Origin of the sequence: Gemmobacter aquarius, from assembly GCF_003060865.1 — a bacterium.
Lineage (GTDB): Bacteria > Pseudomonadota > Alphaproteobacteria > Rhodobacterales > Rhodobacteraceae > Paragemmobacter > Paragemmobacter aquarius.
The window spans coordinates 70,001-127,671 of record NZ_CP028918.1; the positions used below are offsets into that span (position 1 = coordinate 70,001).

Genomic DNA, 57,671 nt, shown 5'->3' on the forward strand with positions numbered 1-57,671 from the left:
CTGCTCAGAGGTCCCTGGAAATAGCCCTCCATCAGACCGTACCCTAAACCGACACAGGTGGACTGGTAGAGAATACCAAGGCGCTTGAGAGAACCACGTTAAAGGAACTCGGCAAAATGCCTCCGTAAGTTCGCGAGAAGGAGGCCCCGTCTGTACGCAAGTGCGGGCGGGGGGCACAAACTAGGGGGTGGCGACTGTTTACTTAAAACACAGGGCTCTGCGAAGCCGTAAGGCGACGTATAGGGTCTGACGCCTGCCCGGTGCTGGAAGGTTAAAAGGAGGGGTGCAAGCTCTGAATTGAAGCCCCAGTAAACGGCGGCCGTAACTATAACGGTCCTAAGGTAGCGAAATTCCTTGTCGGGTAAGTTCCGACCTGCACGAATGGCGTAACGATCTCCCCGCTGTCTCTAACGTGGACTCAGCGAAATTGAACTGTGTGTCAAGATGCACACTTCCCGCGGTTAGACGGAAAGACCCCATGCACCTTTACTCCAGCTTTGCACTGGCATCAGGATTGTGATGTGCAGGATAGGTGGTAGGCATCGAAGCGGGGACGCCAGTCCTCGTGGAGCCTCCCTTGAGATACCACCCTTCGCACTCTTGATGTCTAACCGCGGTCCGTTATCCGGATCCGGGACCCTGCATGGTGGGGAGTTTGACTGGGGCGGTCGCCTCCCAAACAGTAACGGAGGCGCGCGAAGGTAGGCTCAGACCGGTCGGAAATCGGTCGTTGAGTGCAATGGCAGAAGCCTGCCTGACTGCAAGTCTGACAAGACGAGCAGAGACGAAAGTCGGTCATAGTGATCCGGTGGTCCCAAGTGGGAGGGCCATCGCTCAACGGATAAAAGGTACGCTGGGGATAACAGGCTGATGATGCCCAAGAGTCCATATCGACGGCATCGTTTGGCACCTCGATGTCGGCTCATCTCATCCTGGGGCTGGAGCAGGTCCCAAGGGTATGGCTGTTCGCCATTTAAAGAGGTACGTGAGCTGGGTTTAGAACGTCGTGAGACAGTTCGGTCCCTATCTGCCGTGGGTGTAGGAGATTTGAGAAGAGTTGCCCCTAGTACGAGAGGACCGGGGTGAACGAACCACTGGTGGACCAGTTATCGTGCCAACGGTAGTGCTGGGTAGCTATGTTCGGACAGGATAACCGCTGAAGGCATCTAAGCGGGAAGCCCCCTTCAAAACAAGATCTCCCTTGAGAGCCGTGGAAGACCACCACGTCGATAGGCCGGAGGTGTAAGTGCAGCAATGCATTCAGCTGACCGGTACTAATTGCTCGATAGGCTTGATTTGATCCAGAAACAGCAAGGCTAACATAAGCCCCGAAACGGATCGTCAAAAGCAACACGAAATGACTTGGAACAATCAACATGATGTAAGCTGCGGTGAAAAAACAGGCCAAATCCTTACGGATAAACGCCAACGCCGCAGCCTGTTTCTTCCTCGGTTTGGTGGTCATAGCACGAGCAAAACACCCGGTCCCATCCCGAACCCGGCCGTTAAGTGCCGTCGCGCCAATGGTACTCCGTCTCAAGACGTGGGAGAGTAGGTCACCGCCAAACCTAGAAAGAAACAGATCTCTCTAAACCATGACATACCCCCGATCGCAAACAAAAAGCCCTCGGGAACGGACGCGGGGTGGAGCAGCCCGGTAGCTCGTCAGGCTCATAACCTGAAGGCCGCAGGTTCAAATCCTGCCCCCGCAACCAAAATATTACAGCTTTATCAAAGACATGCGCCCCGCCTCACTGCGGGGCTTTTTGCGTTTGGGCCAAGCAAATAAGGGCAGTGAGGGTGACGTTGCCCCCTCCGCCTAATCCAGTTTGAGGTGGACTCTGGCCCAACCGAGAGGACCACAGATGAAGCGCAGCAGGTTCACCGAAAACCAGATCATCGGCATTCTGAAGGAGCACGAGGCCGGGGTTTCCGTCGCCGATCTGTGCCGCAAGCACGGCGTCAGCGATGCGACTGTCTACAAGTGGAAGGCCTAGTATGGTGGCATGGATGTCAGTGAGGCGAAGCGCCTGAAGGGGCTTGAGGACGAGAACGCCCGTCTGAAGCGGCTGCTAGCCGATGCGATGCTCGATCGAGCCATTGTGGCGCCATTGGTTCAAGCCCAATGGCGAGGGCGGCGCTGAAGGATCTCTTGGGAAAAAAGTGGTGACGCCCGCCGGAAAGCGGCAAGCGGTCGCGCATCTGGTGGCGGGCCACGGGATGAGCGAGCGGCGGGCGTGCCGGGTGATCGGCTGTTGCCGGATGACCATGCGCTATGAGGCGATCCGGCAGGAGGACCCTGTGCTGCGCGAGCGGCTGAAGGAGCTGGCCCGTGTCCGTCGCCGGTTCGGCTACCGGCGGCTGCATGTGTTCCTGCGCCGCGAGGGGCATGAGGTGAACCACAAGCGCCTGTTCCGGATCTACCGCGAGGAGCGGCTGCACGTGCGCCGTCGCGGTGGACGCAAGCGGGCCATCGGAACGCTGGCCCCGATGGCGGGACCGCTGATGCCGAACCAGCGCTGGTCGCTGGACCCTCGCCATGGTCACTCGGACCAGTGGCGTTCCCATGGCTCGATCTCTGACCAGCTGACCGATGGCCGCCGCTTCCGGATCATGACCGTGGTCGACGACTGCACGCGGGAATGCCTCGCCCTGATCGACGACACGTCCCTGTCCGGCGCAAGGGTGGCGCGAGAGCTGGCGACCTTATTCGAGGTCCGAGGCAAGCCAAGAACCGTGGTCAGCGATAATGGCACCGAGTTCACCTCGAACGCGATCCTGACCTTCGCCGACGACCGCAAGATCGAGTGGCATTACATCGCACCCGGCAAGCCGACCCGGAACGCCGACCCGGAACGCCTTCATCGAGAGCTTCAACGGTCGCCTGCGCGACGAGCTTCTGAACGAGACCCTGTTCCCGTCGTTGCCCCATGCCCGCGCCACGCTCGCGGCCTGACGCAAGGACTATAACACCGAACGCCCGCACTCACGCCTCGGCTGGCAGACGCCTGCCGAGTTCGCCCAGACCTTCACCCCGTTGCCCAACCCGCCCAAACAGACAAAGCTCAAACCCGGAGTCTCGCTCATGCAGGATAAAAGTCGGGGGCGACGTCAGTGGGCCAGACCTGGTGGGCGCGTTGCCCGTATCGCTGTTGATCACGGACTCAGGACAGGTCGAAGGCTTCGTCGGGAAAGTATTTGGCCAAACGGATATCTGCGGAGCGTGCATGCCCCTCCATCCCCTCGAGCCGCGAGATGCGCGCGGTGGCTTCGGCCAGCGGTCGCGACCCTTCGCGCGTGGCCCGTTGCCACGTCACCGTCTTGATGAATTTATGGACGGATAGGCCGCCCGTATACCGCGCCGCGCCCGAGGTGGGCAGCACGTGGTTCGGTCCCGAGGTTTTGTCTCCGAAGGCAACGGTCGTCTCTTCGCCCAAAAACAGCGAGCCGTACGACCGCAGCCGCCCCAGCCACCAGTCGAGTGACCCGGCCTGCACGTGCAGATGCTCTGGCGCGAAACGATCCGCCACCTGCGCCATGCCTTCGGCATCGGCACACAGGATCACCTCGGCGTAATCCGCCCATGCTGCGGCGGCGCTCTGGCGGTTGGGGTCGGGAAGCGTGGCGATAAGCGCAGGCACCAGCGCCATGACCTGTTCGGCAAAGGCGCGGTCCGAGGTCACGAGCCAGACCGGAGAGTTGTAGCCATGCTCGGCCTGACCGACCAGATCGGCTGCCACCATGTCGGCATCTGCGTGGCTGTCGGCGATGACCATGCTGTCGGTCGGACCGGCGACCATGTCTATGCCGACCTGACCGAAAAGGATACGCTTGGCCTCGGCGACATACTGGTTGCCCGGACCGACGAGGATATCGGCCTTGGGCAGTCCGAAAAGACCGTTGGCCATGGCGGCGACCCCCTGCACACCGCCCATCGACAGGATGACATCGGCGCCGCACAAGTCCATCGCGTAAAGGATGGCGGGCGGAATGCCCACACCCGGACGCGGCGGTGAACAGGCGACGACATGGGGCACGCCCGCCACCTTGGCCGTGGTGATCGTCATGATGGCGCTGGCGACATGGCTGTATCGCCCGCCCGGCACGTAGCAACCGGCCGCCGAAACCGGAATCTGCTTTTGCCCCGCGATCAGCCCCGGCAGGATTTCAACCTCGCAATCCTGCACCGTGGCGCGCTGCGCCTCGGCAAAGCGGCGCACGTTGGCATGGGCAAACTGGATATCGCGCCGAAGCTGTTCGGGCACCTGTGCCGCCGCTGCGGCCCGCGCTTGAGGCGTAACGACGATATCGCCGTTCCATTTGTCGAGATCGCGGGCAAAACGGCGCGCGGCCTCGTCGCCGTCCCTTGCGATTTCGGCTAGCATGGCTGCCACGGTGTCATGGACATCCTGATGGTCGGTCGCGGCAGTGCGGACAGCTTTCTTCAGATAGATCATTGGCGTCGGACTTTCAGGTTACATGCGCCATTTCAGGGCACGAGGCGGCGTTCCACGAAGCGCGTCAGCAGATCGAAGACGAAGGTGATGATGGCGATGACGGAAAGTCCCCTGTTGGTAAGTCGTTTCAGCATCTCTTTGAAAAGGCGACGATTTCAGCGACCAGACAGTCAAGCGTGTCAAAGGCCGCTGCTGTGGGGACAACGGCATCGGGGATAAGCGAAAACTCTGTGCAGGCGATCATCTGCACAACGGCCCCCCGCGCCAAAAGGTCGGCCGAGGCTCGCGCCAAGGCATCCCGCGCTTGGGCTTGCGGACCGCCGGCCTTTACCAGGCGGATCGCGGCCAGAAGGGCGGCGTCGTCGCTTGGATAGACCGCGCTCAGGCCCCGCGTCGCGAAGGGCGCATCGAACAGCCCGACCATCCGCACGGCGGGCGAGGCGAGGATACCGACCAAGCCGCCTGCGGGCCGCAAACCCGCGGCATGGTCGACCGAGGCTTGCACCATGTCGAGAAACGGCACCTCGGTCGCGGCACGCACCACCGGCGCATAGTGGTGGGCCGTGTTGCACGGCATTGCCAGCGCCTCGGCTCCGCCAGCCACCAAGCGCCGCGCCATATCGGCCAGCACTGGCCCCGGATCGTCACCATGCCCTTCGATCAGGCGGCGGATGCGTGACGGGACTTGCGGGTTCTGGTCGACGATCAGCGGGATGTGGTCGGCGTCGTCCTGCGCCTGAACCGCGCCAAGCACCTTTTGCATCAGAAGGATCGTCGCCTCCGGCCCCATCCCGCCAAGGATGCCCACGCGCCGCATCATGCTACCCCTTTCCCGCTTTCGGGGATTGGCGTCTGCTGCGTAAAGCCAATGTCAAAGCGCGGGCGGACCATCGGTTCAGCCCACCGCCAGCGAAGTCTGGTCCTGTGCAAAGGATGCCACATAGCCGAACAGCGCGGCAGACCCGCCGGTGTGCAGGAAAACGACCCGTTCGCCCTTTTTGAACCGGCCGTTGCGGCAATAGTCGATCAGGCCCGCCGCCCCTTTGCCGGAATAGACCGGATCGAGCAGGATGCCTTCGAGTTGTGCGAACATGCGGATCGCTTCAAGCGTGTCGTCGCGCGGAATGCCGTAGCCCTGGCCTACATAGCTGCAGTCGGCCACCACATCGGCGCGGCTGACCACATCGGGGCAACCCAGCTTTTCGGCGGTCTTTCGGGCCAGGGCGAAGACGTTCTCTTCCTGCTTTTCCTTAGGCGCACGAACGCCGATACCGGTCAGCGGGATGCCGGCGTTGATCGCCTTGAGCCCCGTGATCAGGCCGGCTTGGGTGCCTGCCGATCCGGTCGCAGTGACGATATGGTCGATCAAAAGGCTGCGGTCGTTGGCTTGGCCCACCAATTCAAAGGCGCAGTTCACATAGCCAAGCGCCCCTGTCGCATTCGACCCGCCACCGGGGATAAGATAAACCTTGCGCCCTTCGCCGCGCAGCCGTTCCGCCACGGCCTCCATCTCGGCCTGCATGTCCATTCCGCCCGCCCGCTTTGACGTGGTAGCACCATGCAGGTGGTCAAGCAGGACGTTGCCGTTGCCGTTGTAATTGGCGTCATTCGAACCGGTGCGATCCTCTAGCAGGATATGGCAAGCCAGCCCCAGCTTGGCGGCAAACGCGGCCGTCTGGCGGGCGTGGTTCGATTGCGTGGCACCCTGGGTCATGACCGTATCGGCGCCTTGGGCCATCGCCTCGGCCATCAGGAATTCGAGTTTGCGGGTCTTGTTCCCGCCTGTCGAAAGGCCCGTGCAGTCGTCGCGCTTGATCCAGATTTCCGGCCCGCCCAGTTCTGCAGTCAGACGGTCAAGCCGCTCCAGAGGCGTCGGCAGATGCGCGAGGTGAACGCGGGGGAAGCGGGCGAGATGCATGGCCAGTCCTTGCTTAACTTGTGCGCTTAGACTGTCCCACAAGTTTTAACCCGTGACCAATTCCAAATTTGTCAGATATCATGCACTGATTGCAACTTGGCCAAGGCAGGGGTCCGATGCGTCTGGAATGGCTGGAAGACATCCTTGCGATTGCCGAAACCGGCTCGTTCAGCGGCGCGGCCGAGCGCAGACGGTTGACCCAATCGGCCTTTTCGCGTCGCGTCCAGCAGATCGAAGGGTATATCGGCGTCGAATTGTTCGACCGGGGCCACAAGCCCATCAGGATGCGGCCTACGACCTTGGCGCAAAGCGAACAGATCGCGCAGTTGACGCTTGGCCTGCGGCAACTGGTGGTGGACCTGCGGCGTGGCGAGCGGCTGTCGAGCAACAAGGTGGTGGTGGCGTGCCAGCATTCGCTGACGACCGTACGGCTGCCACAGCTGCTGCGGGACATGCCGGAACAGGCCGATGACGTCTATATACGCCTGCGATCGGCCAATCTTGACGAGTGCACGGGGCTGCTGCTGTCACGTCAGGCCGACATCGCCATCGTCTTTCGCCTGCCCAACGAGGCGGGCGATTTCAATGACGACTTCATCGAAGTCATCGTCATCGGATCGGATCGCTTTCTGCCGGTCTTCAACGCGCCGCTTGCCTTGGCGGGACAGGGCGGCCTGCGCGAGATACCGGCGATCGCCTATCCATCCGAAGTGTTTTTCGGTTCGGTTATGGAGCGGCGGATCCTGCCCCATCTCGATCCGGCGCATGTCTATGTTCCAAAGGTGGAAACCGCGCTGACGCTTGCCGCCGTCGAAATGGCTGCCGCAGGGGTCGGGGTCGCGTGGGTGCCTGCGTCGCTTGCCCGAGGGCATATCGAAGCGGGCAGGCTGATCGATCTGTCGTCCGCGCTTCCGGCCTGCGATCTGGACATCAGTGCCATGCGTCTGGAGGGAAGCGCGTCGCAGGCGGCAGAGGGGTTCTGGGAAAGGCTGCTAAAGGCCTAGCGGCCGACGTCACCCTGCCGCAACATGGCCTGCCCGATATTTGGCGTAGGCTTGGCGAAAGGCCAGGACGCGCGGCTTGGAAACGCGCTCTTCGTCGCCGGTAACAAGCTGCACGATGATCTGGCGGCTTTCGGCCTCGATTACCTCTTTCACCGCGGAATAGGCGATCCAGACCGAACGATTGATCTGCATGCCGAAAAGACCGCTGTGCAATTCTGCGACATCGGCCATTTTGGCGCGATGCAGGGCTTTGCCGGAACGGCTGGTGACGCCAAGGTAATGGTCCTCGGTGCGTACGACGAGAATGCTGGCAAGCGGCATTACGGCCGGACCGATACGCACCATCACGATCTCGGGCACGGTATCGGTTGCGCGCATGTCTTGAACCGGTTCGGCCGGTGGCGTGGCTTCCGGCTCGGGCAGGCGCGCGGCGGGGCGCGGCGGGTCGGGCAGCGGCGTGGGCACAGGGGATAGCGTGTCTGGCTTGCCGGTCTGGGCCAGCGGATGGGCATGCACGACATAGTTGGCGTGCAACAGGTCGACGAGAAGGACAACGATCACGTCGCGCGCCACGTATTGCAGCATGTCGGACGGCGCCTGCCAAGCCGCCCCGCCCGCATAGGTGGTTACAAGTTGAATCACGATTTCCGCAAAGACCGCCATCGGAATCAGAATGACCGGTGTATAGACTTGGACGATCAGCCGCCGCTTCAGCATGGCCGCGATGACCGGCGAGCAAAGGGCGATCCACAACAGCGCCGTCGCCGCGACGGCCGACCACAACAGGGCCATTCCCCAGCCGTCGAAGGCATTGAAATCGGGGCGGTGGTCCAGCAATGCGAAGATGAAGATCACCACTGCGAAGAAGCGCAGGAACACCGGATGCAGCACATAATCGGCAAGCGAATCGGCGGTTACCCAGAAGGTCGTTCCCTCTGTCGATCTGACGCGGACGCCGCGAAAATTGTTTCCAGCCCGATATTGCACAGCGAAAACCCCTTAAAACACTTAATTCGCACCATCTGGATGCGGTGTCGCAAACAACGATTCAACTGCAACCTGAACCGCTGTTGCCACTATCCTGCCACATTGCAGAAATCGCTACGTTTGCGAACGACGATACGCGCCAGAATCTTAGGACTCCATGAACAAAATGTTGTCGGGAAGATAAACGGCAAGCCATTCACGCTGGCTGGAAACAATGATCGCGCCATTTGGCAAAGAAGTGGTGTCGGGAAGCGACGTTCGCCGCCAAAAAGTGGCAGCAAGCGTCTTTGATGACATTTCGGTGCACCGTCGTGCCCTTGGCGACCGGATGCCTTCGAAACATCCTTTTGGGTGGTAATCCTATGAACTCGGATGGAGTGCGCTATCCGGCTAATGCGTCTTCACATGCGGTCGTTTACGCGAGTGGAGGGGGGCCCGCAGTAGCTTGGTGCGACCGTTCGTTTTGGTGTTTGCGTTAGTGAAAGTGTGACCATGGCCTCGGATACCGTCGTTTCGAATTACAGCCCGACCCCGTCTTTTCTGAATACCGGTATTTCGGGACATCAGTCGCCGGCCAAGATGCTGGAATTGTCAGACGGGCGCGTCCTGTATGTCTGGGCGAACAACGCGGACAGCGACAACACGACGACCATGACGTTGCAGGGCCGGATCGTATTTCCGAACGGCACTGTAGCGACCGACCAGTTTGCCTTGCCCGGTCTGCCGGCCATCGACGGGTTCGACGGCTACGACTGGGACAACCTCGACATCGATCTGCTCAAAGACGGCAAGGTCATCGTAAGCTACGTGCGCAACTCGGCGGAAGCTGGCGATGACGAACCGATCTTTTCGATTTTCCAGCCGACAGCCACAGGCTTGTCGACTGTGGTCGCGGCATCGCCGATCCAGACAAGCGACACGACCTGGTTCGAATCACCGCCGGTCACGACCGTTTTGGACAACGGTAACGTCTTCTTCGTTTGGGCAAAGAACGGCGGCGATGACGACTCGACGACGATGTCGCTGGCCGGCCGCATCTACAATCCGACAAGCCAAAGCTGGCTAGGCAACGAATTCGGGGTCGGAAACGTCGCGGTCGACGGTTCGGATGGGTACGACGTCGACAATATGACGGTCAAACAACTGACCGGCGGCAACGTCGTCGTCTCGTGGCTTCGCAACTTTGCCGAAACCGGCGATGACACCCCGGTGTTTACCATTCTGGGGCAGGATGGCTCGGTCATCCAGACGACGACGGTGATCGAAGCAACCCCCGAGTCGCAGGTCTCCCCGTTCCAAAGCCCCGCCGTCATCACCGCTTTGGCGGATGGCCGGTTTATGGCGGTCTGGGTCAACGACGGCTTGTCCGACGACACCAATACAATGACCATCGAAGGGCGGATCTTCAACGCCAACGGCACGCCGGCGACCGGCGACTTCAGCATTTCCAGCGTTGCCGTGGACGGCTCGAACTTTGACGTGAACAACGTGACCGCGTCGCTTTTGCCGAACGGTCGCGTCGTCGTGGGCTATGTCGACAACTTTGACAATGCTGGGACGGATTATCCGGCGTTCTCGATCATCGACCCGTCCAACGGGACGATCGTCAGGCAAAGCTTTATGCAGGTGAACCCGAGCCATCCGTTTGCCGGCCCGCCGGTCATCGAGGTTCTGGGCAACAGCGGCAATTTCGTAGCGGTCTATGCCCAGGGCGATGGCCTTGGTGGCAGCTATGGTCTGAATTACCGGATCTTCGACAGCAGCGGCAACCCGGTCACGGGGGAAATTCCGCTGATCGGCGGGTCTAGTGTGATGTCGGTATCGGGGAACGACGGCTTCGACTGGAACAACGTCGCCGTCGTCTACAACGATACGAACGATTCGTTCACGGTCAGCTGGGTTGGCGTAAACGATGGCAGCGGCACGGGCGTCGTCTCTGCCGGACCGATTTCGTCCACAGGCACATCGCTTCCCGTTATCGTCGACGGAACCGAAGCTGCCGAGGTGATGAGCCCCGGCTACATCGACGCGCAGGGCGACCAGATCGACGGCGCCGACGGGCTGAGCGACACGATCTACGGCAATGGCGGGAATGACTCGATCACGGCGGGTGCCGGCAGCGACATCGTTTACGGTGGTGCGGGCGACGACCGCCTGATCAACACCGCGGCTGGCGGCAACGATACGTTCATCGGCGGCGAAACGTCCGAGACGATTGGCGACACGCTCGACAACACCCCCGTCGGCCGCAACGTGAGCGTGACCTATACCGGCAACGAGGCTGGCACGATTGCCCAGACTGACGCCGCCGTCACCGGAACGATGGTCATGCCCGGCGCGCCCGCAGGGACGAAGATGCAGTTCTTCATGCTCGACCGCGCGGCATGGACTGACCCCAGCCAGATGCTGCGGTCTGACACGAACACCGGCGCTGCCGCTGCGGGGGCGACGATCACCCTGAACGGCTATTCGGGTGTGACGCTCAGTGTTGACGAGGCCATGATCAAGGATGCCAGCATCGCCGATCTGACCGCTCCGGTCACGGTCAACGGCGTTGACTTCGGCGTCGGCGCGCCCGTCGAACTCGACTATGGCTTTGTCCTGCGCGATGCGGCCGGTATCCAGTATTTCGTCGGCAAGATCGACATCGGCACGGGCGGCACGCTCTACGAGGGGTCGGTGATAACGGCGGGCTGGAACCCGACCAACGGGCAGTGGGTCGCACCCCCGGCTGCGGGGGCCGTGCTGACGCTGGTCTCGGATCCCGATTCATTCTCGCCGTGGTATATGCCGTGGTCGAATTCCATCGCGACCTCGAACCTAGACCCCTATTCCAACGATGTGCGGCTTGGCGATGGAATCGACGGCCCGATTGTGGTTTCGGGATCGCAGACCACTGTCGATACCTTCTCGGAGATCGAGAACCTTTCACTGGGTGCGGGAAACGATGTCGTCAACGCTTCGGTCACCACGGCTGGCGTCAACATCGACAGCGGTGCGGGCAACGACACCCTTATCGGTGGATCGGGCATTGACAGTCTCAGGGGTGGAGATGGCGCCGACAGCATAAGCGCGGGCAGTGGCAACGACGTGATCGACGGGGGCGCCGGTGCCGACACCCTGCTTGGTCAAGGCGGGGACGACCGCTTCGTCTTTACCGACATCGACGACCGCAGCGACTTCCGGTCCGTCGACTCCATGCTCACGACAGGCAGTATCACGCCGCGGCAGATCAACACCGACACGGTGGGCTTCCAGTCGCCGCCAAGGATGCTGACCCTGTCCGACGGACGCACGCTCTACGTCTGGACGGACGATGCGACCCATGAAGATAGCACGACGACGGAACTTCAGGGCCGGATATTCAATGCTGACGGCACGCCGTCGTCCAACCAGATCGACCTGTCCGCACTGTCCGCGGTCGATGGTTTCGGCGGCTACGATTGGAACAGCCTCGACATCGACCTGCTGCCTGATGGCAAGGTGGTGGTCAGCTATGTGATCAACACGTCGGAAGCGGGCGACGATCGTCCGGTCTTTGCGATCCTGACGCCCACGGCGAACGGTTTGCAGATCACGACGCCGACGACCGAAATCCAGTCGGACAATACGACGGTAAGCTCGGTATTCGAAAGCCCGCCGGTCACGACCGTGCTGGCCGATGGCAACATCCTGTTCGTCTGGTCGGACAACGGGACCATCGACGACAACGTCTCGATGAAATTGCAGGGGCGCATCTATAACCCCACGACCGGCCAGTTCACGTCGCCCGACTTTACGGTCGGCAACGTGGCGGTGGATGGCAGCGACGGCTACGACGTGCCGAACCTGACGGTCACGCAGCTGACTGGCGGCAATGTCGTCGTGGGCTGGCTGCGGAACAATGCCGAGGTCGGGGACGACACGCCGGTTTACACGGTGCTGTCGCCGACCGGCGCAACCATCTTCTCGACCGCCGAGATCGAGGGCGGCAATACCGAGGTCACCCATACGCCGTGGGAAACTCCGCCGGTGATCACCGCGCTGTCGGACGGGCGCTGGATGGCGGTCTGGGCCAATGATGGCCTGTCGGACGACACCGCTTCGATGACGATCGAAGGGCGTATCTTCAACGCCAACGGCACGCCCGCGACCGGCGACTTCCGCATCGGCAATTCGGCGATGGACGGCAGCGATGGGTTCGACAACCCAAACTTGACCATCACCGAAATCGGCGCGGGCCGTGTCGTGGTCGGCTATGTCGAAACCTACGTGACCGGTGGCACCAACGATGCCTTCTTCAGCATCGTCGACACAACGACCGGTGCGACGATCGTATCCGACGTGCAGATCGCGCAGAACCCTGACCATCCGTGGGGTGGCCCGCCGGTGATCCAGGCCTTGGGCAGCAGCGGCTACTTCGTTGCCGTATTTGCCGATGGCGACCAGATCTCCGGTGGCGCAACCGGGCTCAACTACCGGATCTTCGGATCGGACGGACAGGCGATTACCGGCGAAATCGTGCTCGCAACGGCAGGGTCCGGTGCGGCGCTTTCGGGAACCGACCATTTCGACTGGGATAGCGTCGACATCGTCTTCAACCCTGCGGCGGGTACGTTCACGGTCGGCTGGGTCGGCACAAACGACGGGTCCAGCACGGGGGTCTTCTCCTCGGGTCCGATCGACGTAAGCGTCCTGACCGGTGGCGGCCTTGCCTCGGTCATGCGGGACGAAATGGTCGTCGGCGGCGAGACCAACGAGACCATCGGTGACCTGCTGGACCTGACCGGCATTTCGACAAGCCTTAACGTGACCATGACGGGCGCCGAGGCCGGAACCGCGGTCGAGACCGGAACGGGTGACCGTCTGGGCTTTATCGAAATCGAGCGCATCGCTCTGGGCGCGGGCAACGATACACTCATTGGTGGCGCCGGTGCGGAATCCGTCGATGGCGGGGCGGGCAACGACAGCCTCGCCGGCGGGGCGGGCAATGACACGCTCGTCGGTGGCCTCGGCAATGACATCCTAGACGGTGGCGACGGCGCCGACAGGCTTGCGGGCGGCGAAGGCAATGACATCCTGACCGGCGGGCGGAACGACGACGACCTGATCCTCGGCGCTGGCGATAGCGCGAACGGGGGCGACGGGGACGACGAATTCACTTTTGACCGGACCCTGACGGGAACCGCCGCGATCACGGTCGTTGGTGGCGAAACGGGCGAGGAGTCGGTGCTTGATCCGACCAACAACCCCGCAGGTCGCATCGGCGACGTGCTGGACCTGCGTGGCCTGACCGGGGCGTCGGTGGCCTTCACCACAGCCGAATCCGGCACCGCCATCTATCAGAACGCCGCGGGCGGGACGGTAACGATTCAATTCTCGGAAATCGAGCGCATCCTGACCGACGGCGACGGCGTGGTCAACGGCACAGCCGGCAGCGACTTGATGACTCCGACAAGCGGAGCCGGAGGTCTGCCTTACGTCGACGCGCAGGGCGATCAGATCGACGGCAGCGACGGGCTGAACGACAGCATTCTGGCCGGTGCAGGCAACGACACCGTCGACGCCGGCCTCGGCAACGATACGGTCGACGGCGGCAACGGCAGTGACGTCATCGCCGGAAATGCCGGAAATGACAACATCTCTGGCGGCGCTGGCGCCGACACCATCGACGGTGGCACGGGCGATGACACGCTCTTTGGCGGGGCAGACAGCAGCGACTTCATCTACGGCGGTGCGGGCAACGATGTCATCGACAGCGGTGCAGGCGTCGACGACGTCTTCGGTGGCGCCGGCAACGATACCATCACCGGATCGATTGCCGGAATTGCACAGGGCGAAACCAGCTTCGGCGGTGCCGATGCAGACACGTTCCGCATCGTAACCGACGGTCAGCCGCTCACGCCGGGCATCTCCGTGATGGTGAACGGCGAGTCCGCCGGACTCGACAACGACACGCTCGACCTTTCGGCGCTCATCTCCGACGGCTGGGTCATCACCTCGTCGTCTCTTGCGACGGACGGACAGGCGGGCGATGCAGTCGCAGGCGAACCCGGCTTCAACGGGTCGTTCTTCCTGGCAAAACCGGGGCAGCCCAACCTGATCGTCAACTTCAACGACATCGAAAACTTCGTCCTCACCGCCTCCGGCACCGTCGACGGCACCGCGGCGGGGGATATGATGAACCCCGGCTACACCGATGCGCAGGGTGACCAGATCGACGGCAGCGACGGCGTCAACGACGTGATCGATGCGGGTCAGGGCAACGACACGGTCGATGCCGGTCTGGGCGACGACACGGTGGACGGCGGCACCGGCAATGACAGCGTTGCGGGCAATGTCGGCAACGACAGCCTTGCGGGCGGCGACGGCAACGACAGCCTTGCGGGCGGCGATGGCAATGACACGCTGGCAGGCGATGCGGGCAACGACCTGCTGGCCGGCGGGCTTGGCAACGACACGGTGCTTGGCGGCGCGGGGGCGGATACGCTCTCGGGCGGGCCGGGGGCGGACAGCCTCGATGGCGGCGCGGGCGATGACGACCTGTCGGTTGGCGGGGCGGATACGGCTGCGGGCGGGGCGGGGGACGATGTCTTCACGCTCGATCCTACCGACACCGGCGCGGATGTGAACGCATCGGTGGATGGCGGGCTCGACGGGTTGTCGGGATCGCCGGAAGGGGCCGAGAACGGCAATGCGGGCGACGTGCTGGACCTGTCGGCGCTGACGGCGCCGCAGACGGTGATCTATGGGGCGAACCCCGAGACGGGCACGGTCAACGGGCTCGACGGCGACGCGGGTGTGGACATCGGCTTTGCCGAGATCGAGCGCGTGCTGACCGGCACGGGTGCCGATACGGTGAACGGCGGGGCGGCCACGGGTCCGATCGCGGTCGACACCGGGGCTGGCAATGACTCTGTCACCGGCGGCGCGGGCAATGATACGGTCGCGGCCGGCGACGGCAACGACGTGGTCGCGGCAGGCGCAGGGGACGATTCTGTCGCCGGTGGCGCGGGCGACGACACGCTCGACGGCGGGGCGGGCAACGACAGTATCGATGCGGGAACGGGCAACGACTCTGTCGCAGGCGGTCTGGGCAACGACACGGTTCTGGCCGGCGACGGCAACGACACGGTCGATGGCGGGGCGGGCGACGATTCTGTCGCCGGCGGCCTGGGCAACGACAGCCTGACGGGCGGCGCGGGCGATGACACGCTGGCGGGCGACGAGGGCAACGACACGCTTGCCGGTGGCCTTGGCAACGACAGCCTTGGCGGCGGCGCGGGCGACGACTCGCTTGCCGGCAACGAGGGCAACGACACGCTGCGGGCGGCGCGGGCAACGACGTGCTGGACGGCGGTGCGAATGACGACAGCCTTTCGGGCGGCGACGGCAACGACGCGCTTCTGGGTGGTGACGGCAACGACACGCTGGCGGGCGATCCGGGCAACGACACGCTCGACGGCGGGCTTGGCGACGACAGCCTGAACGGCGGCGACGGCAACGACAGCCTGTCGGGCGGCGCGGGCGAGGACACGCTCTCGGGCGGTGCCGGATCGGACACGCTGGCAGGCGGGCTTGGCAACGACGTGCTGGCCGGTGGCGCGGGCGACGACGACTTTGTGATGGGCGCGGGCGATCTTGCGCAGGGCGGCGACGGGGACGACGAGTTCTCGGTCGATCCCTCGCTTGCGGGCAGCAGCCCGATCACCGTGGTGGGCGGCGAGGCGGGCGAAGAGGCTCTTCTCGATGCGACCAACAACCCTGCAGGGCGGATCGGCGACGTGCTCGACCTGCGCGGTCTGACCGATGTGTCGGTGGTCTATACCAACCCCGACCCGATCACGGGCACCTCGGAGCAGGGCACGGCGAGCTATCGCAACACGGCGGGCCAGCTGGTCACGATCAGCTTCAGCGAGATCGAACAGGTGCTGACGGCGGCCAATGGCGTGGTCGAGGGCACGGGCGGTCCGGACCTGATGAACCCCGGCTATACCGATCCGCAGGGCGACCAGATCGACGGCACGGACGGGCTGGACGATGCGGTCTCGGCGGGTGCCGGCAATGACACGATCAATGCCGGGCTTGGCAATGACACGGTCGATGCGGGCGACGGCAACGACAGCCTGTCGGGCGATGCGGGCAACGACAGCCTGTCTGGCGGCGCGGGCGACGACACGGTTGCGGGCGGGGTCGGCGACGATACGCTTGCCGGTGGCGCGGGCGCCGACAGCCTGTCGGGCGGCGACGGCAACGATGTGCTGGCGGGTGGCGATGGTCGCGACACGCTGGCCGGTGGCCTTGGCAACGACAGCCTCGACGGCGGTGCGGACGACGACAGCCTCTCGGGCAACGAAGGCAACGACACGCTAATCGGCGGGCTTGGCAACGACACGCTGGACGGTGGCGCGGATGCCGACAGCCTGACCGGCGGTCTGGGCGACGACGTGGCGCTTGGCGGCGCGGGCGACGACACGCTGGCGGGCAACGACGGCGAAGACAGCCTGTCGGGTGGCGCGGGCAACGATGCGCTGGACGGCGGGCTTGGCAACGACACGCTCGACGGCGGGATCGGCAACGATGCGCTGGTGGCGGGTGCCGGCAACGACAGCCTCGTCGGCGGGCTGGGCGACGACAGCCTCGACGCCGGGGCTGGCAACGACACCTTGGCCGGCGGGGACGGCAACGACAGCCTGTCGGGCGGCGACGGGGCCGACCTTCTGTCTGGCGGCGAGGGCAATGATGTGCTCGGCGGCGGGCTTGGCGACGACGACTTCGTGCTGGGGGCTGGCGACAGCGCGCAGGGCGGCGACGGCGACGACGAGTTCCGCTTCGACCCTGCGCTGGCGGGGACCGGCACGGTCACGGTCGTGGGCGGCGAGGCGGGCGAGGACCTGAGCGACCCGACCAATGGCGGTTCGGGCGATGTGCTCGACCTGCGCGGGTTGGCCAATGTCGTGGTCAGCTTCACCGGCCCCGAGGCGGGCACGGCGAGCTACCAGAATGCGGCGGGCGGCACGGTGACGGTGCAGTTCTCCGAGATCGAGCGCGTGCTGGTCGACAGCAACGGCACGGTCGACGGCACGGCGGGCGGCGATCTGATGACGCCGACCTCCGGTGCGGGCGGCGCGCCCTATGCCGATACGCAGGGCGACCAGATCGACGGGGCCGACGGTCCCAACGACGTGATCGACGCAGGGCAAGGCAATGACACGGTCGATGCCGGGCTTGGCAACGACACCGTCCTCGGCGGGGCGGGCAACGACAGCCTTGCAGGCAATGTCGGCAACGACAGCCTCGACGGCGGCGATGGCGAGGATACGGTTCAGGGCGGGGTCGGCGACGATACGGCTCTTGGTGGCCTTGGCAACGACAGCCTCGATGGCGGTGCTGGCGACGACAGCCTGACCGGCGGGGCGGGCAACGACAGCCTTGCGGGCGGCGACGGCAACGACCGGCTCGACGGCGGCGCGGACAACGACCTGCTGGCCGGCGGGCTTGGCAACGACACGGTGCTTGGCGGCGCGGGGGCGGATACGCTCTCGGGCGGGCCGGGGGCGGACAGCCTCGATGGCGGCGCGGGCGATGACGACCTGTCGGTTGGCGGGGCGGATACGGCTGCGGGCGGGGCGGGGGACGATGTCTTCACGCTCGATCCTACCGACACCGGCGCGGATGTGAACGCATCGGTGGACGGCGGGCTCGACGGGTTGTCGGGATCGCCGGAAGGGGCCGAGAACGGCAATGCGGGCGACGTGCTGGACCTGTCGGCGCTGACGGCGCCGCAGACGGTGATCTATGGGGCGAACCCCGAGACGGGCACGGTCAACGGGCTCGACGGCGACGCGGGTGTGGACATCGGCTTTGCCGAGATCGAGCGCGTGCTGACCGGCACGGGTGCCGATACGGTGAACGGCGGGGCGGCCACGGGTCCGATCGCGGTCGACACCGGGGCTGGCAATGACTCTGTCACCGGCGGCGCGGGCAATGATACGGTCGCGGCCGGCGACGGCAACGACGTGGTCGCGGCAGGCGCAGGGGACGATTCCGTCGCCGGTGGCGCGGGCGACGACACGCTCGACGGCGGGGCGGGCAACGACAGTATCGATGCGGGCACGGGCAACGACTCTGTCGCAGGCGGTCTGGGCAACGACACGGTTCTGGCCGGCGACGGCAACGACACGGTCGATGGCGGGGCGGGCGACGATTCTGTCGCCGGCGGCCTGGGCAACGACAGCCTGACGGGCGGCGCGGGCGATGACACGCTGGCGGGCGACGAGGGCAACGACACGCTTGCCGGTGGCCTTGGCAACGACAGCCTTGGCGGCGGTGCGGGCGACGACTCGCTTGCCGGCAACGAGGGCAACGACACGCTGGCGGGTGGCGCGGGCAACGACGTGCTGGACGGCGGTGCGAATGACGACAGCCTGTCGGGCGGCGACGGCAACGACGCGCTTCTGGGTGGTGACGGCAACGACACGCTGGCGGGCGGGGCGGGGTCTGACACGCTGACGGGCGGTGCGGGCAATGACGTGCTCGACGGCGGCGCGAATGATGACGACTTTGTGCTGGGGGCTGGCGACAGCGCGCAGGGCGGTGCGGGGGACGACGAGTTCCGCTTCGATCCGGCGCAGTCGGGGACCGCGGGCATCACCTTGGTCGGCGGCGAGGCGGACGAGGAAGCGATCCTCGACGCAACCAACAACCCCGCAGGCCGCATCGGCGACGTGCTCGACCTGCGCGGGCTTGGCCCGGTGGCGCTGACCTTCACGGGTCCGGAAGCGGGCACGGCGACCTATCTGAACGGCACGGGCCAGCCTGTGACCATCACCTTCAGCGAGATCGAACAGGTCCTGCGCGACGGCGACGGCACGGTCGACGGCACGGCGGCGGGCGATCTGATGAACCCCGGCTACACCGATGCGCAGGGCGACCGGATCGACGGCGCGGACGGGTTGAACGACGTGATCGCGGCAGGCGCGGGCGATGACACGGTCGATGCCGGTCTGGGTGACGACACGGTCACGGCCGGCACCGGCAATGACAGCGTTGCGGGCAATGTCGGCAACGACAGCCTTGCGGGCGGCGACGGCAACGACAGCCTCGACGGCGGCGATGGCAATGACACGCTGGCAGGCGATGCGGGCAACGACCTGCTTGCAGGCGGGCTTGGCAACGACACGGTGCTTGGCGGCGCGGGGGCGGATACGCTCTCGGGCGGGCCGGGGGCGGACAGTCTCGATGGCGGCGCGGGCGATGACGACCTGTCGGTTGGCGGGGCGGATACGGCTGCGGGCGGGGCGGGGGACGATGTCTTCACGCTCGATCCTACCGACACCGGCGCGGATGTGAACGCATCGGTGGATGGCGGGCTCGACGGGTTGTCGGGATCGCCGGAAGGGGCCGAGAACGGCAATGCGGGCGATGTGCTGGACCTGTCGGCGCTGACGGCGCCGCAGACGGTGATCTATGGGGCGAACCCCGAGACGGGCACGGTCAACGGGCTCGACGGCGACGCGGGGGTGGACATCGGCTTTGCCGAGATCGAGCGCGTGCTGACCGGCACGGGTGCCGATACGGTGAACGGCGGGGCGGCCACGGGTCCGATCGCGGTCGACACCGGGGCTGGCAATGACTCTGTCACCGGCGGCGCGGGCAATGATACGGTCGCGGCCGGCGACGGCAACGACGTGGTCGCGGCAGGCGCAGGGGACGATTCCGTCGCCGGTGGCGCGGGCGACGACACGCTCGACGGCGGGGCGGGCAACGACAGTATCGATGCGGGAACGGGCAACGACTCTGTCGCAGGCGGGCTTGGCAACGACACGGTTCTGGCCGGCGACGGCAACGACACGGTCGATGGCGGGGCGGGCGACGATTCTGTCGCCGGCGGCCTGGGCAACGACAGCCTGACGGGCGGCGCGGGCGATGACACGCTGGCGGGCGACGAGGGCAACGACACGCTTGCCGGTGGCCTTGGCAACGACAGCCTTGGCGGCGGCGCGGGCGACGACTCGCTTGCCGGCAACGAGGGCAACGACACGCTGGCGGGCGGCGCGGGCAACGACGTGCTGGACGGCGGTGCGAATGACGACAGCCTTTCGGGCGGCGACGGCAACGACGCGCTTCTGGGTGGTGACGGCAACGACACGCTGGCGGGCGATCCGGGCAACGACACGCTCGACGGCGGGCTTGGCGACGACAGCCTGAACGGCGGCGACGGCAACGACAGCCTGTCGGGCGGCGCGGGCGAGGACACGCTCTCGGGCGGTGCCGGATCGGACACGCTGGCAGGCGGGCTTGGCAACGACGTGCTGGCCGGTGGCGCGGGCGACGACGACTTTGTGATGGGCGCGGGCGATCTTGCGCAGGGCGGCGACGGGGACGACGAGTTCTCGGTCGATCCCTCGCTTGCGGGCAGCAGCCCGATCACCGTGGTGGGCGGCGAGGCGGGCGAAGAGGCTCTTCTCGATGCGACCAACAACCCTGCAGGGCGGATCGGCGACGTGCTCGACCTGCGCGGTCTGACCGATGTGTCGGTGGTCTATACCAACCCCGACCCGATCACGGGCACCTCGGAGCAGGGCACGGCGAGCTATCGCAACACGGCGGGCCAGCTGGTCACGATCAGCTTCAGCGAGATCGAACAGGTGCTGACGGCGGCCAATGGCGTGGTCGAGGGCACGGGCGGTCCGGACCTGATGAACCCCGGCTATACCGATCCGCAGGGCGACCAGATCGACGGCACGGACGGGCTGGACGATGCGGTCTCGGCGGGTGCCGGCAATGACACGATCAATGCCGGGCTTGGCAATGACACGGTCGATGCGGGCGACGGCAACGACAGCCTGTCGGGCGATGCGGGCAACGACAGCCTGTCTGGCGGCGCGGGCGACGACACGGTTGCGGGCGGGGTCGGCGACGATACGCTTGCCGGTGGCGCGGGCGCCGACAGCCTGTCGGGCGGCGACGGCAACGATGTGCTGGCGGGTGGCGATGGTCGCGACACGCTGGCCGGTGGCCTTGGCAACGACAGCCTCGACGGCGGTGCGGACGACGACAGCCTCTCGGGCAACGAAGGCAACGACACGCTAATCGGCGGGATCGGCAACGACACGCTGGACGGTGGCGCGGATGCCGACAGCCTGACCGGCGGTCTGGGCGACGACGTGGCGCTTGGCGGCGCGGGCGACGACACGCTGGCGGGCAACGACGGCGAAGACAGCCTGTCGGGTGGCGCGGGCAACGATGCGCTGGACGGCGGGCTTGGCAACGACACGCTCGACGGCGGGATCGGCAACGATGCGCTGGTGGCGGGTGCCGGCAACGACAGCCTCGTCGGCGGGCTGGGCGACGACAGCCTCGACGCCGGGGCTGGCAACGACACCTTGGCCGGCGGGGACGGCAACGACAGCCTGTCGGGCGGCGACGGGGCCGACCTTCTGTCTGGCGGCGAGGGCAATGATGTGCTCGGCGGCGGGCTTGGCGACGACGACTTCGTGCTGGGGGCTGGCGACAGCGCGCAGGGCGGCGACGGCGACGACGAGTTCCGCTTCGACCCTGCGCTGGCGGGGACCGGCACGGTCACGGTCGTGGGCGGCGAGGCGGGCGAGGACCTGAGCGACCCGACCAATGGCGGTTCGGGCGATGTGCTCGACCTGCGCGGGTTGGCCAATGTCGTGGTCAGCTTCACCGGCCCCGAGGCGGGCACGGCGAGCTACCAGAATGCGGCGGGCGGCACGGTGACGGTGCAGTTCTCCGAGATCGAGCGCGTGCTGGTCGACAGCAACGGCACGGTCGACGGCACGGCGGGCGGCGATCTGATGACGCCGACCTCCGGTGCGGGCGGCGCGCCCTATGCCGATACGCAGGGCGACCAGATCGACGGGGCCGACGGTCCCAACGACGTGATCGACGCAGGGCAAGGCAATGACACGGTCGATGCCGGGCTTGGCAACGACACCGTCCTCGGCGGGGCGGGCAACGACAGCCTTGCAGGCAATGTCGGCAACGACAGCCTCGACGGCGGCGATGGCGAGGATACGGTTCAGGGCGGGGTCGGCGACGATACGGCTCTTGGTGGCCTTGGCAACGACAGCCTCGATGGCGGTGCTGGCGACGACAGCCTGACCGGCGGGGCGGGCAACGACAGCCTTGCGGGCGGCGACGGCAACGACCGGCTCGACGGCGGCGCGGACAACGACCTGCTGGCCGGCGGGCTTGGCAACGACACGGTGCTTGGCGGCGCGGGGGCGGATACGCTCTCGGGCGGGCCGGGGGCGGACAGCCTCGATGGCGGCGCGGGCGATGACGACCTGTCGGTTGGCGGGGCGGATACGGCTGCGGGCGGGGCGGGGGACGATGTCTTCACGCTCGATCCTACCGACACCGGCGCGGATGTGAACGCATCGGTGGACGGCGGGCTCGACGGGTTGTCGGGATCGCCGGAAGGGGCCGAGAACGGCAATGCGGGCGACGTGCTGGACCTGTCGGCGCTGACGGCGCCGCAGACGGTGATCTATGGGGCGAACCCCGAGACGGGCACGGTCAACGGGCTCGACGGCGACGCGGGTGTGGACATCGGCTTTGCCGAGATCGAGCGCGTGCTGACCGGCACGGGTGCCGATACGGTGAACGGCGGGGCGGCCACGGGTCCGATCGCGGTCGACACCGGGGCTGGCAATGACTCTGTCACCGGCGGCGCGGGCAATGATACGGTCGCGGCCGGCGACGGCAACGACGTGGTCGCGGCAGGCGCAGGGGACGATTCCGTCGCCGGTGGCGCGGGCGACGACACGCTCGACGGCGGGGCGGGCAACGACAGTATCGATGCGGGCACGGGCAACGACTCTGTCGCAGGCGGTCTGGGCAACGACACGGTTCTGGCCGGCGACGGCAACGACACGGTCGATGGCGGGGCGGGCGACGATTCTGTCGCCGGCGGCCTGGGCAACGACAGCCTGACGGGCGGCGCGGGCGATGACACGCTGGCGGGCGACGAGGGCAACGACACGCTTGCCGGTGGCCTTGGCAACGACAGCCTTGGCGGCGGTGCGGGCGACGACTCGCTTGCCGGCAACGAGGGCAACGACACGCTGGCGGGTGGCGCGGGCAACGACGTGCTGGACGGCGGTGCGAATGACGACAGCCTGTCGGGCGGCGACGGCAACGACGCGCTTCTGGGTGGTGACGGCAACGACACGCTGGCGGGCGGGGCGGGGTCTGACACGCTGACGGGCGGTGCGGGCAATGACGTGCTCGACGGCGGCGCGAATGATGACGACTTTGTGCTGGGGGCTGGCGACAGCGCGCAGGGCGGTGCGGGGGACGACGAGTTCCGCTTCGATCCGGCGCAGTCGGGGACCGCGGGCATCACCTTGGTCGGCGGCGAGGCGGACGAGGAAGCGATCCTCGACGCAACCAACAACCCCGCAGGCCGCATCGGCGACGTGCTCGACCTGCGCGGGCTTGGCCCGGTGGCGCTGACCTTCACGGGTCCGGAAGCGGGCACGGCGACCTATCTGAACGGCACGGGCCAGCCTGTGACCATCACCTTCAGCGAGATCGAACAGGTCCTGCGCGACGGCGACGGCACGGTCGACGGCACGGCGGCGGGCGATCTGATGAACCCCGGCTACACCGATGCGCAGGGCGACCGGATCGACGGCGCGGACGGGTTGAACGACGTGATCGCGGCAGGCGCGGGCGATGACACGGTCGATGCCGGTCTGGGTGACGACACGGTCACGGCCGGCACCGGCAATGACAGCGTTGCGGGCAATGTCGGCAACGACAGCCTTGCGGGCGGCGACGGCAACGACAGCCTTGCGGGCGGCGATGGCAATGACACGCTGGCAGGCGATGCGGGCAACGACCTGCTTGCAGGCGGGCTTGGCAATGACACGGTGCTTGGCGGCGCGGGGGCGGATACGCTCTCGGGCGGGCCGGGGGCGGACAGCCTCGATGGCGGCGCGGGCGATGACGACCTGTCGGTTGGCGGGGCGGATACGGCTGCGGGCGGGGCGGGGGACGATGTCTTCACGCTCGATCCTACCGACACCGGCGCGGATGTGAACGCGAGCGTGGATGGCGGGCTCGACGGGTTGTCGGGATCGCCGGAAGGGGCCGAGAACGGCAATGCGGGCGACGTGCTGGACCTGTCGGCGCTGACGGCGCCGCAGACGGTGATCTATGGGGCGAACCCCGAGACGGGCACGGTCAACGGGCTCGACGGCGACGCGGGTGTGGACATCGGCTTTGCCGAGATCGAGCGCGTGCTGACCGGCACGGGTGCCGATACGGTGAACGGCGGGGCGGCCACGGGTCCGATCTCGGTCGACACCGGGGCTGGCAATGACTCTGTCACCGGCGGCGCGGGCAATGATACGGTCGCGGCCGGCGACGGCAACGACGTGGTCGCGGCAGGCGCAGGGGACGATTCTGTCGCCGGTGGCGCGGGCGACGACACGCTCGACGGCGGGGCGGGCAACGACAGTATCGATGCGGGAACGGGCAACGACTCTGTCGCAGGCGGGCTTGGCAACGACACGGTTCTGGCCGGCGACGGCAACGACACGGTCGATGGCGGGGCGGGCGACGATTCTGTCGCCGGCGGCCTGGGCAACGACAGCCTGACGGGCGGCGCGGGCGATGACACGCTGGCGGGCGACGAGGGCAACGACACGCTTGCCGGTGGCCTTGGCAACGACAGCCTTGGCGGCGGCGCGGGCGACGACTCGCTTGCCGGCAACGAGGGCAACGACACGCTGGCGGGCGGCGCGGGCAACGACGTGCTGGACGGCGGTGCGAATGACGACAGCCTTTCGGGCGGCGACGGCAACGACGCGCTTCTGGGTGGTGACGGCAACGACACGCTGGCGGGCGATCCGGGCAACGACACGCTCGACGGCGGGCTTGGCGACGACAGCCTGAACGGCGGCGACGGCAACGACAGCCTGTCGGGCGGCGCGGGCGAGGACACGCTCTCGGGCGGTGCCGGATCGGACACGCTGGCAGGCGGGCTTGGCAACGACGTGCTGGCCGGTGGCGCGGGCGACGACGACTTTGTGATGGGCGCGGGCGATCTTGCGCAGGGCGGCGACGGGGACGACGAGTTCTCGGTCGATCCCTCGCTTGCGGGCAGCAGCCCGATCACCGTGGTGGGCGGCGAGGCGGGCGAAGAGGCTCTTCTCGATGCGACCAACAACCCTGCAGGGCGGATCGGCGACGTGCTCGACCTGCGCGGTCTGACCGATGTGTCGGTGGTCTATACCAACCCCGACCCGATCACGGGCACCTCGGAGCAGGGCACGGCGAGCTATCGCAACACGGCGGGCCAGCTGGTCACGATCAGCTTCAGCGAGATCGAACAGGTGCTGACGGCGGCCAATGGCGTGGTCGAGGGCACGGGCGGTCCGGACCTGATGAACCCCGGCTATACCGATCCGCAGGGCGACCAGATCGACGGCACGGACGGGCTGGACGATGCGGTCTCGGCGGGTGCCGGCAATGACACGATCAATGCCGGGCTTGGCAATGACACGGTCGATGCGGGCGACGGCAACGACAGCCTGTCGGGCGATGCGGGCAACGACAGCCTGTCTGGCGGCGCGGGCGACGACACGGTTGCGGGCGGGGTCGGCGACGATACGCTTGCCGGTGGCGCGGGCGCCGACAGCCTGTCGGGCGGCGATGGCAACGATGTGCTGGCGGGTGGCGATGGTCGCGACACGCTGGCCGGTGGCCTTGGTAACGACAGCCTCGACGGCGGTGCGGACGATGACAGCCTCTCGGGCAACGAAGGCAACGACACGCTAATCGGCGGGCTTGGCAACGACACGCTGGACGGTGGCGCGGATGCCGACAGCCTGACCGGCGGTCTGGGCGACGACGTGGCGCTTGGCGGCGCGGGCGACGACACGCTGGCGGGCAACGACGGCGAAGACAGCCTGTCGGGTGGCGCGGGCAACGATGCGCTGGACGGCGGGCTTGGCAACGACACGCTCGACGGCGGGATCGGCAACGATGCGCTGGTGGCGGGTGCCGGCAACGACAGCCTCGTCGGCGGGCTGGGCGACGACAGCCTCGACGCCGGGGCTGGCAACGACACCTTGGCCGGCGGGGACGGCAACGACAGCCTGTCGGGCGGCGACGGGGCCGACCTTCTGTCTGGCGGCGAGGGCAATGATGTGCTCGGCGGCGGGCTTGGCGACGACGACTTCGTGCTGGGGGCTGGCGACAGCGCGCAGGGCGGCGACGGCGACGACGAGTTCCGCTTCGACCCTGCGCTGGCGGGGACCGGCACGGTCACGGTCGTGGGCGGCGAGGCGGGCGAGGACCTGAGCGACCCGACCAATGGCGGTTCGGGCGATGTGCTCGACCTGCGCGGGTTGGCCAATGTCGTGGTCAGCTTCACCGGCCCCGAGGCGGGCACGGCGAGCTACCAGAATGCGGCGGGCGGCACGGTGACGGTGCAGTTCTCCGAGATCGAGCGCGTGCTGGTCGACAGCAACGGCACGGTCGACGGCACGGCGGGCGGCGATCTGATGACGCCGACCTCCGGTGCGGGCGGCGCGCCCTATGCCGATACGCAGGGCGACCAGATCGACGGGGCCGACGGTCCCAACGACGTGATCGACGCAGGGCAAGGCAATGACACGGTCGATGCCGGGCTTGGCAACGACACCGTCCTCGGCGGGGCGGGCAACGACAGCCTTGCAGGCAATGTCGGCAACGACAGCCTCGACGGCGGCGATGGCGAGGATACGGTTCAGGGCGGGGTCGGCGACGATACGGCTCTTGGTGGCCTTGGCAACGACAGCCTCGATGGCGGTGCTGGCGACGACAGCCTGACCGGCGGGGCGGGCAACGACAGCCTTGCGGGCGGCGACGGCAACGACCGGCTCGACGGCGGCGCGGACAACGACCTGCTGGCCGGCGGGCTTGGCAACGACACGGTGCTTGGCGGCGCGGGGGCGGATACGCTCTCGGGCGGGCCGGGGGCGGACAGCCTCGATGGCGGCGCGGGCGATGACGACCTGTCGGTTGGCGGGGCGGATACGGCTGCGGGCGGGGCGGGGGACGATGTCTTCACGCTCGATCCTACCGACACCGGCGCGGATGTGAACGCATCGGTGGACGGCGGGCTCGACGGGTTGTCGGGATCGCCGGAAGGGGCCGAGAACGGCAATGCGGGCGACGTGCTGGACCTGTCGGCGCTGACGGCGCCGCAGACGGTGATCTATGGGGCGAACCCCGAGACGGGCACGGTCAACGGGCTCGACGGCGACGCGGGTGTGGACATCGGCTTTGCCGAGATCGAGCGCGTGCTGACCGGCACGGGTGCCGATACGGTGAACGGCGGGGCGGCCACGGGTCCGATCGCGGTCGACACCGGGGCTGGCAATGACTCTGTCACCGGCGGCGCGGGCAATGATACGGTCGCGGCCGGCGACGGCAACGACGTGGTCGCGGCAGGCGCAGGGGACGATTCCGTCGCCGGTGGCGCGGGCGACGACACGCTCGACGGCGGGGCGGGCAACGACAGTATCGATGCGGGCACGGGCAACGACTCTGTCGCAGGCGGTCTGGGCAACGACACGGTTCTGGCCGGCGACGGCAACGACACGGTCGATGGCGGGGCGGGCGACGATTCTGTCGCCGGCGGCCTGGGCAACGACAGCCTGACGGGCGGCGCGGGCGATGACACGCTGGCGGGCGACGAGGGCAACGACACGCTTGCCGGTGGCCTTGGCAACGACAGCCTTGGCGGCGGTGCGGGCGACGACTCGCTTGCCGGCAACGAGGGCAACGACACGCTGGCGGGTGGCGCGGGCAACGACGTGCTGGACGGCGGTGCGAATGACGACAGCCTGTCGGGCGGCGACGGCAACGACGCGCTTCTGGGTGGTGACGGCAACGACACGCTGGCGGGCGGGGCGGGGTCTGACACGCTGACGGGCGGTGCGGGCAATGACGTGCTCGACGGCGGCGCGAATGACGACGACTTCGTGCTGGGGGCTGGCGACAGCGCGCAGGGCGGTGCGGGGGACGACGAGTTCCGCTTCGATCCGGCGCAGTCGGGGACCGCGGGCATCACCTTGGTCGGCGGCGAGGCGGACGAGGAAGCGATCCTCGACGCAACCAACAACCCCGCAGGCCGCATCGGCGACGTGCTCGACCTGCGCGGGCTGACCGATGTGTCGGTGGTCTACGACCAGACCGATCCGAGCTGGAACGGGACCACCTCGGAAAGCGGCACGGCGACCTATCTGAACGGCGCTGGCCTGCCGGTCACGATTACCTTCAGCCAGATCGAACAGGTTCTGCGTTCGGCCGATGGTGTGGTGGACGGGACGGCGGGCGACGATGCGATGCCGGTCGGCTTTACCGACGCGCAGGGCGACCAGATCGACGGGGCCGATGGCAACGACGATGTGATCGCAGCGGGTGCGGGCAACGATACGGTCAGCGCCGGTCTGGGCAATGACACGGTCAATGCCGGCACGGGCAACGACAGCGTCGGCGGCGGGGCGGGCAATGACAGCCTGTCGGGCGAAGCCGGAAGCGACACGCTGTCGGGCGATGCGGGCGACGATACGCTGGCCGGCGGGCTTGGCGATGACAGCCTGATCGGCGGCGGTGGCAACGACAGCCTCGACGGTGGCGGCAGCAACGATACGCTCGACGGTGGCGCCGGGGATGACACGCTGATCGGCGGGGACGGCGACGATACCCTGACCGGCGGCACCGGCAACGACACGATGATCGGGGGGGCGGGCAACGACTCGATCCTCGGTGGGGATGGTCGCGAGCTTGTCGATGCTGGCGACGGGGATGACATCATCAACACCCGCGCCCCGACCGCGACGCCGGACAACGCGCTGGCGGCTTCGGATGCCGATCCGTTCAACGACCGCGACACGGTGTTTGGTGGCCTTGGCAACGACACGATCCTGACCGGCGACGATGCCGACCAGATCACGGCGGGCGGCGGCAACGACTCGATCGATGCGGGGGCGGACAACGACCTCGTGTTCGGTGGGGCGGGCAATGACACGATTCTGGGCGACGAGGGGGCCGACAGCCTCGACGGCGGCGCGGGGGATGACCTGATCTACGGCGGCGTGGCCGGTACGACGCCTGCCGATCTGGCCAATGACGGAACCGACCCGCTGCCGGCAAACAATGCCGACACGCTGGCCGGTGGTGACGGCAACGACACCATCTTCGGCTTCGACGACAACGACCTGCTGCAGGGCGGGGCGGGCAACGACAGTCTGGATGGCGGCATCGACGACGACACGCTGCAAGGCGGGGCCGGAGCCGATACGCTGCAGGGCGGGGCCGGCAAAGACCTGCTGCAAGGCGATGACGGCAACGACAGCCTGATCGGCGGCGCGGGTGACGATACTCTGACGGGCGGTGCCGGGGTCGACACGCTGACCGGCGGGGCGGGGGCGGATGCCTTCGTGGCCGACGGCACGACGCCAGACCTGATCACCGACTTCGATGCGGTGACGGGGATCGGCGGAGGGGCGAACCCGTCGCGGACCGACAACGACTTCGTCGATCTGTCGCAGCTCTACAACGATGCCAGGCTCGCGGCCTATAACACCGCGAACCCGACGGCGACCTTTGCCAATGCCATGGGTTGGCTGCGGTCCGACCTTGCCGATGACGGTGTGCTGCAAGGCGCGGGCGGCCTGCAGATCCAGAACGCGGGGGCTACGGTCGACGCAAATCTGCTCAACGCCGAGAATACGGCGGTGGTCTGCTTCGTCGCGGGCACGAAGATCATGACGGCCGAGGGCGAGTTCGAGATCGACCTGCTGCAACCGGGCGATCTGGTGCTCACGGTCGACCACGGCTACCAGCCGATCCGCTGGATCGGGTCGTCCAAGGTTCAGGCCAAGGGCAAACTGGCACCGATCGTGATCGAGGCAGGCGCCTTGGGCAACCACAGCCGGCTCAAGGTCAGCCCGCAGCACCGCATGCTGCTGTCGGGTTGGCAGGCCGAACTGCTGTTCGACGAGGCCGAGGTTCTGGTGGCGGCGAAGATGCTGCTGAACGACCAGACGATCCGGCGCGAGGAAGGCGGCGAGGTCGAGTACTTCCACATGCTGTTCGATGCCCACGAACTCGTCTGGGCCGAAGGCTGCCTGTCGGAAAGCTTCCACCCCGGCCACGTCGGCTGGGGAGCACTGGCCGAAGCCGCAAGGGACGAAATCCTGACGCTCTTCCCGCAACTGGAAGACGGCGCCTTCGACGAATACGGCCCAAGCGCACGCAGAAGCCTGACAGCCAAGGAAGCCGAAGTGGCACGCGAGTTCATGATCGAACAGAAACTCGGGGCAGCGGAATAACGAAACACCCCCGCCAGAGCGATCTGGCGGGGGTTTACAGTTTTGGCCGGAAAGGCGCTTTTGCGGGCTATGCCTGCCGCCAGATTAACCTGTCGTCTTGGTGAACAGGATCCATTCGGTCGCGTCGACCGCCCAGTCGCCCTTTACCACCGGTCGCCTCGCCACTTCACCGTAGCCCTTTGCCTGATAGAGGCGAAGCGCATCGCGGTGGGTATCGGCTGCAATCAGGCTGATCCTGCGGTGACCGGCTTCTTGCGCCACGGTTTCTGCCTGGTCGAGCAGCGCCGAACCACACCCCTTACCGCGAAACCCGTCATAGGTGGCAAGCACGTTCAGATACCATGATCCGGGGGCGAGCGCCTCGAGTTCGAGGAGCGGCACGAAGATCGGCGGGGTATCCGGGGCGATGGGAGAAGGTTCGTCTTCGGCCGGATAGCCAAGCAGGCACGCGGCGACAGCACCGTCAATTTCGACCAACCACGCGTTACGAAACGAGAAATTCCCGGTTTCGCGGGTTGCGCGTTCCCTGCCGTAGGCAAGCGGATCGCCGCTTTCACCGACCGATTTCGTCCAGAAATGCAGCGGCAGATCGTCGGCCGCCATGTTGATGAACCGCACCAGATGGTCGGCATCCGATGGTGTCGCTTGGCGGATTTTCATGTCTGGCCTTTCCCTATCCTGCTTTACCAGTTTGCCCGGTGCGCAGCCGAGTTCAAGGGCAGGTCGCCCTTGTCAGGCTGCAGGACGAGACGTAGGACGGACGGGCGACATTCAGGAGGAATTGAGATGAGCGACATGGTTTTCCGCTTCCCCGCGCCCGGCCCCGAGCCGATGGTGACCGACCTCGAAGGTTGGACAAAGACCGAGGGCAACCCGACGATGAAGACTTGGGTGCAGCACACCACGCTCGACGGCAGCGTGATCAGCGGCACATGGGAAGCCACGCTCGGCACATGGCACGCAAAGTACAAATTCTACGAATTTGTCCACCTGATCGAGGGGCAGATCACCATTACCCCCGATGGCGGCGCGCCGGTGACGATGGGGCCGGGCGATGCCTTTGCCGTCGAGGCGGGTTTCAGCGGCACGTGGAAGATCGAAAAGCCTGTGCGTAAACATTTCTGCATCAAGCTGAAATAGCCCCCGCGTCGGCCCTTCGCTCAGACCCGTTCCAGCGCGATGCTGATTCCCTGACCGACGCCGATGCACATGGTGGAAAGCGACCGCTTGCCCCCGGTCTCGTGCAGTTCCAGCGCCGCCGTTCCGGTGATCCGCGCGCCGGACATGCCGAGCGGATGGCCCAGTGCGATCGCTCCGCCGTTGCGGTTCACGCGCCGGTCGTCGTCGGCGATGCCGAGTTGGCGCAGCGTGGCGATGCCTTGGGCGGCAAAGGCTTCGTTGAGTTCGATCACGTCGAAATCGGCGGGTCCAAGGCCAAGGCGGGCCATCAGTTTCTCGCTTGCGGGTGCGGGGCCGATGCCCATGATGCGCGGCGCAACGCCTGCGGTCGCCCCGCCGAGGATGCGGGCGAGGGGGCGCAGGCCGTGCCGTTTCATCGCGGCTTCCGAGGCGATGACCAGCGCCGCCGCGCCGTCGTTCACGCCGCTCGCATTGCCCGCCGTGACCGAGCCGTTCGGAAACAGCGGTCTGAGCTTGGCCAGCGCCTCGATCGTGGTGGCGCGGGGGTGTTCGTCCTGGGCCACGGCCAGCGGATCGCCCTTGCGCTGCGCAACGGTGACGGGGGTGATTTCCCGCGCCAACCGCCCGCTGGCCTGTGCGGCGGCCGCCTTGTTCTGGCTGGCAAGCGCCATCGCGTCCTGCGCGTCGCGGTCGATGCCAAAGTCATCTGCCACGTTCTGCCCCGTCTGCGGCATCGAATCGGTGCCATGGGCGGCCTGCATCGCCGGGTTCACAAAACGCCAGCCGATGGTGGTGTCGTAAATCTCGGCATTGCGGGAAAAGGCGGTGTCTGCCTTGGGCATGACAAAGGGCGCGCGCGACATGCTTTCGACGCCGCCTGCGATCATCAGATGCGCCTCGCCCGCCGCGATCTGGCGTGCAGCGACCAGCACGGCGTCCATCCCCGACCCGCACAGACGGTTGATCGTCGTCCCGGTCACCGACACGGGCAAGCCCGCAAGCAGGGCCGACATCCGTGCCACGTTGCGGTTATCCTCGCCCGCCTGATTGGCGCAGCCGAAGATCACATCGTCCACCGCGTCCCAGTCGACGCCGCCGTTGCGCGCCATCAGCGCCCGCAGCGGCACAGCGCCCAGATCATCGGCACGGACCGAAGACAGCGCCCCGCCGAAGCGGCCGATGGGCGTGCGGATATAGTCGCAGATATAAACGGGGGTCATTCAAAGCTCCGGAACGGACAGGTCGACAACGGGCGCGGGCACCAGCATTTCCGCCCCTGTCACCGATTGCAAGCCGTTCGCCGGAAGCGAAGGAAGCTTTTCGAGTAGCGGGCGGCGCATCGCTGCGCCGCCCCCTTGGTCATTTATTCCAGCGGGCCCATCACCGTCTCGGCGGCAACGGCGGCTTGCGTTGCGGCAAGCTCGGGGTCGGAGACCAGACCGTAGGCCGCGAGCGGGCCATCGGGGCCGGCCATTTCGTCGGACAAGAAGAATTCGATGTATTCCTTGAGTCCCGGGATCACGCCGATATGCTGCTTTTTCACGTAGAAGTAGAGCGGGCGCGACACGGGGTAGTCGCCCGAAGCGATGCTTTCGGTCGAGGGCACGACGCCCGACATGGTGGCGACGCGCAGCTTGTCGGTGTTGTTCTGGTAGAACGACAGGCCGAACACGCCGATCGCGGTCGGGTTGGCATCGAGCCGCGCCAGCGTTTCGGTGTAATCGCCGTCGATATCGACCGACACGCCATCGGTACGCAAGCCGTGGCAGGCCTTCTTGGCGTTGTCGGCCTTTTCCTTGTCATCGGCCCCTTCGGCAGCGGCGAGGAACAGGTCATAGGCACCCGTGTCCTTGCAGCCCGCTTCCAGAACCTTTACGTCGAAGACTTCGCGCGTGCCGTGCTTCGATCCGGGCACGAAGGCCAGAATGTCTTGCGCCGGAAGGGCGGCGTTCACATCGGCCCAGCTTTTCGCGGTGTTGGCGGCAAGCGCGCCGTCCTTGGCCACCTGTGCGGCAATCGCGAGATACCAGTCGGACGGGGTAAAGGCGAATTCGGCGCCGTCGATCTTGGAGGCGAAGACGATCCCGTCATAGCCGATGCGGACTTCCATGATGTCGGTCACGCCATTGGTCTTGCACAGGTCGATGTCGCTCTGGCTGATCCGGCTCGACGAGTTGGCGATGTCGATCGTGGTGTCGCCCACGCCTTCGCACAGCTTCTTGCGGCCCGCACCCGAACCGCCCCCTTCAACGACCGGCGTCGGGAAGTCGAAGTTCTCGCCGAACGCCTCGGCCACGATGGTGGCATAGGGCAGAACGGTCGAAGACCCAGCAACCTGCACGTTGTCGCGCGCCTGGGCCGCGCCCGTGGCGGCAAGGATCGCCAAGGCCGAAACGGTGAATTTCATCATGGGATAGCTCCGGTTTACACCGCGCCCAACGTGACGCGTCATCGAAGCGTTTAGCGCCGGCAGATGACGGAAACGTTACGCTTTCATGACAGTTCGATGACACCGCAGCCCGCCCTGATGACCGCTCGCCGGACGGCGCCTTACCCGACCAGCCTGTTTTTGCCCGGATCGTCAGCCAAGTCCGTGCAGCCACGCCATGCGGTCGCCCAGATCGGGCGCCCCGAACGCAAGCGAGCCGAGCACGACCGTCTCTGCTCCGGCACCCCGGAGCAAGGGGACGGTCGTGTCGCGGATTCCGCCATCGGCCGCAAGGACGGTGCGCCGCCCCGAGCCTGCGATGAACTTGCGCGCCTGACCGAGGCGGGTCGTGGCGGCGGGGTCGAGCCCCTGTCCCTTTACCCCGATCGCCGTGCCGAGCAGCGTCAGAAAGTCGAGCCTGCCGACCCAAGGCGCAATCCTGTCGACGGGCGTTTCGACGCGCAAGACCATGCCGGATTTGAGACCCGAGGTCTCGATCAGATCCAACGCCTCGGCTGCATTGCCGTTTTCGGCATGCACGCTGATAAGGTCTGCCCCCGCTTCGGCAAATTGCGCGATTTGCGGCATCAGCACGGCGTCATCGACCATCAGATGCACATGGATCGGCAAGTCGGACACATCGCGGATGCGGGCCACGAGGTCGGGAAAGAACAGGAAGGCCGGGGCAAAGATACCATCGGCCACGTCGATATGCAGGACATCGGCATGGGGCCGGATCCGCGCCATGTCATCGGCAAGGCGGACCAGATCGGCCGACCAGACCGAAAATTCGGCGATCAGCCGGTTTGCGGGCAAATGGTCCATCCAGTCGGCATTCGGGCGGGGCATAGATCAGATCCTTTCGAGAAAATCGGTCATGGCAGCGTGAAGGGCTGCGATATGGGCGGACTTGTCGTCGCCCTTGGGCGGAAGCGTGATGTGTCGCGCGCCGGGGATGAGGGCGGCGAGGTGCTGCGACAGGTCCAGAGGGTGGATCGCGTCCTTACCGCAGCCCATGACAACCACAGGCAGGTCAAGCGCGCCAAGGTCTGCCGTGCTGACCCCCGGCCCGTCGCGCGAGATGGCGTTGAGCAGGATTGCCGTGCGCGACACCGGATCGCGGGCGAAGAAACCGGTAAGCGAGGACAGGTTATCGGGCGAAGTGGCGGCCAGATGCGCCGCGGTGTCCGATTGCAAAAAAGCCTCGCGCGCTTCGGCCACGGGCAGACGCATCAGGGCGATACCCACTTCGGCATTCGGGGCCATGTTCGGCGGGGCGGGGTCGGTCAGCCATGCGGGGCGCACAAGCACCAAGGCCGCGACAAGCTCGGGCCGCAAGACGGCAAGACGCAGGGCAATGGCGGCCCCCATCGAAATACCGCCAATCACGACGGGGCGGCCAAGGCCAGCGGCCAGTGCCGCCACGTCGTCTGCGAACTTGGCGATGCTTGGCTGGGGGTCGAAGTCGGATGCGCCATGGCCGCGACATTCCAGCGTCAACCGCCGGAAGCGCGGGTCTCGGGGGAAGGCTTCCGCCGTCTGGCGGGCATCGCCGCAAAGCCCGTGCTGGAAGATGACGGGCAGGCCATTGCCCCCCGCGTCATGGACCGCAAGCCGGAAACCATCGGCGAAAAGGAAGCGGTCAGTCTGCATCGCAATCCCGCAGGAACGCCGCCACGCCGGCGGCTTCCCCTGCCGCCAGCCCGTGTGTGACAAGGTCGCCGTCAAAGCCCGCCCGCCGCAGGCTGCGGATGAAATGGGGGAAATCGACCACGCCCTGACCCGCCGTCGCAAAGCTGCCGTCGGGATGGCGGTCCTTGGCATGTGCCATTGCAATGCGGTCGGCCAAAAGATCGACCGCGCGGGCGATGATGTCGTATCGCGCGATATCGCTGGCCGTTTCGAACAGGTTGGCGGGGTCGAGCACGATGCAAAGGGCGGGGCTTTGCAGCGTGTCGAGCAAAAGCCGTGCCTTGGCGGGGCCGTCGACCACGTTGGCGAGTTCGGGTTCGATGCCCAGTTTCACCCCCCGCGCCTCGGCAAGCGCGCAGGCCTTGGCGACTTCGTCGAGCATGTCGTGCCATGCCTCGGGTGATGCGTTGTCGGGATGGTGCGCCCATTGGTCGACCGGATCGCGCGTGCCGGTGCAAAGCGTGACCATTCCGGTTCCCATCGCACCTGCGGCGTCTATCAGCACCGACAGTCGCCGAAGGCCTGCCGCCCTGTGCGCGGGGTCGGGGTGGGCCATGTTGTAGGTGCCGGAGACGGCAGCCAAGGCAACGCCCGTGTGATCTGCGGCCGCCCGTATCGCGGCGCTTTGTGCAGGGCTGATCGCGTCGGGCATGGCAGGAAGCCCCGCACAGGCCATGTTCCATTGCACAGCCCCGTAGCCCGCATCCCGCGCCGCCGACAGGACGGTGACAGGGTCGGAACCGGCGAAGGTCTTGGCAAAAATTCCCAGACGCATCACACCTGACCTGCGGCTTCGTCGATGCGGACGGGTCGCTTCATACGCACCGATTGTGCGATTGCCACCATGGCGCGGACCGAGGCGATACCGTCTTCCAGATCGGCCCCGGCCATTGGCGCCCCGCGCAAGACGACATCGGCAAAGCCTTCCAACTGGCGGCGGTAAAAATGTCCGTCGGCCCCAAGAACGCGGCGGCTGGCGCCTTCGGCATCGTGGAAAATGTCGACCTCGGAGGATTTGTAATACCACGGGTTATAGGTCTTGCCGATCACGCTGCCGTTCGCGCCATAGATCTGGAAGCCTTCGTGCCAGTCCATCCGCACGGCAACGGTCAGGTCCAGATGGCCGAGCGTGCCGTTTTCGAACTCGACATCGACGAACCAGCAGCGCATCCCGCCACGGTTCAGCAAACGCGCATCGACCGCCGTGATCGGCCCCGCGAAATAGCGGGCGGTGTCGACAAGGTGGCTGCCATGGGCAAGCATGTAGTAGCGGTCAAGATCGGCCTTGGGGTCGCCCGCGGGTTTGCGGGCGTTCTTGCTGGTGACCATCAGCGGCTGGACCGCATCGGTCATCGGGTAGCGGTGCGTGCTGTCGCAATACCACGCCTTGAGCGCCACAAGATCACCCATGCCATCGTCGATATAGGCCTTTGCGGCCTGCAACCCCGCATCGAACCGCTTCATATGCCCGACCTGCAAGACGCAGCCCGAAGCCGCCGCCACAGCACGCAGGCTCTCGGCCTCTTCGACCGAGGTGGCGAGCGGCTTTTCGCACAGCACATGCTTGCCGGCTTCGAGCGCGCGCTTGGCGGCAGGAACGTGGAAGGCGTCCGAGGTGGCGATGATCACCGCCTCGAGGTCGGGATCGGCGAGCATGGCATCGTAATCGGCGAACTGTTTTTCGGGGGAATGGGTCGCGGCCATGCGTTCGCGCAGGTCATCGGCCACATCGCAGATTGCGTAAAGCGTGCCGTTCCTCGCCTTGGTGCAGCTTTCGAAATGCGCGGCTTGCGCGATGGGGCCGCAGCCGAGGACGCCGACACGCAGCAGGCGGTTGTCTTTCTTGGGCATTCAGTCCTCGCAGGCTTGGCGGTAGCGGCGCACGACGGCGCCGACCATGGTGTCGATGATGGTTTCGGGCAGGGTGGCGGGGTCGCTGGACCTGACCATGCCGCCGGTGACTTGCGCGACGAGGCCGGGTTCGGGGGTCGCAGCGCGGAGTCTGTCGTAAAGAGCGGTGACGGCGGATTGCACATGGGGGCGGGGCCAGTAGTAGCGAACGCGATCCGACAGGCCGTAGAGCATCATCGCCGCTTCGCGATCATCTGCGGCGACATAGGCGCGCCAATCGGACGGGTCGTTGTGCATGGTCTGGCGGAGCGTGGTTTCGACATTCGAGGGAAGGCCCAACATGCGTCCAAGGGCTTCCATCGCAAAGACCGCCTGACGAAAGGCAAAGGTAAGTTCGGGACCGACCTTGAGGATGGGAAAATGGCCCCGGACGAGGGCTGCGAGCGATTGCGCGGATTGGTAGTCGGTCGAGTGCGCCTCGTATAGCGGGCCGTTTAGCGCGGGGGCGGCGGCGCAGAGGGTTGCGGCGGCGGCGGGGGCGAATGGGTAGATGCGGTCATTCCCGAAATCGACACCGGGTTGCACGACGATGGCGAGGATGCGGTCGAAGGGGAGGCCGCGGTCGGCAAAGGCCATGCGGTGCAGGGCAAGGGTGCGGGTGACGGCTTCGGGGGTGGTTATCCCGAGCGCGTCGAGAGGGGCGACCTCACCGCCCGGTACGGGGACTTCGGTGCCGATGACGTAATGCGGGCGGTGGGGTTCGGCAACGGCTGCCAGATCGGCGGCACGGGCGGCCATGGTTTCTTCGGTCAGCGTTTCGCCGCCGCAAGCCATGGATGCGTCGAGATGTATCTTGGTGAAGCCTGCGCCGGAGTAGGCGGCGACCATCTCGCGGGCGTTGGCCATGGCTTCGGGCGCAGGCAGGTGTTTCCACGGGTTCGGGCCGAGGTGGTCGCCGCCGAGGATGATGCGGGCGGGGTCAATGCCTTGGGCGCGGGCGATTGCATGGACGAAATCGCGGAAGGTGGCCGGGGTCATGCCGGTGTAGCCGCCGTGCTGGTTCACCTGATTGCAGGTCGCCTCGATCAGGATCGGCGCGCTGTCGTCGCGGTAGCAGCGTAAGATCGCGGCCAGCGTTTCGGGATGTGCCGTGCACCACGAGGGAAGGCCGACGTGCCGCCCGCCCCGGTTTTCGGCAATGATACGGTCAATTCCTGTCATGCGCCCGCCAACGCCGCTTCGATTGTGGACAAGGTGGCGTTGCCTTCCATCGGGCCAAGGGCCGAGACGGCAAGCGCCCCTGCTGCAACGCCTCGGGCGAGGGCATCGGGCGCGGCCATACCTGCGGCAAGCAAAGTCACGACCGTGCCGCAAAAACAGTCTCCCGCGCCGGTCGGGTCTATCACGGTGACGCGGGCTGCGGGCAGGCCGGTGATCGTGCCGCCTGATTTCAGCACTGCGCCCTTGTCGCCGCGCTTCAGGGCGATGTGGCGGGCCGACAGGCTGGCAGACCAGTCGGCAAAGGTGGTGTCGGGCCAAAGCAGGGCTGCATCGGCGTCCGAGGGCAGGACATAATCCGACAGCGCGATCAAGGCGCGGACGGTTTGCAGATAGCCCGCGTCGGACACAAGCTCGGTGCGGATGTTGGGGTCGATGGAGAGGGATACTCCGGCACCATGCAGCGCGGTGCAAACGTCGAACACCGCCGCCCGCATGGCGGGGTCGCCAAGGGCAGAGCCCGACACGTGCAGCACCTGACAGCCCGCCGAAAGGAAGCCGCGCACGGCCTCGTCCCCCTTGGGGAAATGGGCGGCGGCGGAATGGGCCATGTTGAACACGAAATCGCGGCTACCGTCGGAGTTGTAGCTGACATGGGCCGAACCCGTCGGCACCCCCGCCACGCGACGGATCAGGCTGGCGGAAACCCCGTCGCCCACCAGCCGGTCGAATATCACCGTGCCGAAGGCATCGGTTCCCACCGCTCCGGCAAACACTGCCCGTGCTCCGCAGCGGGCGGCCTGGTCGATGAATATGCCGGGCGCGCCGCTAGGAAAGGGGCCGCGATAAGCGGCGGGCACAAGGTTGCGCCCGTCCTTTTGCTCGCAGACGAATTCCACCAGCAGTTCGCCCAAGGATCCGATGACCGGACCTGACGGCATGGGATCAGCCCCCCACCATCAGCTTGACCACCTCGTCATGCGTGGTATCGGCGATGCGGCGTTCGCCCGCCATGACGCCACGCCGCAAGACGACGATCCGGTCGGACACGGCGAAGATGTCTTGCAGGTTGTGGCTGATGAATATCACGCCGCGCCCTTGGGCCTTGAGCTGGTGGATCAGGCTGATGACCTTGCGCTGTTCGGGCACGCCAAGGGCGGCGGTCGGTTCGTCCATGATCAGGATCTGCGCGTTCCAGTAGACCGCGCGCCCGATGGCCACCGCCTGCCGCTGCCCGCCGGAAAAGTTCGACACCGGCGCGTCGAGGCGGTTCACGTGGAAGTCGAGCAGCGCCATGGTTGATTTCGCAGCTTCGGCCATCTTCTTGCGGTCGAGCACCGGCAGGAAGCCGAAGGCTTTACGCATCGGCTCGCGGCCAAGGAAGATGTTGGCGCCGATGGTGAGGTTATCGGCAAGGGCGAGGTCCTGATAGATCGTCTCGATCCCGCTTTCGCGGGCTTCCTGTGGTGACGAGAACGACACTTCCTTGCCCTTGAGCATGACCTGACCGGCGGAGGGGCGATAGACGCCCGAGATCGCCTTGATCAGCGTGGTCTTGCCTGCGCCGTTGTCACCGGCAAGTGCCACCACTTCGCCGGGGTTCACGTGCATCGTCAGGTCATTCAGCGCCTGCACGGGGCCGAAGTTCTTGGACAGGTTGCGGACTTCCAGAAGCGGGGTCACGTTATTCACTTTGGCGTCCCCCCGAGATGCGGCGCTGGGCTTGGTCGATCAGAACCGAGATGATGATGACGACGCCGACCGAGATGAATTGCCAGAACGGTTCGACGTTTATGAACACCAGCCCGTATTGGATCACGGCGATCACGAAGGCCCCCGCGACGGTGCCAAGGATGGTGCCCGACCCGCCGAACAGGCTGGCCCCGCCGATCACCACGGCAGCGACCGAGTCGAGCAGCAGCGGCTCACCCGCCTGTGCCGCGCCTGCGGTGAAGCGGGCGGCGTAAAGCACTCCGGCCAAGCCCGCGCAGATGCCTGACAGGATATAAAGCCGCAAAAGGTGGCTTTTGATGTCGATGCCGGCGCGGCGGGCGGCCTGTTCGTTGGCGCCGATGGCGTAGTTGTGCTGGCCGAAGCGGGTTTGCGACAGGATGTAATGCATGATCAGGACGAAGATCGCCGTGATGATGATGATCCACGGAATGCCGAAGATGCGGCCGTTACCCATCATGGCGAAGAACTCGTTCTTGACCGGAACGGTCGTGCCGCCAGCAAGCAGGAATGCCACGCCCCGCGCCACGCCGAACATGCCGAGCGTGCCGATAAACGGCGGAACCCGCAGGCGCGAGACAAGGAGGCCGTTGACGAAACCGGGGATCATGGCGACGCCGATGGCGACGACCGTGCCGAACAGGACGGCCATGGGTGCCCCCATCGAAGGGGCGGCCCAGTTGATTACATGCGCGGCGACCACGGCCGCAAGCCCCATGATGAAGCCCATCGACAGGTCGATCCCGCCCGAGATGATGACAAAGGTCTGCCCCGTCGCCAGCAGCAGGGGCGCCACCGCGAAAATTGCGATCGAGGTGATGTTGTATGGGTTGAAGATGAAGCTGCCGCCAAAGGAGGCGCGGCTCCACGCCTCGAACCCGACGATCAGCGCGGCCAGAAACAGCCACGCCCGCAAGTCGGCGATGCGCTGGATCACGGTGCGGGATTTGTCGGCATGGTCTGCGGGTGGCGAGACATGCCCGCTGCTGGCTGGCGGCCCTTGGGTCGTCATGAGGAAGCTTCCTGTCGGCTGGGATGGCAAACCCCGGTGTCATGGCGCAGGGCCGGGCACCGGGGCGCTGGTCTTGGGAGCAAATGCCCCTGCCGGTCAGGCAGGGGCGTGATGGATCACTCGGAGTAGACGTATTTGGCGATTTCCGGATCGCTGACGTTGTTCTTGTCGATGATGGTAAAGCCCGTGCCGATGCTGACCGGGATCGAGTTGCCGGTCAGGTGGGCATAGGCCGAAACCACGCCGTAATAGCCGATTTCTGCCGGATGCTGCGCGATGGCGACATCGACGAGGCCGGTCGAGAGGTTGTCGACGATGGAACCGGGTGCATCGAAGGCCACGACCTTGACGTTGCCCGACTGTCCGGCCTGCTGCACGCCGTTGGCGGCGCCAAGGGCCGAGAACAGGTTGGCGCCGAACACGCCCTTGAGGTCGGCTTCGCGGGCCAGAACGCCCTGAAGCTGCGAGGCGGCCTTGTTGGCGTCATTGTCGTTGAACTGGGTTTCCAGAACCGTGACGTTCGGGAATTCTTCGGCCATGGCCTGCTTGAAGCCTTCTTCGCGCTGGTCGGTGGTAGAAATGCCCGGCTTCACGTTCGACACGTAAACCTTGCCCTCGCCGCCGATGGCTGCTGCCAATGCGCGGGCCGCGATCTTGCCGCCAAGCACGTTGTCGGACGCAATGTAAGACAGTGGGAAGTCGGCATCGCCTGCGCCGGTCTGGTATTTGCCGGTGCCGATGAAGGTGTCGACGGTGATGACCGGAATACCCGCGTCATGCGCCTTGCGAAGCGGCTCGACGAGCTGGGTGGTGTCGGTCGGCGCGATCAGAATGGCGTCGGGCGCACGGGCGATGACGGCATCCAGAACCGGAACCTGCGTGACGGGGTTGAAGTCGGGCGCACCCTGGAACACCAGTTCCACACCCAGCGCATCGGCGGCAGCCTGCGCGCCCTTTTGCATGGTGATGTAGAAAGCGTCCGTGGTCAGGCCCGGAATGAGCGCGATGGTGAACTTTTTGTCTTGCGCCTGCGCCGCGCCCAGACCGAGCGACAACGACAGCGAGACCGCAGCGACGGCCCCCAGAATCGAACGACGTTTCATGTGTTTCTCCTCCCATTGAGGCCGGCATCGCCTGCTAAAGGTCTATGCACCGGTCCCGGTTCACGTAGGGCAAGTGAACGCATCGGGCGGGCTTCGGTCAAGAGAAATTTTTTGCAGCAAGATTTTGCTGCACTTGCGAAAAGGATTTCACACGCCCGCGGCAAGCTGGTCGAGCACGGCCTGCGCGGTCTGGGCATCGGTCACCAATGCGTTGATAAGGCGGGCGCGGGCGGCCCCGATGATCGACGCGGCCTTCGCCTCGCCCGCTGCGACGCCGATGCACAGCCGTGCACGCCGCAGTTGATCGGGCGTCACCGCGATCAGGCGGTCGGCACCCTCCCAGTCGATCGGGCGACCCCGCACGTCGAAGTAATGGCGGATCACATCGCCCGCCGAATCGACCAGTTGCTGTTCGGATGGCGTGGCAAGGCTGGCGTCGGGCGCGTTCAGGGCATGGGGCAAGCCCACGCCGACCACGGCCACGTCGATCCGGTCCCACAGCGCCACCGCCTCGCGGATTGCGGGATCGGCAAGGAAGCTGTCGCGCGCCTCGGCCGAAGGCAGGAAGGGCGCGTGCAGGAAATATGCGGTTCCACCGGCCTGTTCGGCAGCCATGCGGGCAAATTCGTTAATCTGGAAATGCGCGTGATGCTGTTGCATGCCCCCTGTCGCGGGCACGACCAGAACCCCCGGCATGGCGGGAAGCCCCGCTTCCAGCACGGCACGGATCGCACGGCCCCACCCCAGCGCAAGCACCGACCCCGGCCCGATATTCGCGGTTTTCAGCATGGTGCCAAGCGGCGCCGAAAGTGCAACGCCCGCGCTGCCAGCGGGGGTTTCCACCACCGACACGCGGCGCAGGTCCAACTGTCGTTCCAGTTGTGCGCCAAGCGCATCGGGCACGACCAACTCGCGCACCTCTATCCGCACGATCCCTTCGGCCCGTGCCCGTTGCAACAGGCGCGAGATCGTGGCGGTGGAGACGCCAAGCTGTCTGGCGATCTGCACCTGGGGCAAGTCGCCCTCGTAATGCAGTTTCGCCACCATGTGCATCAGCGCCCGCGTTTCGCCAGCGTCGGGGGAAGCTGTCTGTGACAGATTGCAATTCCTTTCTGCAACGTGTTACACCATCCTATCACCATAGCAGCCCCGCTGCGTCTGACAACGGCCAACTTGGCACGGGATAGGGCGATGCGAGGCTGGCTTTACAGCCCGTCATGGCGCGGGACAACCAGACAGGCAAAGGCAGGACCGCAATGACCCGAATGACCACAGCCGAACGGCGCGGCTACCAGCTGATCTGCGGCGACGAAGGCGCTATGATGGTCATCGCCTGCGACCAGCGTGGCGGCATGCGGACCATTCTGGCCGACACCCCCGAGGAACAAGCCAAGATCGGCACCGATATCCTTGGCCACACCAAAATGGACATCGCGGCCTACCTTGCCCGTCACGCGACTGCCGTTCTGGTCGATCCGGTCTGCGCGCTGCCTGCGATGATCGACGAGGGGATGCTGCACCGCCAGACGGCGCTGCTGGTGGGTCTCGACGATTCCGGCTTTGGCTCGACCCCCGAGGGCTACCGCATTTCAAAGCTGGTGCCGGGGATCACGGCGCGCAAGGTGCGCGAGTTGGGCGGGACCGGCGGCAAGATCATGGTCTATCTGCGGTCGGATACCCCCGATGCCAACACCGCGAACATCGCGCTCTTGAAACAGGTAATCGACGATTTCGCTGCGGAAGACCTGCTGTTGGTCGTGGAATTCCTGACCTATGCCCTGCCGGGCGAAGACAAGGCCACCCATGCCGCCGCCGTGCCTGCGCTGATCGAGGGCGGGTCGCGGATATGTCTGGAACTGGGATCGAAGCTTCTGAAAATTCCCTATCCGGGAACGCCGCAGGCTTGCGCCAACGTCACGGCGATGTGTGGCGATGTGCCTTGGGCCGTGCTGTCGGCGGGGGTGGATCATGCGACCTTCCTTGGTCAGGTGGAAACCGCGATGGCCAATGGCGCATCGGGGGTGATCGCGGGGCGGTCGCTGTGGAAGGATTGCATCTCGCTTGACCGTGCGGTGACGAAAGAGCGGCTGACCGATGTGGCGCTGCCGCGCCTGCGGGAAATCCAGGCGGTGATTGGCCGCTACATGCCGCGCGGCTGACATGCGTGACACGATCGGGATCGACATCGGCGGAACCAATATCCGCGCGGCGAGGATCGGCGCGGATGGGGTCATCAAAGACCGCCGCGCCGTACCCAGCCAGCGCGACGCTGCGGCCTGCCTGCGTTTGTGCCGGCAACTGGTGGCTGAACTTCGCAGCGAGACCACGGTTTCGGTCGGGGTCGGGGTCCCCGGTCAGGTCGATTTCGCGGCGCAACGGGTGCTTTCGGGCGGCTATGTCGATCTGTCCTCGCTCGATTTCGCGCGGCTTCTGTCCGAAGGCACGGGGCTTTTTGTCACCATCGACAACGATGCCAACATGGCCCTTTTGGGCGAGGCAGCGGTGGGCGCTGCACAAGGCCTGTCGCATGCCGTCATGCTGACCATCGGCACCGGCATAGGCGGAGCGATCCTCGACAACCGGCACTTGCTGCGCGGGCGCGGGTCTGCGGGCCAGTTGGGCCATCTGACGGTCATCCCCGAAGGGCGCGCTTGCGTCTGTGGCCGCAAAGGCTGTGTCGAGACGGAAAGTTCGGGCACGGCCTTCGGTGTGCATCTGGCCGAAGCCGGATTGCCCGCATCGACGCGCGTGCAAGACCTGCTGGACCGGCCCGACGATCCGGCTGCAGCGCGCGTCTTGCAGCGCTGGGCCGCGCCGTTGCGCTGTGCGATCGACACGCTGATCGCAACGCTGTCGCCGCAGGCTGTCATTCTAGGGGGCGGATTGGGCGCCGCGGCGCATTCCGCGCTATCCTTGGTTCCGGCCCGGAAATCTTGGTTCGATGCGCCGGTGCTTGCCGCCTCGCTGGGCGACGATGCGGGCGTGATCGGCGCGGCCCGTGCAGGCCGGCCACGCGGGCGGCGGGCCATTCTGGTGAACGGGGTGCCTGCCTCGGGCAAATCGACGGTCGCGAAACAGATTGCGGCCGCAACCGGCTGGGCGGTCATCGCGCTCGACACCATCAAGAACCCGTTTCTGGCCGAGCTTTCCCCCGTCGACCGGATGATGAACCGCACGCTCGGCCGCGCCGCCTATCAGTCGATCTTCGACCTCGTCGCCGAATTTCCACAAGATGCGACCGTGATCGTCGACGCCTGGTTCGGTTTTCAGCCGCCCGAAGTACTGACCACGGGTCTGGCAGACGCCGGCGTTACCGATGCGCTGGAAGTCTGGTGCCATGCCCCGCCGGAAATCGTCGGCGACCGATACGGGGCGCGGGTCGCAACCCGTCAGGCTGGCCATCCGGGACTTGAATACGTGCCGGAACTGGTCGCCCTTGCGCGGCGGGCCCGACCTCTCGATCTTTTCCCCCGCCTTGACGTCGATACCACTCTGCCGCCGGATCAGGCCGCATGGCGCAGGTTTCTGGGCGTCTGACGGGCAAAACAAAGCCGACATCCCCTCGCCCGACACCCCGCCTGAAAACGGGACGCAGCCCTGCGGAAACCTTGGCCGGACGAGCCGCGTTACCAGTCTGATAGCCCTGCGCCAATCGCAGCGGCAGATCGACTGGATCGGCACCAGAACGGACCCAGAACTAGAATGCGGATTTTGTTCACCATCGGTAATGCCTATCTTCCCCAACGCTCTGGCGGGGCGCAATCCAGCACGAAACAGCTTGTCGAGGAACTGAGCGCGCAGGGGCACGAGGCTGCCGTTCTGAGCCGTCTGAGCGGTGGCGGCTGGACCGAGGTATCGTCCCGGATCAAGCGCAGCATCGGCCGTACGCGCTTTTCCAGCGACAGGCTGGCCGGCCATCTGGTCTATCGCGCCTGGGATCCGACCGACACGACCGAAGTGGTCCGCAAATTCCGCCCTGACGTTGCAATCGTACAGAACGGTAACACGATCCCCATCGCCAAAAGCCTCGAGGCGCATGGCGTTCCCGTCGTGCTCTACTTCCGTAATGTCGAGTTGGCGGAACTCGAAGGGTCCCCGACAGAACTGACACGGGCGCTGTTCGTGGCGAACTCGCAATTCACCGCCAACCGTTACCACGAAGCGTTCGGGATCACCTCGACGGTCATTCCCCCGCTGGTGAACCCCGACCTGTATCGCACAGCCTCTACCCGGACCAACATAACCTTCATCAACCCCTATCCGGTCAAAGGACTGGAGGTCGCACTTGCCGTCGCGGGGCAATGCCCGGACATCCCCTTTACCTTCGTCGAAAGCTGGGGCATCGACACGGACCTTCGCGCATGTCTCGACCGGCGTCTTGCCGGTTTGCCCAATGTAACCTTGCATCCCCGCACAACGGATATGAAGTCCGTTTACGGCAAGGCCCGCATCCTGCTGGTGCCAAGCCTGTGGGAAGAGGCCTGGGGCAGGGTCGCCACCGAAGCCCATTTCAGCGGCATCCCGGTCATCGGCTCGCGCCAAGGCGGCCTGCCCGAGGCGATAGGCCCCGGCGGGCTGACCCTCGATATCGGTGCCCCCATCACGGAATGGGTCGCGGCGGTGCGGCGGCTGTGGGACGATCCGGCCGAATATGCCAGACTGTCGGAAACAGCGCTCAAATTCTCGGAAAGACCGGAAATGCAGCCCGGCTATCAGGTGAACCGGCTTCTCGAAGTGCTGGGTGCCTGAAAAATCCGGCTGCCGCTCACGGGCAACCGGCTGCTTGGTCAGGGGATGTGATCACGCATGCCCCCGGCAAGGCGGCGGCGTCGGGTGACACCGCAAGCACGATCATTCCGTCCGGTTTCGGAAAGGCCTGCGCCGCACGCATCATGACCGTAACTTCCGTGACGTTACCCACAATTTCCGGCAAGGTCAGCGCCATTTCCGGGTCTTGCCCGTCCAGCAGCGCCATCAGGCCCGAGAAAGACGCGGCACCCGGCAGCGTTGCCGTCTCTGCGCCATTTGCCCTGAACGGCTCTTTGCGGGCGGCAAGGTCGCCCATTTCGGGCATTTCGATAAACTCGGCATAGGCTTTGCGAACCACTGTCTCGGCTTCGGCCAGCTTTGCGGTTTCCACCTCTCCCGACAGGACCAACACCCGCAGGTCGCGCGCATAGGCGTCAAGGCTTGCGCCAAAGCCGTAGCTTGCCCGCAAACCCGTTCGTACCGCATCGAACAAGACGCTGGTGTCACCCCCGCCAAGCGCAGTGGCAAGCAGCACATCCTCGAATTCGCTCCCCTGCCGCGTGGGCGGAAGCGGTCCGACAAAAACGAGGGTCGAGGTCTTGGCCTCCGGCGCAACGAGCAAGATGCGTCTGGGCGAAAAATCCCCGCGCGGCGCCGGGGACGCCACCGCATCGCCCTGGCCAAGCCCCGCGAAAAGCGCATCGACATAGGTGCCCGCCTCATCCGCGCCGATCTCTCCGGCCACCACGATCCTTGCGCCGCTGCGGACCACCGTTTGGCGATGCCACTCCACAGCCTCGGCGCGTGTCGCTTCCGCGATCATCGCGGGCGGATCGACCGACAAGGCCCGCCGCAGCGGCGTGTCGCCCAGAACTGCCCACCGCAGCGCATCGTAACCGCGTTTGGCGGGTTGCATCGATACTTCGGCCATATGCGTGGCAAGACCCTGTTGCAGGCGGCCGAACCATGCCTGAACCATCGTCGGCTGCGCCAGATGCGCCGCCGCAATCCCGACGGCCTTTTCCATATTCTCCTTTGGCGCGATCAACTGCCCGTGCAGATGGTCGACGGTCACCCACATCGTGCCCTCGGCATTCAGGTCGGCAAAGGTTTCCACAACCTCGCCCGCAGGAAACCCCGCCGCCCCGCCTGCAAGGATAAGGTCGGTGCCGATATAGGGCACGGCCTGATTGACATCGTCGCGCATCGCCCAGTTGCTTGGCCAGGCGATCTGGATCGCCACATCCTCCGCTGCAGGAATATATAACCGCGCATATGCCATGCCGCCGGGGCTGGTCTCGATCGTTGCGCCCGCCTTCTCCTCGGTCCGGCACGCGGCCAGAACGGTCAGGGCAAGCGCGGCGGCGGCAAAGGTTCTCATGGGTTCGGGTCCGTTCCTATAAAGGCAATGGCGGTGCGTCCGGGGCCGGCAAGGGCCGCGAGGATGGCGTCGATGCCTGCAGCATCGATCAGCGCGTCGACTTTGCGGATTTCGCGTTCCGGTTTGGGGTCGCGCAGGGCCGTCACCCGTGCCAGCGTACGGTCTGCCATCCAGCGGGCGGTTTCGTCGTCGTCCGACCAGTCGGGCCAAAACCCCTTGAACCGTTCACGGACGCGGTCGTAGGTTCTGGCGGGCACACCTTTGGCAGATGCCGCAAGTGCGGCTTCATAGGCGGACTGCACTTTGGCAAAGCCGATACCCCTGTCCGGCTCGGCCGAAAAGGTCAGTTCGATGTGGCTTTCGTCAACGGGGGTGATCGCGATGCCGAAGCTCTGGACGACAAAGGCATCAAACCGCAGCGGCCCGGCAAGGCCGCCCGGAAGATTGGTGTCGAGGATATCGCGGGCCAAGGCGCTCTGCGCTTCCAGCAGGTCGAAATCCACGGGTTCGGGCAAGGCCACGACCTTGCGCCAAATCATGCGCGGCGCCGCGTTCGGATCGGGGTAGCGGAAACTGCGCATCCCGACTGCGCCAAGGACAAAGCGGGGCGGGGCGATGTCTTCGCGTTGCGCGTAAAGATCGGGAAAGCCCGCGTCGTCCATCGCATCGGTCAGTTGCCGTTCCGGGATCTCACCGAAGACCACCAGACGCGCGCGGTCCGGGCGGTGTGTTTCGGCGTGAAAGGCCCTGGCGTCGTCATAGGTCTGCGCCCTTATCTGTTCGGGCGTGCCGATGACCGACGCGGCGATTGCATTGCCCTCGTACAGGAACGCCTCCATCTCTTCGGCCGCCCGCGCATCGGGGTTGTTTCCCACACGCAGGTCGTATTCCCGCAAGATGACATCGCGCTCGGACTCGGCCATGTTGCGCGGCAGGTCGATGGGATCGAACACCCCCTTCAGCCGCCGCAACATGTCGGTCAGGTCCCCGGGCGGGCCCGCAAGCCAGTAGCCGACGGCAAATCGGTTGGTCCAGGCGTTGCTGTCGCGATCTTCGGGGCGCGAATCCTTGCCGATGTTGGGCAACCAAGCCAGATGTTCGACGTAGTGGGCGCGGGGTCCGTTTCCATCCGGATAGGGCAGAACGACCAATGCTTCGATCTTATCCGGATCGAAGGCGGGTGACAGCAGCGTGCTACGATCATCCCCCTGAAACGGACGCCAATCCATGACCACGGCGAAAGTCATCACGGCCACGATCAGGGCGATTGGCCCGTAAAGACCGGTCAAGGACCGGAACGGCGTCGGAACCGTCAGGATCGGGCGTCGCTTCATCTAAAGCGGTCTTGGCCCGGCACCCCATCAGGGCCGGCTCTGACCCGGTCGTTCTCGATGCCGGCCAAACCTGTTTCCAGATATGAGCGATGCGGGATCAACCATCCAAAGAACAAGCCGTCTTACCCCTTACCACGCCAGGGTGAACCATACCGGCGATCCGCAGACGCCCACTGTTCCCGAGTTCATCAAATCGGCAGAGTGTGTGTCAAGAGCGATACACAACCCCAAGCATATCTCGCTCGATATGCCGCGCCGCGCTGCAGCCCTGTCACGGTGACGGCGCAGCACCCTGTCCGGCAATCGGCTTCGGGGTCGGGCCTACGTTCGTCATGAAACGGGGCGCCATGCCGTAGGCTTGGCGAAAGCATTTGGCAAAGGCGTTCGCGCTGCTGAACCCGCAGGCATAGGCGACCTCTTGCACCGAAAGGTCCGTTTCGGTCAGCAAAGCCCGCGACCGTTCCAGCCTCAGTTGCCGCAGATAACGCTTGGGCGAGGTCCCGACATAGCGCAGGAACATGCGTTCGATATGTCGGCGCGAGATGCCAAGACTTTCCGCCAGATCGGACAGATCGATCTCGGCTTCGATATCCGTTTCGAACTTGCGTATGACCGCGACGAGCACCGGATTTCGCACCCCGAGCGTCGAAGAAAGCGACAGCCGCTGCTGCAGGTTTGCGGGGCGCTGCTGGCCATGCAGGCACATTTTCAGAACTGCGTCGCCAAGGCGGGCACCGTGCCGACGTGCGACGATTTCGCAAAACAGATCGGTCGCGGCGGCGCCGCCCGCACAGGTCAGGATCCGGTCATCGATGCAGTAAAGCTGTTCAAGCGGGGTAAGCCGCGGAAAGGTCGCGGCAAAAGGCGGAAGGTTTTCCCAATGCAGGGTGAACTTCCGCCCTTGCAACAGCCCCGCCTTGGCCAAGGCATAGGCCCCCGTGCAAAGACCGCCAACCGTCCGGCCGCCCCGCCATTGCGCGCGCAGCCAATCGGCCACAGGGCGCGACGTGGATTTTTCCGGCTCGACCCCGCCGCAGACGAAGACCATCTCGCGCGGTTTCGTTTCTCCGATCGGAGCATCGACGGTCACCGACATTCCGTTCGAACATGTGACCGGCGCTCCGTCCTCCGACAGGATCGTCCATTCGAACAGGGCGCGGCCAGCCAGTTGATTGGCGATACGCAAGGGTTCGATGGCGGAAGAAAAAGCGATCAGGCTGAAATTGTGCAAAAGCACGAATGCCACAGGAACGGGTTGGTCGATGCTGGGCACCGGCACATGCGCGACACCTTTGGCGACGAAATTGGCGGTCATGTCGATGTTCCTGCGCGGGAGGTCACAAAGGGTTTGCCGCAGCGCCGGAACGCTGCGGCAAGGGTGGTGTTACTGCGCGGCCTTGCGCTTGCCTTTGACGATCAGGTGCTCGGGTCCGTAGGGGAAGCCGGTGATGTTGCGGTTGCCCTTGTCGGTGATCACCAGGATGTCATGCTCGCGGTAGCCGCCCGCGCCCGCCATATGGTCCGGAATGGTGATCATCGGCTCCATCGACACCACCATTCCGGGCTCCAGAACCGTGTCGCAATCCTCGCGCAGCTCAAGCCCCGCCTCGCGGCCGTAGTAGTGGCACAGCACGCCGAACGAATGGCCATAGCCGAACGAGCGGTATTGCAGCAGGTTCTCGGCCGCATACATCTCGTTCAATTCCTTGGCGATATCGCTGCACTTGTTGCCCGGAACCAGCAGCTCCTTGCCCTTGTCATGGACCTTGCAGTTGAAGTCCCACAGCCGGATATGCTCGTCGCTCGCGTGTTCCGCAAACAGCGTGCGCTCCAGCGCCACGTAGTATCCGGCCACCATCGGGAAGCAGTTGAGCGACAGGATATCGCCCGCCTCGATCTTGCGGCTGGTCACCGGGTTATGCGCGCCGTCGGTGTTGATGCCCGACTGGAACCACGTCCAGGTGTCCAGAAGCTCGCCATGCGGCCAGATGCGGGCGATCTCGCGGACCATGGTGGCGGTGGAATGCAGCGCGACCTCGTGCTCGGGGGCGCCGACCGCGATGGCTTCCACCACGGCGCCGCCGCCGATATCGGCGATGCGGGTCATCTTTTCGATATGGGCGATTTCCTCGGCCGATTTGATCATCCGCAGCTTCATCGAATGGCCTGCGATGTCGACGAATTCCACGCCGGGGAATTCGGACTTGAGCAGGTTCAGCGTGTCGATGGTGATGTGGTCGAACTCGATCCCCAGCCGCTTGACGCCGCCGGTCAACTGGCGGATCGCGTGGAAATAGTTGTCCTTTTGCCAGTCGGTATAGGTGACATTCTTGCCACCAAACGTCCGCCGCCACGGCTGCCCGCCGTCAATGCCCGCAGAAATCGACGTGGCGACCGAATGGTCCACCAGAAACCCGTAGCGCCGCCCGAACTGGCAGAACATGAAATCCGAGTAGTAGTTGATGCAATGGTAGCTGGTGAACAGCGCGGCATCGATGCCTTCCCTGGCCATCACACCCCGGATCGCATCCAGACGCCGCTGCATCTCGGTCGCCGAAAACGTGGGCGCAACGGGCGTGCCGTTGCCGACATAGTTCTGAAGTCTCTCGCGTTGCATGGGTAAAATCCTTCTTTGCTTGCGTGTTTCGGGTGGTGTCCCCTCCAACGGGCAGCAGGTTTCAGGGCCGGTAAAAACCGGCCTGATGCCTTGCGGTCCGCTTCGGGTAAGTCTGGCCCGCTAGCGCGGGCGGTGGGTCGGGCTTGCCACGTGGCCGAGCCATCGGCCAAAGCTGGCAAGAAGATCGGTCAGTCGGTCGAAGCGTACTCCTTCGATCTGGTGTCGGGTCAGCCCGCCGCAGGGCAGGACGGGATGGATCAAGTCTGCATCCAGACCGCGCTGCAAGGCTGCGGCGCTGAACCGGCCCGATCCCAGACGGGACAGGCATATTTCGCGCGCGGCGGCTTCGGCTTCGGTCACGGCTTAGGCTCCTGCGACCAGATGGCCGTCGGCGGGCGACCAATGGGCGAAAAGTTCCTGCCCGATGTCGAGCGGCAGGCCAGCCAATTCGTCATGGCTTTTCTGGACTCGGATTTCCTGGCCCTTGCCGGTTTCGAGATAGACCGTTGCGGTGGCCCCCACGAATTCCTCGCCGATCACGCGCACCGGCAGGACGTTGGTCTGACCTGCGGGGCGGGTGACGCTGAGGTGGGTTTTGGTGTCCAAGACCGTAATGGTTGCGGTTTCGCCCGCGCGTGGCGGGGCGGCAAGTTGGCCGGTCAGCGTCAGCGGGCCATCTGGCGTTTCGACCTCGATCGCACTGGTCGTGGCCTTCAATACCTTGCCCGAGAAGATGTTGGACGATCCGAGGAAATCGGCCACGAAGCGGGTGCGCGGGGCGCCGTAGATTTCCTGCGGGGTGCCGATCTGTTCGATCACGCCGCGCGACATGATCACCACGCGGTCAGCCATCGAAAAGGCTTCCGACTGGCTGTGCGTGACATAGACGAAGGTGATGCCCGTCTCGCGTTGCAGGTTCTTCAACACCGATTGCATCCGCACCTTGAGCGCGGCGTCGAGCGCCGAAAGCGGCTCGTCGAGCAGCAGGATTTCGGGTTCCACCACCAGTGACCGCGCCAATGCAACGCGCTGGCGCTGACCGCCGGAAAGCTGGGCGATGTTGCGGTCGGCAAATTCCATGATCTGCATCCGGTCAAGCCATTGTTCGGCGCGGCGGCGGCGTTCGGCCTTGCCCACGCCGCGCATCTTCAAGGCGAATTCCACGTTTTCGCGGACGTTCAGGAACGGAAACAGCGCAAGGCTTTGCCAAACCATCGGCGTGTCGCGCTGCCATGTGGGCAGGTGGTTGATAGGCTTGCCAGACAGGCGGATGGTGCCTTCGGTCGGGGCTTCCAGCCCTGCCAGCATCCGCAGCGTCGTGGTCTTGCCGCAGCCCGATGACCCCATGATCGCAAGGAACTCGCCCTTTTTGATCTCGAAATCCATTTTCTGCACGGCCACGAACGTGCCGAAACTTTTGACGACACCTTCAAACGAGACGAGCGTATCGCGTTGCATGACTTACTCCTTGTCGTCTGTCACGGGCGTCACGCGCCCCGACAGCAGGATTTGGGCGAGGATCACCAGCGTCATCGAGATGACGAAGACGAAGGTGCCGATGGCGTTGATGCGGGGGCTGACCTGACCTTGCAGGAAGCCCAGAACCTTGACCGGAAGCGTCTCGTTCAGGCCCGATACGAACCATGCGATGGCGAATTCGTCGAAGGAAACGGCCATGGTGATGAACAGCGCGCCAAAGATCGCGGGTTTGGTGAAGGGCACGATCACATGCCGCATGGTCGCCCATTCCGACGCGCCGAGGTTCCACGCGGCGGGTTCCAGCGCCGGGTCCATCTGGGAAAGACGCAGCCGGATGATCGCCATGGCAAAGGGCGCGCAGATCACCACATGGGCGATAACCACCGAAAGTGCCTGCCCCGACAGGTTCACGCGGCTCAGGAAGGCCAGCATGGCAAGGCCCATGATGATGACGGGGATCGTCGGCGGCAACAGTGCGAGCGCCATGTAGATCTGCTTGCCGAAGAAGTTGTAGCGGTAGTCGGTATAGGCGGCACCAAAGCCGAGAAGCGTCGAGACACAGCCCACGACCAGCCCGATCACCAGCGTGTTGCCCATCCCCTCCCAGACCAGCGGGTCGGTCGCCACGGCCTTGTACCATTCCAGCGAGAACTGCCCGAGCGGGATCGACGGAAAGCGGTCCGAATTGAAGGAAAAGACGAAACTTGCCGCAATGGGCGCAAAGATGAACAGGTAGGCGAGCACGAGGTAGACGCGAAGCGACCAGTCGACTGCGCGGCTGCGGTTGATGGATTCAGCACTCATTTCCGCGCCCCCTTGGCTTGTCCGGCATAGGCGAAGCGCACCGCGACGAAGGCCACCGCCAGAAGCGTACCGATCATCGTCAGCGCGATCACCGCCGCGCGGGGCCATTGCTGGCCGGATTTGGTGGTGTCTGTGATCAGGATCGACAGGGTCGTGGGATCGCCCCCGCCCAGATAGACGGGGCTTACGAAATCACCGAATGTCAGGATGAAGCAAAACAGCGCCGCGATGACAAGGCCTGTGCGGGCCGAGGGGATGACCACCTCGAACACGGTGCGAAGACGGCCGCAACGCATGTTATGGGCGGCCTCGATCAGGTTGCGGTCGATGAACACCAGACTGAAAAGCTGCAGCAGGATAACGAGCGGCAGCGACAGGGTCATGTAACCAACCATCGTCGCGCCCGGCGTGTTCAGCATGGCATAGGGACCAAGGCCGATCTGGCCCAAAAGCACATTCACGATGCCTGCGTCCGACAGGAAGATCTGCCACGAATAGACCCGCACGAGGTAGCTGGTGAAGAACGGGATCACCATCAGGAACACGGCCCAGCGCCGCGCCCGGTCAGACAGTTTGAAGGCGATGGCGTAAGAGCAGGGAAAGGCAAGGAGCGAGGCCAGAACCGAAGCCGATGCAGCCAGCGCAAAGGTGATGCCGTAAGCCTGCCAGAACACCGGCTTGCCATACATCGTGACCCAGTTCACCGGATCGAAGTCTGGCCGCATGGTGAAATTCTTCACCGTCCAGAAGCTGAGCGCCACCAGAAACACCAAAGGGGCGACGAAGAACAGCACCTGCCAAACCAGAAGCGGCAAGGAGAAGGTCAGTCCGTAAATGGATATCGCGCGTCGCATTTTGCGCTGCACTCCGACAGGGGTAAGGAAAGGGCCGGCGGGTCTCCCCGCCAGCCCCCGCGCCCTCAGGCGCCTTTGTATTCCGACCAGAAATCGTTCCAGGTCTCGAGGTCTTGCTGGATCGGCCACTGGCGGTATTGGATGCGGCCTGCGCGGATCATGTCCATCGCGTTGCCGGCGTCCTTGGTCATGCCCTGACGCTTGGCTTCGGCCGGGTTTTCCGCCTGCAACACCTCCCAGCCCTTGGCGTTCGGCACGATCGCGGGGTAAGCCGCCATTTGCGCCGATTTCGCCTGACCCTTGGCGCTGGTGATGTACTGGATCCACTTCTTGGCCAGATCGGCCTTGGCCGACCCTTTGCCGATCGAGAAGCATTCGGACCATTGCAGGCCGCCCTGTTCCGGGATCACGGATTTCACTTTGGCGCCGTTCTTTTCCAGCACGCCGGTGATCCAGTCGCCGATGCCTGCGAATGCAAGCATCTGGCCGTCGTTCAGCGACGAGAAGGTTCCGCCGTAATCGAAGAAGCCGCCGATCTGCGGGCGCAGGGTCAGGGTCTTGGCCTTCACCGCCTCCCATGCCGCTTCGTCGATGTCATAGGGAATCTTGTTGCCGGTCAGCAGGCTCATCTGGCCAAGGTTGGGCAAGTGCCAGTCGAAATGGCCGACCTTGCCGGTCAGCTTTGGATCCCAGAACACGTCATAGCTCGAGGCCTCGGCCTCGGTCAGAGCGTCGGTGTTGTAGGCCACGCCCAGAAAGCCGAAACGGGTGACCAGCGAGAACAGCTTGCCATCCTGCCAGTTGCCGGGGAATTGCTGGAATTCGGGGAAGTAATCGTCCAGCGCGTAATCTTCGGGGGCGAGTTCCTCGACATATCCCGCAGCGTTCAGCGCCTGCACGTATTCGGCATCCGACAGGATCACGTCAAAGGTGCCAGCGGGCGATTGCGAGATCAGGCCCAGCATGTTGTCGCCGCCGGTATAGTATTTCGGCACGAATTTGACGTTATTCTCGGCCTCGAACTCGGCAACGATGTCGGGCTCGGCATGGCCATACCATGCCAGCATGGTCAACTCGGTCGGGTCGCTTGCGAAAGCGCGCCGCGAGAGCATTGGGGTCGCAAGCACTGCTGCGGTCGTCGTCAGGAAGCTTCGGCGGTTCATAAACTGCGCCGGTGTCCGGGGCTGTGTCATGGGTTTCTGTCCTGTTGGGTTCGGTTTCTTATTGACCGGACGTTATGGGACAGGGATTAGCATGTTAAATCCATAATCGAAATTTATCCATTTGCCCCCTTTATAACAGTCATCCCGGTGTGACCTTGGTCACGCCCGAACCGACGCTTTCCAGACTTGCGACCAGTTCGCTGACCAGATGCAGCCCTGCCGCTGTCAGGCGGGGGTGTTTGTAGAACAGGCCGATCCGCAACTGTTCAAGCCTCGGAAATCCTTCGTCTTCGGCCAGTTCGCGCATGCCGGGCAAAAGCGTGGCCTTGGTCAGCGCCGTGATGCACAGGCCGTTCTGCACGGCGTTTTGCAGGCCCGAAATGCCCGGTCCCGTATAGACGACCCG

33 protein-coding genes, 1 tRNA gene, 2 rRNA genes and 2 pseudogenes (2 of these 38 running past the window's edge) are annotated in these 57,671 nt (G+C 65.4%); 11 read left to right on the top strand and 27 right to left on the bottom strand.

The features are described 5' to 3' along the window. The 4 genes and pseudogenes from HYN69_RS00345 to HYN69_RS00365 form a co-directional block, all read left to right on the top strand. Positions 1 to 1,299, top strand: a 23S ribosomal RNA gene (locus HYN69_RS00345); it begins 1,536 nt to the left of the window's first position. Between the two features lie 154 nt (positions 1,300 to 1,453). Further along, positions 1,454 to 1,568: ribosomal RNA gene (gene rrf / locus HYN69_RS00350) — 5S ribosomal RNA — on the top strand. Between the two features lie 70 nt (positions 1,569 to 1,638). Further along, a tRNA-Met gene (locus HYN69_RS00355) sits at positions 1,639 to 1,715 on the top strand. 150 nt (positions 1,716 to 1,865) lie between these two features. Further along, a pseudogene (locus tag HYN69_RS00365) lies at positions 1,866 to 3,037 on the top strand (IS3 family transposase); the annotation flags it as partial. Positions 3,038 to 3,164: 127 nt separating this feature from the next. Here the strand turns inward: HYN69_RS00365 and hisD are convergent. The 3 genes from hisD to cuyA form a co-directional block, all read right to left on the bottom strand. Continuing rightward, a complete protein-coding gene (gene hisD / locus HYN69_RS00370) occupies positions 3,165 to 4,457 on the bottom strand; it encodes a histidinol dehydrogenase (RefSeq protein WP_108433995.1) in 1,293 nt (430 codons plus the stop codon). A 127-nt stretch (positions 4,458 to 4,584) separates the two neighbouring features. Next, positions 4,585 to 5,277, bottom strand: a complete 693-nt coding sequence (gene cuyB, locus HYN69_RS00375; protein WP_108433996.1) for a cysteate racemase — start codon at positions 5,275 to 5,277, stop codon at positions 4,585 to 4,587. Between the two features lie 75 nt (positions 5,278 to 5,352). Next, complete coding sequence (cuyA, locus tag HYN69_RS00380; RefSeq protein ID WP_108433997.1) at positions 5,353 to 6,375, bottom strand: D-cysteate sulfo-lyase; 1,023 nt, start codon at positions 6,373 to 6,375, stop codon at positions 5,353 to 5,355. Between the two features lie 116 nt (positions 6,376 to 6,491). Between cuyA and HYN69_RS00385 the strand changes: the two genes are divergently transcribed. Continuing rightward, positions 6,492 to 7,379, top strand: coding sequence for a LysR family transcriptional regulator (locus HYN69_RS00385; protein ID WP_108433998.1), 888 nt, complete (start codon positions 6,492 to 6,494; stop codon positions 7,377 to 7,379). 9 nt (positions 7,380 to 7,388) lie between these two features. On the opposite strand, the gene HYN69_RS00390 is transcribed toward HYN69_RS00385, so the two are convergent. After that, on the bottom strand, positions 7,389 to 8,366 hold the full coding sequence (locus HYN69_RS00390; RefSeq protein ID WP_108433999.1) for a LytTR family DNA-binding domain-containing protein: 978 nt from the start codon (positions 8,364 to 8,366) through the stop codon (positions 7,389 to 7,391). 2,007 nt (positions 8,367 to 10,373) lie between these two features. Here HYN69_RS00390 and HYN69_RS20415 point away from each other — a divergent pair. Together HYN69_RS20415 and HYN69_RS21280 are read left to right on the top strand one after the other, a co-directional pair. Next, positions 10,374 to 15,623 (top strand): annotated as a pseudogene (locus HYN69_RS20415) (hypothetical protein); the annotation flags it as partial. A gap of 68 nt (positions 15,624 to 15,691) precedes the next feature. Then, positions 15,692 to 30,709, top strand: coding sequence for a Hint domain-containing protein (locus tag HYN69_RS21280; protein ID WP_108434006.1), 15,018 nt, complete (start codon positions 15,692 to 15,694; stop codon positions 30,707 to 30,709). An 84-nt stretch (positions 30,710 to 30,793) separates the two neighbouring features. Here the strand turns inward: HYN69_RS21280 and HYN69_RS00480 are convergent, their stop codons facing one another. Continuing rightward, entirely contained in the window at positions 30,794 to 31,369 is a 576-nt protein-coding gene (locus tag HYN69_RS00480) for a GNAT family N-acetyltransferase (RefSeq protein ID WP_108434007.1), read from the bottom strand. Between the two features lie 126 nt (positions 31,370 to 31,495). Here HYN69_RS00480 and HYN69_RS00485 point away from each other — a divergent pair, with 126 nt between their 5' ends. Further along, positions 31,496 to 31,849, top strand: coding sequence for a cupin domain-containing protein (locus tag HYN69_RS00485; RefSeq protein WP_108434008.1), 354 nt, complete (start codon positions 31,496 to 31,498; stop codon positions 31,847 to 31,849). Positions 31,850 to 31,869: 20 nt separating this feature from the next. On the opposite strand, the gene pcaF is transcribed toward HYN69_RS00485, so the two are convergent. The 12 genes from pcaF to HYN69_RS00545 form a co-directional block, all read right to left on the bottom strand. Next, entirely contained in the window at positions 31,870 to 33,069 is a 1,200-nt protein-coding gene (pcaF, locus tag HYN69_RS00490; RefSeq protein ID WP_108434009.1) for a 3-oxoadipyl-CoA thiolase, read from the bottom strand. 143 nt (positions 33,070 to 33,212) lie between these two features. Further along, positions 33,213 to 34,259 carry a PstS family phosphate ABC transporter substrate-binding protein gene (locus HYN69_RS00495; protein WP_108434010.1) on the bottom strand — a complete coding sequence of 349 codons (1,047 nt, stop codon included), beginning with the start codon at positions 34,257 to 34,259 and terminating at the stop codon, positions 33,213 to 33,215. A 171-nt stretch (positions 34,260 to 34,430) separates the two neighbouring features. Further along, positions 34,431 to 35,126 (bottom strand): ribulose-phosphate 3-epimerase, encoded by a 696-nt coding sequence (locus HYN69_RS00500; protein ID WP_108434011.1) that lies wholly within the window; start codon positions 35,124 to 35,126, stop codon positions 34,431 to 34,433. A gap of 3 nt (positions 35,127 to 35,129) precedes the next feature. Beyond that, complete coding sequence (locus HYN69_RS00505; RefSeq protein WP_108434012.1) at positions 35,130 to 35,930, bottom strand: alpha/beta fold hydrolase; 801 nt, start codon at positions 35,928 to 35,930, stop codon at positions 35,130 to 35,132. Next, complete coding sequence (locus tag HYN69_RS00510) at positions 35,920 to 36,744, bottom strand: sugar phosphate isomerase/epimerase family protein (protein ID WP_108434013.1); 825 nt, start codon at positions 36,742 to 36,744, stop codon at positions 35,920 to 35,922. The genes HYN69_RS00505 and HYN69_RS00510 overlap by 11 nt, the downstream gene beginning before the upstream one ends. Continuing rightward, positions 36,744 to 37,820, bottom strand: a complete 1,077-nt coding sequence (locus HYN69_RS00515; RefSeq protein ID WP_108434014.1) for a Gfo/Idh/MocA family protein — start codon at positions 37,818 to 37,820, stop codon at positions 36,744 to 36,746. Before HYN69_RS00515 ends, HYN69_RS00510 begins: the two co-directional genes overlap by 1 nt. Further along, entirely contained in the window at positions 37,821 to 39,041 is a 1,221-nt protein-coding gene (locus tag HYN69_RS00520) for a class II D-tagatose-bisphosphate aldolase non-catalytic subunit (protein WP_108434015.1), read from the bottom strand. It lies immediately after the preceding gene. Further along, positions 39,038 to 39,979 (bottom strand): sugar kinase, encoded by a 942-nt coding sequence (locus HYN69_RS00525; protein ID WP_108434016.1) that lies wholly within the window; start codon positions 39,977 to 39,979, stop codon positions 39,038 to 39,040. Before HYN69_RS00525 ends, HYN69_RS00520 begins: the two co-directional genes overlap by 4 nt. Before the next feature lie 4 nt (positions 39,980 to 39,983). Continuing rightward, positions 39,984 to 40,730 (bottom strand): ATP-binding cassette domain-containing protein, encoded by a 747-nt coding sequence (locus HYN69_RS00530; RefSeq protein ID WP_108434017.1) that lies wholly within the window; start codon positions 40,728 to 40,730, stop codon positions 39,984 to 39,986. After that, a complete protein-coding gene (locus HYN69_RS00535; RefSeq protein ID WP_108434018.1) occupies positions 40,723 to 41,781 on the bottom strand; it encodes an ABC transporter permease subunit in 1,059 nt (352 codons plus the stop codon). The genes HYN69_RS00530 and HYN69_RS00535 overlap by 8 nt, the downstream gene beginning before the upstream one ends. A 116-nt stretch (positions 41,782 to 41,897) precedes the next feature. Next, a complete protein-coding gene (locus HYN69_RS00540) occupies positions 41,898 to 42,884 on the bottom strand; it encodes an ABC transporter substrate-binding protein (RefSeq protein ID WP_108434019.1) in 987 nt (328 codons plus the stop codon). Positions 42,885 to 43,031: 147 nt separating this feature from the next. Continuing rightward, positions 43,032 to 43,937 carry a sugar-binding transcriptional regulator gene (locus tag HYN69_RS00545; RefSeq protein ID WP_216824628.1) on the bottom strand — a complete coding sequence of 302 codons (906 nt, stop codon included), beginning with the start codon at positions 43,935 to 43,937 and terminating at the stop codon, positions 43,032 to 43,034. Positions 43,938 to 44,140: 203 nt separating this feature from the next. On the opposite strand from HYN69_RS00545, the gene HYN69_RS00550 reads away from it, so the two are divergent. The 3 genes from HYN69_RS00550 to HYN69_RS00560 all read left to right on the top strand — a co-directional run bounded on the left by HYN69_RS00550 (position 44,141) and on the right by HYN69_RS00560 (position 47,633). Further along, the gene (locus tag HYN69_RS00550; RefSeq protein ID WP_108434020.1) at positions 44,141 to 45,043 is read left to right on the top strand and encodes a tagatose-bisphosphate aldolase; all 903 of its coding nucleotides are present in this window, start codon (positions 44,141 to 44,143) and stop codon (positions 45,041 to 45,043) included. 1 nt (position 45,044) lies between these two features. Continuing rightward, positions 45,045 to 46,421, top strand: a complete 1,377-nt coding sequence (locus HYN69_RS00555) for an ROK family protein (RefSeq protein WP_108434021.1) — start codon at positions 45,045 to 45,047, stop codon at positions 46,419 to 46,421. A 165-nt stretch (positions 46,422 to 46,586) separates the two neighbouring features. Beyond that, entirely contained in the window at positions 46,587 to 47,633 is a 1,047-nt protein-coding gene (locus HYN69_RS00560; protein ID WP_108434022.1) for a glycosyltransferase family 4 protein, read from the top strand. A gap of 16 nt (positions 47,634 to 47,649) precedes the next feature. On the opposite strand, the gene HYN69_RS00565 is transcribed toward HYN69_RS00560, so the two are convergent. The 10 genes from HYN69_RS00565 to HYN69_RS00610 all read right to left on the bottom strand — a co-directional run. Next, positions 47,650 to 49,014, bottom strand: coding sequence for a M16 family metallopeptidase (locus HYN69_RS00565; protein WP_108434023.1), 1,365 nt, complete (start codon positions 49,012 to 49,014; stop codon positions 47,650 to 47,652). Beyond that, positions 49,011 to 50,348, bottom strand: a complete 1,338-nt coding sequence (locus tag HYN69_RS00570; RefSeq protein WP_108434024.1) for a peptidase M16 family protein — start codon at positions 50,346 to 50,348, stop codon at positions 49,011 to 49,013. The genes HYN69_RS00565 and HYN69_RS00570 overlap by 4 nt, the downstream gene beginning before the upstream one ends. Before the next feature lie 271 nt (positions 50,349 to 50,619). Then, positions 50,620 to 51,663, bottom strand: coding sequence for a GlxA family transcriptional regulator (locus tag HYN69_RS00575; RefSeq protein ID WP_108434025.1), 1,044 nt, complete (start codon positions 51,661 to 51,663; stop codon positions 50,620 to 50,622). A 69-nt stretch (positions 51,664 to 51,732) separates the two neighbouring features. Next, complete coding sequence (locus HYN69_RS00580; RefSeq protein ID WP_108434026.1) at positions 51,733 to 52,965, bottom strand: aminopeptidase P family protein; 1,233 nt, start codon at positions 52,963 to 52,965, stop codon at positions 51,733 to 51,735. A gap of 120 nt (positions 52,966 to 53,085) precedes the next feature. Next, positions 53,086 to 53,325 carry a hypothetical protein gene (locus HYN69_RS00585; RefSeq protein ID WP_108434027.1) on the bottom strand — a complete coding sequence of 80 codons (240 nt, stop codon included), beginning with the start codon at positions 53,323 to 53,325 and terminating at the stop codon, positions 53,086 to 53,088. A gap of 3 nt (positions 53,326 to 53,328) precedes the next feature. Then, entirely contained in the window at positions 53,329 to 54,423 is a 1,095-nt protein-coding gene (locus HYN69_RS00590; RefSeq protein WP_108434028.1) for an ABC transporter ATP-binding protein, read from the bottom strand. A 3-nt stretch (positions 54,424 to 54,426) separates the two neighbouring features. Next, positions 54,427 to 55,248: an ABC transporter permease gene (locus tag HYN69_RS00595; protein WP_108434029.1), complete on the bottom strand. Its 822-nt coding sequence runs from the start codon at positions 55,246 to 55,248 to the stop codon at positions 54,427 to 54,429. Beyond that, a complete protein-coding gene (locus tag HYN69_RS00600; protein ID WP_108434030.1) occupies positions 55,245 to 56,102 on the bottom strand; it encodes an ABC transporter permease in 858 nt (285 codons plus the stop codon). Before HYN69_RS00600 ends, HYN69_RS00595 begins: the two co-directional genes overlap by 4 nt. A 65-nt stretch (positions 56,103 to 56,167) precedes the next feature. Continuing rightward, positions 56,168 to 57,265 (bottom strand): polyamine ABC transporter substrate-binding protein, encoded by a 1,098-nt coding sequence (locus tag HYN69_RS00605; protein ID WP_216824629.1) that lies wholly within the window; start codon positions 57,263 to 57,265, stop codon positions 56,168 to 56,170. A gap of 139 nt (positions 57,266 to 57,404) precedes the next feature. Next, positions 57,405 to 57,671: the end of a LysR substrate-binding domain-containing protein gene (locus HYN69_RS00610; protein WP_108434032.1), read on the bottom strand. 630 nt of this gene lie beyond the right edge of the window; the window shows 267 of its 897 coding nt (coding positions 631-897); the start codon falls outside the window, past its right edge; the stop codon is at positions 57,405 to 57,407.

Coding starts and splice junctions, on each gene's coding strand:
- HYN69_RS00560 (WP_108434022.1), top strand. CDS start 46,587: ATGCGGATTTTGTTCACCATCGGTAATGCCTATCTTCCCCAACGCTCT.
- HYN69_RS00385 (WP_108433998.1), top strand. CDS start 6,492: ATGCGTCTGGAATGGCTGGAAGACATCCTTGCGATTGCCGAAACCGGC.
- cuyA (WP_108433997.1), bottom strand. CDS start 6,375: ATGCATCTCGCCCGCTTCCCCCGCGTTCACCTCGCGCATCTGCCGACG.
- HYN69_RS00510 (WP_108434013.1), bottom strand. CDS start 36,744: ATGCGTCTGGGAATTTTTGCCAAGACCTTCGCCGGTTCCGACCCTGTC.
- HYN69_RS00595 (WP_108434029.1), bottom strand. CDS start 55,248: ATGAGTGCTGAATCCATCAACCGCAGCCGCGCAGTCGACTGGTCGCTT.
- HYN69_RS00590 (WP_108434028.1), bottom strand. CDS start 54,423: ATGCAACGCGATACGCTCGTCTCGTTTGAAGGTGTCGTCAAAAGTTTC.
- HYN69_RS00550 (WP_108434020.1), top strand. CDS start 44,141: ATGACCCGAATGACCACAGCCGAACGGCGCGGCTACCAGCTGATCTGC.
- HYN69_RS00535 (WP_108434018.1), bottom strand. CDS start 41,781: ATGACGACCCAAGGGCCGCCAGCCAGCAGCGGGCATGTCTCGCCACCC.
- HYN69_RS00575 (WP_108434025.1), bottom strand. CDS start 51,663: ATGACCGCCAATTTCGTCGCCAAAGGTGTCGCGCATGTGCCGGTGCCC.
- hisD (WP_108433995.1), bottom strand. CDS start 4,457: ATGATCTATCTGAAGAAAGCTGTCCGCACTGCCGCGACCGACCATCAG.
- HYN69_RS00565 (WP_108434023.1), bottom strand. CDS start 49,014: ATGAGAACCTTTGCCGCCGCCGCGCTTGCCCTGACCGTTCTGGCCGCG.
- HYN69_RS00605 (WP_216824629.1), bottom strand. CDS start 57,265: ATGAACCGCCGAAGCTTCCTGACGACGACCGCAGCAGTGCTTGCGACC.
- HYN69_RS00505 (WP_108434012.1), bottom strand. CDS start 35,930: ATGCAGACTGACCGCTTCCTTTTCGCCGATGGTTTCCGGCTTGCGGTC.
- HYN69_RS00520 (WP_108434015.1), bottom strand. CDS start 39,041: ATGACAGGAATTGACCGTATCATTGCCGAAAACCGGGGCGGGCGGCAC.
- HYN69_RS00485 (WP_108434008.1), top strand. CDS start 31,496: ATGAGCGACATGGTTTTCCGCTTCCCCGCGCCCGGCCCCGAGCCGATG.
- HYN69_RS00570 (WP_108434024.1), bottom strand. CDS start 50,348: ATGAAGCGACGCCCGATCCTGACGGTTCCGACGCCGTTCCGGTCCTTG.
- HYN69_RS00495 (WP_108434010.1), bottom strand. CDS start 34,259: ATGATGAAATTCACCGTTTCGGCCTTGGCGATCCTTGCCGCCACGGGC.
- cuyB (WP_108433996.1), bottom strand. CDS start 5,277: ATGATGCGGCGCGTGGGCATCCTTGGCGGGATGGGGCCGGAGGCGACG.
- HYN69_RS00525 (WP_108434016.1), bottom strand. CDS start 39,979: ATGCCGTCAGGTCCGGTCATCGGATCCTTGGGCGAACTGCTGGTGGAA.
- pcaF (WP_108434009.1), bottom strand. CDS start 33,069: ATGACCCCCGTTTATATCTGCGACTATATCCGCACGCCCATCGGCCGC.
- HYN69_RS00515 (WP_108434014.1), bottom strand. CDS start 37,820: ATGCCCAAGAAAGACAACCGCCTGCTGCGTGTCGGCGTCCTCGGCTGC.
- HYN69_RS00480 (WP_108434007.1), bottom strand. CDS start 31,369: ATGAAAATCCGCCAAGCGACACCATCGGATGCCGACCATCTGGTGCGG.
- HYN69_RS00500 (WP_108434011.1), bottom strand. CDS start 35,126: ATGCCCCGCCCGAATGCCGACTGGATGGACCATTTGCCCGCAAACCGG.
- HYN69_RS00580 (WP_108434026.1), bottom strand. CDS start 52,965: ATGCAACGCGAGAGACTTCAGAACTATGTCGGCAACGGCACGCCCGTT.
- HYN69_RS00545 (WP_216824628.1), bottom strand. CDS start 43,937: ATGCACATGGTGGCGAAACTGCATTACGAGGGCGACTTGCCCCAGGTG.
- HYN69_RS00600 (WP_108434030.1), bottom strand. CDS start 56,102: ATGCGACGCGCGATATCCATTTACGGACTGACCTTCTCCTTGCCGCTT.
- HYN69_RS00555 (WP_108434021.1), top strand. CDS start 45,045: ATGCGTGACACGATCGGGATCGACATCGGCGGAACCAATATCCGCGCG.
- HYN69_RS00540 (WP_108434019.1), bottom strand. CDS start 42,884: ATGAAACGTCGTTCGATTCTGGGGGCCGTCGCTGCGGTCTCGCTGTCG.